Raw genomic sequence first — 57,671 nt, forward strand, 5'->3', positions numbered from 1 at the left:
AATTTCTTGTCTAATATTGTTGCAGGGCTTATTGCCTATAGCTTTTTACCTAAAAAGCCGTCCATAAAATACCAGACAGTCAAAACAAATCAACTTGCATTTTATTAATCGAACTCAGGTTATTATTTCATTTTTTGAAGATTGGCAATTTCTAAATTTGTAAGTGCTCTCCATCTTCCTCTTGGTAGGTTTTTCTTTGTTAATTCAGCAAAAATAACCCTATCTAATTTGTTTACTTTGTAACCAACATGTTCAAATATTTTACGTACAATTCTGTTTCTACCAGAATGTATTTCTATACCAACTTCACTTTTTGGTTGACCATCCACATAAGAAATAGCATCAATAAATACTTTTCTACCTTCAATAATTACATCGCCCCGTAATTTTTCTAAATCTTTTAAATCTAGTTTTCTATCTAAAGAAGCATGATATAACTTACGCACATTGTGTTTTGGATGCGTTAATTTTTTTGCCAAATCGCCATCGTTTGTAAACAATAACAAACCTGTTGTATTTCTATCTAAACGACCAACAGGGTAAATTCTTTCTTTAGATGCGTTTGCCACGAGTTCCATAACCGTTTTTCTACCACGATCGTCATCCATCGTAGTTATATAGTTTTTGGGTTTATTTAATAAAATATATCTTTTTTCTTCTGGAGAAATACTAGTACCATCAAACTGAACAACATCTGTAGGTTGTACTTTGTAGCCCATTTCTGTAACTAGTTTACCATTTACCTGAACACTTCCATGTTCTATATACGTATCGGCTTCTCTTCTTGAACAGATTCCTGAATTGGCAATGTATTTGTTTAAACGTATTCCTGATGATTCATCAGATTTTGGAGTTTTTTTTATTTTAGAATACGTTTTTTTTGTGGTTTTTCTATTTAGAGGAGCTTTACTTTTACCTTCTTGTCGTCCTCTCGACGAGTTTTTATTTGATTTCATTATAAATATTTTTGCAAAGGTAGTTATATTATTAGATACTAATTCAATCTATTGATTACTTTATCTATTAATAAAGAAGTATCTATAAATATCAAACATAAAACGCCAATTAAGAGTAATATTTTTAGGGTGTTATGCAATCGTCTGTACTGATTGCTAGAGACCGATTTCCATAAATAAAAGCCCACAAAAATTAGTATAAATAATGCAAAATAAAAATAATATCTCATGTAGTTCAAACCAGGGTAGCTAAACAAAATTGCTATTGGAAAAACAGTTAAAACAAGTAATATTACAGAAAGTTGCTTGGTTTTTTTTTCGCCATAAACCACTGGAAATGTTTGATAGTTATTTGCAATGGCACCTTTTATATTTTGTAAATCTTTAATTAATTCGCGCACCATAATTACTAAAAATAAAAAACTTGCATGCACAAAAATTATTTTAGAAAAATTACCAAAATAGACAAATACAGCAAAAAAAGGCAATACTGTTAAAATTGTGGCAGAAATAACCCCAATAAAAGGATACTTTTTTAGTTTATGAGAGTATAACCAAATTGAAAATATATACAATGCAAAAAACACAGCAGCCCTAAAAGAAATTAAAATACCGAAAAAAAAACCTATAAAATTAAGTAAAAAATAGAGTTTTAATTTGGTTTCTTGTTTCACATAATTGTCTAAACCTGTTTTTAGAGGTCTATTAATTTTATCTACTTTTACATCATAAAAATTATTGACAATATAACCTCCTGAAATCACAAAAACACAGGCTAAAACTAAATAAAGTAAGTGTAAATTAAAAACTACATCGCTTAGAGATTTTGTTGGCGAAAAAATAAAAATTGCTGCTAAATATTGAGCCGCTACTAATACCAATATATTGTAAGCTCTTACTGTAGAAAATAAACTAAAAATTTTAAGTATTAGTCGTTTTAGTTTTAGAGAACTCATAAAGTAATTTAAAATCTGTAAACTAGTTCTAGCTTATAATCTTTTAAACTTTTTTGAGCTTTTGCATAGTCTTCAGTAAAACCTAAAATATAACCTCCACCACCAGATCCACAAAGTTTTAGATAGTAATCGTTGGTGGCAATACCTTTTTCCCAAACTTTATGAAAAGCAGCTGGTATCATTGGTTTAAAGTTTTTTAACACAATTTTAGATAAAGATTTTACATTGCCAAATAAAGATTTTACATTGCCATGTAAAAAGTCTTCTATACAAGCATCTGTAGTTTTTGCAAATTCTTCGCTAATCATTTTTCTAAATCCTTCGTTTTTCATCTTATTCATAAAGATGTTTACCATAGGTGCAGTTTCTCCAATTTGCTCTGAATCTAATAAGAATACGGCTCCTTTACCTTCTTTTTGTGAAGGGATTCCGGCTGGCTCTATATTTTCTTTAGAGTTGATTAAAATGGGCAAACTTAAATAACTATTTAAAGGGTCTAAACCAGAGCTATTTCCATGAAAAAAGGACTCCATTAAAGAAAAAATCTGTTTTAAATTTAACAATTTATCTCTTGTTAAATTTTCTAAAACTGTAATTTTATCAGCAGCATATTTATCATAAATAGAGGCTACTAAAGCCCCAGAACTTCCAACACCATAGCCTTGTGGTATGGAAGAATCAAAATACATGCCGTTATCTATATCTTTTTTAAAGTCTTTTAAATTAAAAGAAACCAAGTCTGTTTTTAAACCTTTTAAGTAGGTGTAAAAAAGCTGTAAATTCTCGTTAGAAACTTTTGCTTTACCTGTAAGTTTATGAGATGTTTTTAAAGCACCTCTGTATGCGTTAAAAGGTATCGCCAAACCCTTAGAATCTTTTATAATTCCATATTCTCCAAAAAGAAGAATCTTAGCATAAAATAATGGTCCTTTCATTTTTTCTTTTTATAGTATTGCAAAATTACGAATTATAATTTTAACGAAAACTTACACCAACTTAATCGTTTTTATAGTAGATTTTCCAAACCCCAACTTTTTTGCCTTTTTTAAAACTACCTTTTTCTTTTATTTTGCCATTTTTGTAGTAGGTTTTCCACATACCTGCTTTAAGACCTTTTTTATATGTTCCTGTAGTTTTTAATTCACCAGTACTGTAAAATTCAGAGAATTTACCATCTGGCCTACCATTGTCGTAAAAAACTTCTCTTACTTTTTTACCTGTTATAAAATAATCTATCACTAACTTTTTTTCTTTGTTAGCGTTGTCTAAAGACCTGTAATAAGATGCTTTTTGTTGTATGGTTCTATTCCAATTTGCATCAAAATATATTTTTTTTTGCGCAACAGTTTCTATGCTATAAAAAGCACAAATAAAAAAACCAATTGCTACTACTATTTTCATAAAAAAATATAAATTCTCTTGTTTTAAAGTGATTTAGCACCTAATCCAACACTGTCGTAAATATACTGTTTTTTCTGACAATACTTAGACAACTTCTTATCTATAAATTGTTGCACACTTTCTTTTTCTGAAAACGGATACAGCAAATGTACATTTGCACCTGCATCTAGCGTAAAACAAACACTACTGTTGTTTTCTTGACGATATTCCCAAATTTTATTAATAATTTCTAACGTGTTTGGTTTCATCAAAATAAAATACGGTTGACTCGTTAACATCATTGCATGCAAGGTTAATGCTTCACTTTCTACCAAATTTACAAACGCTTTAATATTTCCATTTTGAAGAATTTTAGAGAGTTTACCTAAGTTTTCGTTAGCCTGTGCAAATCGATTTTCTGCAAAGGGATGGTTTTGCATTAAATTATGGCCTAGAGTACTAGAAACTTGTTTTTCACCTTTGTCTACCAGCAAAATTGTATCTTGATAATTCTGAAAAACAGAATGTACTTTGTGTGGAAATTTTATACCAAACAAATCTGAACTTCCTTCTATTTCTGGGTGATTACCCCAAACAACTAAAGGCCCTTCTACACTTCTACTTGCGCTTCCAGAACCTAATCTTGCTAAAAAAGAAGCTTTTTTATTGATAAATTCTTCAGTTAAACTGGTATTTAATTTACTTTCTAAACTCATTAAACACATAGCTATAGCACTTAAACCACTTGCAGAAGAGGCAATTCCGCTTGAATGTGGAAAAGAATTTTCTGAATGGATTATCATTTGATAATCAAAAATATAAGGACAATATAGTTGTACTCTTTTAAAAAATTCTGCAATTTTTGGTTTGAATTCCTCCTTCTTTTTTCCTTCAAAAAACAAATCAAAATCTACTTTATTCTCTAATTCTGAAACATTATTAGAATTTTGTTTATGGGTAAATTCAATTGTAGTTATGGTATTACAATTATTTAACGTAAAACTTATAGACGCATTTTTAGGTATTTGCGGATTGGTTTTACCCCAATATTTTACCAAAGCAATATTGCTAGGTGTTTGCCATGTAAACGTGGCTTTTTCTATTTTTTTTGAAGAAATTTCTGCAATAAATTGTTTTGTACTCAAACTGTATAATTTGTGTCAAAGATAAAACTATTTATAAAAAACAAACTACTTTTGTTTTTATGAAAAACAACAAAGTTTTTTTATTATTAAACGGCGAAAAACCTAAAAAACTACCCAATTTTAATGCGTATAGTCTTATTTGCGCTACAGATGGCGCGTATCAATTTTTAAAAAATCGTAAAATTACACCTCATTTTATTAGTGGCGATTTTGATTCTTTAGCAGACATACCAAAAGAGATTGAAGTTATTAAAACACCCAACCAAGATTTTACAGATTTTGATAAAATTCTAAAAATCTTGTTTCACAAAGGATTTTATAATATTGATGTTTTTGGTGCCAGTGGCAAAGAACAAGATCATTTTTTAGGAAATTTACACACGGCAGTTCGCTGGAAAAAAGACTTGAAAATTACTTTTTTTGATAATTATGGCTGGTATTTTTTAGCTGATAAAAAAACAGAAATTATAGGTTGTTTACACAACACCGTGTCTTTAATTCCTTTACCAAAGGCAAAAAGCATCACTTCTAAAGGTTTACAATATCCTTTAAAAAATACAGATTTAACCTTTGAAAAAAGTATCGGCACTAGAAATAAAGCGATAGAAAATATTGTGAAAATTAACTTTAAAAAAGGAAATTTATGTGTTTTCATCAATCATAAAAAAAAACAAAAATGAGTAGAAAAATAAAACTTATATGGGATTTTAGAGGCGAAGATGCAAAAGAAACTGCCATACATCATACAAAACACTTAAAAGAATTTACAACTGCAGAAAACTTACCTTATTACACTATAGATATCCAAGAGGTTAACCCAATGTTATGTGCTGCTTTTATAAATGTTGATGAATCAAATATGAAAATATTTAGAGATGCTTTAAAACCACATCGTGGAGAAGTAGCATAATTAAATTTTACAAATTTAAAAACGAACAAACCTCATTGTAAAATTGCTTTGGATTTTCTGCATGCAACCAATGGCCTGCATTTTGTATGGTAATTATTTTAGAATTTGGAAAATGGGCTTCTATTAAAGATTTTTCGTTTTCTGTGATGTAATCAGATTTAGCTCCTTTTAAGAATAAGGTTTTTTTATCAAAAATGGTAAAAGAAGGTAATGCCTCTCCTATTTCTGGGTTGTTTTCTGTTAACGATTTTAAATGAAACCTATAAGCCAATTGCCCTTTTTCTTTCCAATAAACATTTTTTAATAAAAACTGTCTAACACCTGGTTCTGGAATCAACCCTTTTAATTTTTCATCTACTTTACCTCTGGTGTTTTGTATAGAGAAATCTACTGAATTTAAAGCAGCCAAAATAGCATTATGATGAGGTTGGTATTCTCTTGGAGAAATATCTACAACCACTAATTTATGAACTAATTCTGGATAGGTTACCGCAAACAGCATCGCTGTTTTACCTCCCATAGAATGCCCAATCAAATAAATATTTTCTAACTGATGATGTTTTATATAATTGTATAAATCTTCTACTAAAACCTGATAATTAAACGCATCTTTATGAAAACTTCTACCATGATTTCTTTGATCAATTAAATGAACTTGAAAATCTTTAGAAAACTGATTCCCTAACGTTTTCCAGTTATCAGACATTCCAAAATACCCGTGTAAAATTAATAAGGGGTTTCCTTCTCCTTTTATTGTGGAGTGTAAAATTGGGTTTTTAAGCATGTATATAATTGGTTTGTTTGATAATTAGATGATGAACTGAATACTTTAAAAGAAAGATTTATGAAAACTGTAATTGTTTACTGTAAACTATTTAAGCCTATGTAAATACATATTTATTACGTTTTCTAAACCTAAGTATAAGCTTTCTGCAATTAAAGCATGTCCTATAGAAACTTCTGCCAAATTTGGGATGTTATTTTTAAAAAACTCTATGTTATCTAAGCTTAAATCGTGCCCCGCATTAATACCCAACCCTATTTCATGAGCAAAAACAGCAGCTTGTGTATACGGTTTTACTCCATTTTCATTACCTAAATCGTATTGTGTAGCAAATTCTTCAGTATACAATTCTATTCTATCTGCACCTATTTTTTTGGCTCCTTCAATCAATTTTAAATCTGTATCTATAAAAACAGAAGTTCTAATATTGTGTTTTTTAAACTCCTGAATTACTTCACTTAAAAAAGAAGCATGTTTTACAGTATCCCAACCAGCATTGGAGGTAATTGCATCTACAGCATCTGGAACCAATGTAACTTGCGTTGGTTTGGTTTCTAAAACTAAATCCACAAAAGAAGGTACAGGATTTCCTTCAATATTATACTCTGTAGTAACTACATTTACCAAATCTCTTGCGTCTTGATATTTGATATGTCTTTCATCTGGTCTTGGATGTATAGTAATGCCTTTTGCACCAAAACTTTCTATGTCTGCAGCAACTTTTAATAAATTTGGCACATTTCCTCCTCTAGAATTGCGTAAGGTTGCTATTTTATTGATATTTACACTTAACTTTGTCATTGTACATAATTAATGTACAAAGATAAACCATTAAATCATTTTATCCTATATTCGTAGAGAATGAAGATTACAGATTACATCTTAAACGAAATAAAACCCATTAGTTTAAAAAGTAGTATAAAGGCTACCAAAGAACTGTTTGATAATTTACCTATTACTCATTTTGCTGTGGTAGAAAACAACAAACTTTTAGGCTGTTTTGCAGAGGATGATATACACACCATTGAAAACACATCAGAAAAATTAGTTGCCTATACACATTTATTAAACTCTTTTTTTGCTGATGAAAAAGCTACTGTGTTAGAGCTTTTAAAAATTTTTGCAGATAATAACACTACTATTATTCCTGTTTTAGATAAAAACAAAGGGTATATTGGTTATTATGATTTGTGTGATGTTTTAGACGTTTTTTCTACAAGTCCTTTTATGATAGAAAACAGCGAAACGGTAATTATAGAAAAAATAGAAAATGATTATTCTATGAGTGAAATTTCTCAAATTATCGAATCTAACTCAGGAAAATTATTAGGTTTATACATCTCCGAAAAAAAAGATGGGATTGTTCAAGTTACCTTAAAAATTGTATCAGAAGATATTAATGAAGTAATGCATACTTTTAGAAGGTATGATTATAAAATAATCTCTTCGCATGAAAATGACGTGTATTTAGAAGATTTAAAAAACAGGTCTGAATATTTGCAAAAATATTTAGAAATGTAAAGTTGATTTTAAAAATTATTTTTTAAACAGTAAAATAGTATTGATTTTGAAAAAAGTAGCAGTTTACGGGCAATCTTATTCCATTTCCGCAGAAAAAGAAATACAAATTCTTTTAAGCGTTTTAGAAGCTCATGATATTGTTTGTTTTATTGAAGAGAAATTTAACAACTTATTAATTGAAGGTAAAATTTTAGAGAAAAAATATCCTGTTTTTTCAGATTTTAAAGACTTAGATCCAACTTTCGATTTAATGTTTACCTTAGGTGGTGATGGAACTATTTTAAGAGCAGTAACTTACATAAGAGATTTAGACATCCCTATTTTAGGAATAAATACAGGCAGATTAGGCTTTTTAGCAACAATTAATAAAAAAGCTATTAAAGAAAGTATCGCCCTTTTATTAAAGGGTGAATATTCTATACAAAAAAGAACGCTTTTATCTGTAGAAACATCACCAAAAAACAACGATTTTAAAGAATTAAACTTTGCTTTAAATGAAGTAACCATTGCAAGAAAAAACACCACTTCTATGATTGGTGTTAGAACCTGCTTAAATAACGAATACTTAACAAATTATTGGGCAGATGGTTTAATTATTGCAACACCAACAGGCTCTACAGGTTACTCTTTAAGTTGTAATGGCCCAGTAATATCACCAGACTCTAAAAATGTACTAATTACACCTATTGCTCCACATAATTTAAATGCGAGACCTATGGTTATTTCAGACGAAACCGCCATACAATTAGAAGTAGATTCAAGAGAAAAAGATTTTTTAATCTCTTTAGATTCAAGAATTTACACGATATCCAAAAATACAAAAGTATTTATCAAAAAAGCACCTTTTAGTGTACAAAGCATTATACCCAAAAACCAATCTTTTTTAAACACCTTACGAAGTAAATTACTTTGGGGAGAAGACACTAGAAACGAAACCAATCTTTAAAGATTTTTTACAATAAATCATTAAAATAGTAGTTATTCAAAAAAGACTAAACATTAACTTTATTAAGCAAATTGAATTTCCTATATTTGCTCGCTATTTTTTAGAATGAAAAACAGTATTTTATTTATCGTGCTTGTAAGTATTTCCTCATTTTTAATGGGACAAGTATACGAAGTAGGACTAACTGTAGGAGGCACAAATTTTATTGGAGACATTGGTAGAACTAATTATATATACCCAAATAAAATTGCTGGTAACGTGTTTTTTAAATACAATTACAACCCAAGAATTGCCTTAAAGGCAACGTACAGTTTTTTACCAATAAGTGGAGATGATAGAAACGCAGAGACCGATTTAAAACAAAATAGAGGTTTTAATTTTAATAATACAATACATGAATTAGCTGTTGGTATGGATTTTAATTTTTATGAATATGATGCATATTCTGAAAGTAAAAGTTGGACACCATACATAAGTATAGAATTAGCAGGTTTTAGTTATAACACAGTACAAGATGAAATAAGCCCAGGTGTATATAGTTTTACAAATAAAACTTCTTATACAATTCCTTTTGGAGTCGGTTTTAAATCTAGATTGTTTGGTAAATTTGCCTTTTCTTTACAAACAACATTTAGATATACATTTGAAGATGATATAGACTATTCTACCAATAGAATATCTACTTTAAATTTTGAAGGAACAGGAAATGACTGGTATGTTTTTACTGGTTTTTCTTTAATATATACATTTGGTAGACCTCCTTGTTATAAAAAGGGTTTATAAAATAATATGGATAAAAAACTACTTATTAATTTACAAAGAGTGCCAAAACACGTTGCCATTATTATGGATGGCAATGGGCGTTGGGCAAAAAGTAAAGGAATGAATAGGATTTTTGGTCACAAAAACGCCCTAACTGCTGTAAGAGAATCTGTAGAAGCAGCATCTTTAATAAATGTAAAAGCAATTACCTTATATGCTTTTTCTACAGAAAACTGGAAAAGACCAAAATTAGAGGTAGACGCCTTAATGAGCTTATTAATTAACTCATTAAAAAAAGAATTAGCAGACTTTATTAAAAATGGTGTTAAAGTAAATGCTATTGGCTGCACAGAAAACTTACCTAAAAAAGCACAAAAAGTTTTAAATGATGTCATATTTGAAACTAAAAATAACACAAAAATTACCTTAACATTTGCATTAAGCTACGGTTCTAGAGAAGAAATTGTTAACGCAATCAAAAACATATCTAAAAAAGTTGTTAATAAAGAACTTTCAGAAAAAGAAATTACAGAAAAAACTATAAATAACCATTTATATACATTTAATTTGCCCAACGTCGATTTAATGATAAGAACAAGTGGTGAATATCGCATTAGTAATTTCTTACTTTGGCAAATGGCCTATGCCGAATTATATTTTACAGATATCCTTTGGCCAGACTTTAGAAAAGAGCATTTTTACGATGCAATCATTGATTATCAGAATAGAGAACGAAGATTTGGAAAAACAAGCGAACAAATTACAGATTAAATTTTTTATAAAATTACTATCTGCAGCAATATTATTTATTGCATTACTTTCTACAAATAGCATTCATGCTCAAGTTAAGAAAGATACAATCTCAAAGAAAAATATTTCTTTCGAAAGAGGAAAAGAATATATTTTAGGAGGAATAACCGTAACAGGACTTAAAAAATTTAGCGAAGAAACTGTTCGTGTTTTTACAGGTTTACGTTATGGACAAACCATAAAACTGCCAGGTGACAAACTTACAAGTGCCATTAAAAAGCTTTATGAAAGTAAACAGTTTAGCGATGTCGATGTTTATCTAGCAAGATTAGATGGCAACACTATTTATTTACAATTAGATGTACAAGAGTTACCACAGTTAAATCAAGTTAAAATTAACGGAATTAAAAAATCTAAAGCTAAAGAACTTATAAAAGAAACCGAACTTACATTAGGTAAAATGGTAACAGATAATTTATTGGTTACCACTAAAAATTACTTCACTAAAAAATATACAGACAAAGGATATTTAAAAACAAAAGCCTCTTTAGATGTTACAAAAGATACTACAGACATTAATGTAGTAAACATATCTGTTTTTATTGATAAAGGCAAAAAAATTAAAATTAAAAACATCAATATTACAGGTAATAAAGCAATATCTGACAGTAAACTTAGAAAAACCATGAAAAACACCAAAGAGAAGTTTTTGGGTAGGTTTTGGAAAGGATCTAAATACATCGAAGAAGATTATCAAGAAGACTTAGAAAGTATTTTAGATAAATATAGTAGACTGGGCTTCAGAGATGCGCGTATTTTAAAAGAAGGTATTTCTTGGAATGAGGATAATACCATAGATATCAACATAGAACTAGAAGAAGGAAGACAGTATCGATTTGCAGAAATTTTATTTGTTGGTAATAAAGAATATACAGACGAACAACTAATGTCTATATTAAGAATTGACAAAGGAGATGTGTACAATGGTGCTGTTTTAAAAGAGCGTGTAAAAGGAGATAACACTCCTACTTCTGTAGATATTTCTACAACATACCAAGACAATGGTTTTTTATTCTCGCAAGTAAATGCTGTAGAAACCAAAGTAGAAAACGACTCTATTACTGTAGAGATAAGAATTAGAGAAGACGAGAAAGCTCGAATAAAAAGAGTAACTGTTTCTGGAAATGACAAAACAAACGATCATGTAATTTTTAGAGAATTACGTGTAAAACCAGGAGATTTATTTAGTAGAAAAGCCATTATTAGATCTATTAGAGAAATTGGTCAGTTAGGGTTTTTCGATCAAAATGTAACCCCAGATGTAGTACCAGACTATCAAAATAAAACTACAGACATTAATTTTAGTGTTATAGAAAAAGGAGGTAGCCAAATAGAATTACAAGGTGGTTATGGTGGTGGCTCTTTTATTGGTACTTTAGGATTATCTTTTAATAACTTTTCTATCGGAAATATTTTTAATAAAGAAGCTTACAAACCATTACCAATGGGAGATGGACAAAAACTTTCGTTAAGATTACAAACAAGTAGAACCTTTAGTACTTATAGTTTCTCTTTTACAGAACCTTGGTTTGGCGGTAAAACACCTAAATCATTATCATTTTCTGTGTATCAATCCAATCAATTTCAAATTAACCCACAAACTTTTGATGTTGATAAGGATAGAAAATTAGGTATCACTGGTGCATCAATTGGTTTAGGACAACGTTTAAAATGGCCTGATGATTACTTTCAATTATCACAAACCGTTTCTTACCAAAGTTTTCAGCTAAAAAATTATGGTTTTAGAGTGGGAGATAACATTTTAAATAATGGTACTTTAAATAATCTTTCTTACAATTTAAATTTAACAAGAAACTCTGCAGGACCAAGTTTAATTTTTCCAACTTATGGTTCTGAGTTTACTATTGGAGTAAAAGCAACATTGCCTTATTCTTTGTTTACTAATAAAGATTATAATCAACCAGATGATTTAACAGCAGAAGAAGAAAACGACTTTCTAGCAGACAAGTTTAAGTGGTTAGAATATTACAAATTAAACTTTAAAGGTAAGTGGTATACCTCATTTACAGATAAATTGGTGTTAATGACCAATACTGAGTTTGGTTACTTAGGTTTTTATAATAATGATTTAGGACAAACACCTTTTGAACGTTATTTTGTTGGTGGAGATGGTATTGCTGTTTTTCAATTAGATGGTAGAGAAGTTGTAGGTTTAAGAGGATATGAAAACAACAGATTATCGTCTATTGCAGGGGGTACTATTTACAATAAATTTCAATTAGAACTTAGATATTCTATTACAGATTCTCCATCTGCATCAATTTATACCTTAGGTTTTTTAGAGGCAGGGAATTCGTATGACAATTTTGACACATTTAATCCGTTTAATGTAAAACGTTCTGCTGGTTTAGGAGTTAGAATATTTATGCCTGCGTTTGGATTGTTAGGAATCGATTTTGCACACGGTTTCGATCCATTACCAGGACAAATAGAAAAATCTGGTTGGCAAACACATTTTATAATCGGAAGACAATTCTAAGAAAACTGTACATTTGCAATATTAAATGTTTTTTTGGCACGGTTTTTATAAATACTATACAAATGAAAAATATTTTTTTATCAATCGTTCTTTTACTTACTGTTAGTATTTCTTGGTCTCAAAGAAATCAAATAATTGCCTACATAGATATGGAGTATATTTTAGAAAATGTACCAGAATATTTAGAAGCTCAAAATACGTTAAATGAAAAAGTAGTAAAGTGGAGAAAACAATTAGATAAAGAAGCAAGATATATCGAGGTTTTAAAAACAGATCTTGCCAACGAAAAAGCAATTCTTACTAGAGATTTAATTGAAGAAAAAGAAGAAGAAATTGCTTTAAAGCAAGAAGAATTAAGAAGATTAGAGTCTTTATATTTTGGCCCAAGAGGTGATATGTTTACGTTCAGAAAACAACTGGTTAAACCAATACAAGATCAAGTTTACAATGCCATACAAAGTATCGCATCAAGAAAAAAATACGATTTTGTTTTTGATAAATCTAGTGACTTAGTCATGCTATATTCCAATAAAAAATACGATATTAGCGAACTCGTTTTATCAAACATAAATAGAACTAGATTAATAGACGAAAAAAAAGCTAAGAAAAAAGAAAAAAATGCACCAAAAAAGCTAACAGAAAAACAAAAAAAAGTAATTTCAATAAAAGAAACAGCAGTTGCTAAGCAAGAGTTAATAAGAGCTAAAAAAAAGAAAGCATTAGAAGAAAGAAAAAAAGCATCAGAGGAAAGAAGAAAAGAACTGATAAGAAAAAGAGAAGAAAAAAGAGAGCTACTTAGAAAAAAGAAAGAAGCTTTAAAAAAGAAAAAAGAAGAACAGAAGAAAGAACAGGAACAAAAAGAAAATAATAATTAAATTAAAACAAGAATGAAAAATTTTAGAACGTTACTATTAATTGCTGTATTTACTTTAGGATTTGCGGGTATGTCAAATGCACAAAAAATAGGTCATATTAATTACCAAAGAGTAATAGATAATATGCCAGAAACAAGAGCGTTAACTGCCAACTTAGAAAAAATTGGTAAAACATACCAAGGAGAAATTGAGGGTATGAAGAAAAAATTAGAAGCAAAATACCAAAAATATACAGCAGAACAAGCTACACAAACCGAAGAAACGAATAAAAAAAGAGCAGAAGAAGTTCAGTTAGATAAGGTTAAGTTAGACCAAGCGCAACAAGCTGCTTACCAAGAAATGCAAGGTAAACAAAACGAAGGTTTAGAGCCAATTGTTAAAAAAGCAGAAAAAGCTATTCAAGATACTGCAGCAGATAAAGGTATTTTATATGTTTTTGATGAAAAATCTTTAATTGTTAAGAAGGGGGTAGATCTATATGATGCTGTAAAAGCAAAGTTAGGTTTATTAAAAGATAAGCCAAAACCTCAACAACAAAAATAAATTAGACTATAATTTGAAAAAAACCTGCTTTTAAAAGCAGGTTTTTTTATTTTTACAAGACAATGAGTAACCCAATTGGTTTTTTTGATTCTGGTGTAGGTGGTACTTCTATTTGGAAAGAAGTAATTGCTCTACTTCCACATGAAAACACGATCTATCTTTCTGATAGTAAAAATGCACCTTATGGCGAAAAATCTAAGGAAGACATTTTAGCTTTGTGTATAAAAAATACAGAGTTTTTACTAAAACAAAACTGCAAACTTATAGTAGTAGCATGCAATACAGCAACTACAAATGCCATTGAATATTTAAGAAACACCTACAATGTACCTTTTATTGGCATAGAACCTGCTATAAAACCTGCTGCTTTAAAAACTAAAACAAACACCATTGGTATTTTAGCTACCAAAGGCACCTTAAATAGTGCTTTATTCGAAAAAACGTCTAGTACTTTTAGAACTCATATTAAAATTAAAGAAACTATCGGAAAAGGGCTTGTAGAACTTATAGAAAAAGGCAAATTTAATTCTAAAGAAACAACTGCTTTATTGCAATATTATTTACAACCAATGATCGAAGAAAATATAGATGCTTTAGTTTTAGGCTGCACACATTACCCTTATTTAATACCACAAATTAGAAAAATTGTAGGGAATACTATTAAAATTATAGATTCTGGTGAGGCTGTTGCAAAACAAACAAAAGCTATCTTAAAAAAGAACGAGTTGTTACAGTTACAGAAAGAAATATCCAAACATGTTTTTTATATAAATATGGATAAAAACACACTAAAAAAATTAGTTTTAAACGCAAAAAATAAAAAGCAAGTAAAAGTTATTGAAACTACTTTTTAAAAACTACCGAACATCGTATTTATATTAGGACATGCTGCTGCTCTAGGTTCTCTTGTCCAAAGATTAATGCCCAAAGAGATTTGATGAAAGCCTGAATCCGCAAAAAGAATTTCGTTCAACTGTTTTGTATAGGTATAAGAAAACATAAAGTTTTTAAAGTTTACACCCACTATTGGTGAAAAATAAGAAGCATTGTCTATGCTATTCGCATCAAAGTTTCTTCTATAAGATAACGCTGCCCAAAGTTGTGTTTTAGACAATGTTTTGTAAACTTTTAAATTGATATCTGCCAATTTTTCTCCAGTACCTTCTCTAAATTGTAACATTACAGAGGGTTCTAACTGAACATAATTTTCTTTACCAAAATAGTATCCGGCAGATAAAATATAATTCCTTAAATCTAAGGGTTCTTGTACATTTAGATTATTTTTTGCTGTTAAAAAAAGGTTTTTAACAGTAAAATAAGAAGACAAACCACCTTTGTGATATGCTACACTAAAATCTGCATTGTAATAGCTGGTACTTTCTACTATGGCTGCAACAGTTGGGTCTCCATTAAAGGTTCTTTGGTCTGATTGATTTTGAACAAAAGTAAATGACAAACCAAAAGAAAGTTGTTCAAAAAAACGACCATTACTCATTGGTAAATGGTAAGCATAAGTACCTTGTACACCTTGTTGAGAGTGAAAACCATTTTTATCATTAAACAACACCAAGCCATAACCTGCATTAGATTCTTCGCCAAATTTTGTGTGAAAACTTATGGTTTGTAAAGCTGGTGCATTGGGTACACCAATCCATTGTTGTCTTGCTGTAAGCCTTAACTTACTAGAATTACCAATACCTGCAGCAGCTGGATGTATTAAAAAAATATTATCTGATAAATAATCGGTATAAATAGGTAAAGTTTCTTGTGCTCGACTATTTATAGAGAAAAAAATAATACTTAAAAGGCAAATTCTAATGTAAATTAACTTCATTAAAGCTTTATTATTTATGAGAAATCAAATATATTATATTTCTTGATAAGAATACTTTTTAGAGCATACTTTTAACATAGTTACATTACTAAAAATACATTTTTTATTTTAATTTACTACAAAAAGTAATTAATGGCAAGTGGCTGAATTAGAAACAAGGTCTAAAACTGGTGTTGGAGAAATGTACGGTATGCCTAAACCTAAACCTCTTAAAATAAAAAGTAGCCCAATACAAAACACAAAAACGGGTATTGCTTGTTGTATTTTTTTTCTAAAAGTACCTTTGGTAAAATTCCCTAAATACACAACAGAAGTCATTAAAGGTATGGTACCTAAACCAAAAAGAAACATGTAAAAACTACCAGAAAAAGCATTGGTAGTTGCTAAAGCACCAAAAATAGCCATATAAACCAAGCCACAAGGCAAAAATCCGTTTAAAAAGCCAATGGTAAAAAAAGTATCGTTTCTTTTATTTTTTAGTTCTTTACCTAATGTGTTTTTTACTTTAAAGATAACATTACTAATAGTTTTAGAAATATTTACTTTTTTGAATATTTTTGGAAAAAGAATAAATAAAATCATTAAAACACCAACCACAATAGATATTTGTTGCTGAAACCCAAAGAGGTAAAAACTTTTACCTAATAAACCGAATAACAACCCTATTAAACTGTAGGTAAATAACCTACCCAAATGATAGCTTAAAATTTGAAAAAAACCTTTTACTTTATTGGTTCTATCAATTGGCAACATAAAGGCTATAGGACCACACATTCCCACGCAGTGGAAACTACCTAATAAACCAAATATAATTGCAGATAGAAACATTAATAGTTAATTTCTTTTTTTACCAAGTAATTTTTATTGTTATATTTAAAAACTATATTAATGTTCCAGCGACCATCTAGTAAACGTTTCTCAGGCACGAGCAAATATGGTTTAGAAATTGAAATAGGTATTTCAAAATCTAATTGTTTATTAGATGGTCTATATAGGAACACTTTTCCTTGAATCTTATTAGGGGTAAAGTTGTTTGGAAACGTTATTTTTAAATCTTTTGCTACTCTTTCTATTTTTATTTTTTCATTTAAATTAGAAGCGTTTTGTTCTGCATCTATTTCATCTTGAAAACCTAACTCTTTTTGGTAGTATTTTTCGGTAACCAAATCATGACTATAAGCAGTATCTGTACTCATTGTAATAACAAAATACATGATAAAACCAATAAAAGCTACAATTGCCAGTACGATACCTGTTCCCCAATTTAATTTCATAATTATAATTTCTTATGTAAAACTTCTCTTTTCTTAGAAATGGTATTAAAATTAACTTCTAACTTCAATTTTCAAACTTTAATCTTATTACTTGTAACTTCTTGGTCCTAAAAAATTTGTACTGGTAGTTTCTATTAATTTATCGCCACTAAATACCCCTATTTCAAGTTTATCTTTATCGCCTTTTAAGGCAGATGCATTAATTTCTATAAATAAAGTACCTTCTGCTAAACCTCTTTTTGGTACTATAAAATTAGAGTGAGACACCAACTCAATTTTACCTTTATGAGATAATATTTTATAGCTAATATCTTTTATATCTTTAGATGTTTTATTAATTACTTTATAAGTATAAACATTACTTATAATGTTGTTTTCTTTATGTTGATATAATTGCCCTGGCAATCTTAAAATGGTTGCTTCTACATCGTTTCTTAAAAAAAGCATTCCTATTAGAATACCTGTTAAAATGAACAATACAGCAGAATAACCTTTCATTCTGGCAGTAAATTGAAAAGTTTTTTTCTTGGCGATATTATCTTCGCTGGCATAACGTATTAGGCCTTTTGGCAGACCAACACTTTCCATAATATGATCGCATTCATCTATACAAGCTGTACAATTTACACACTCTAATTGTGTACCATTTCTAATATCTATACCTGTTGGACAAACTACTACACATTGTTTACAATCTATACAGTCTCCTTTGCCTAAGGCTTCTCTATCTTCATTTTTCTTAAATTTAGATCTGCCTTTTTCTCTTTCTCCACGTTTGTGATCATAAGCCACATTAATGGTTTTGTTATCTAATAAAACTCCTTGTAATCTACCATAAGGACAAGCAATAATACATACTTGCTCTCTAAACCAAGTAAATACAAAATAGAAAACTGAAGTAAATATTAGTAAAGCTATAAGGGTACTTATATTATCTAAAGGATTGCCAGTGATGTAACTAATTAGTTTATCTCCGCCAATTAAATAAGCTAAAAAAACATTGGCAATGATAAACGAAATGATAAAGAAAATAAACCATTTTAAAAGTCTTTTTCTAATTTTCTCTGCATTCCAAGGTTGCTTGTCTAATCGAATTTGTTTTCCTCTATCACCATCTATCCAATATTCTATTTTACGAAAAACCATTTCTAAAAAGATAGTTTGTGGGCAAATCCATCCGCAAAAAATTCTTCCAAAAACAACAGTAAATAAGATTACAAACACAACACCTGTAATCATTGAAATTACTAATAAATGAAAGTCTTGTGGCCAAAAAGGAAATCCAAAAATATTAAACTTACGTTCTAAAACGTTAAATAATAAAAATTGATTTCCGTTAATTTTTATAAAAGGGGTAGCTAATAAAAAAGCTAATAAAAAATAACTTACATAGCTTCTATATTTATAAAATCTACCACTTGGTTTTTTAGGAAAAACCCAAGAGCGCTTTCCTTCTGAATCAACAGTAGCAATACTATCTCTAAAAACTTCATTCTCGGGTGTTTCCATATGAATACTTATTTTTTAATTTAATAAAAGTTTATTCTTGCTCCCACTTTTCTCCTTGTGGAGCTTTTGCTTGTGCAGGTGTTGTGCCTTGTAAAGAAAGTACATAACTTGATACTTTTGCAATATCTGCGGCTTTTAAGGTTTTATTCCACGCAATCATACCTTTACCATCTCTACCTCCATTATAAACCGTGTTAAATACGTTTTTGATACCTCCTCCTAGAATCCAATATTCATCTGTTAAGTTGGGGCCTATTTGACCTCCCCCGTCTTTTAAGTGACAAGATGCACAGTTTAAGTTAAAAACAGCTTTACCTCTTGATAAATCGCTAGCATCTGTTAAAAGGGTTACGTTTTCTGGCGTAATTAAATCTACTGGTGCCGATTTTTTGTATTCTTTTAAAGCAGCTTTTGCTTCTGCAACAGCTTTGTTATACTCCATAGTTTGATTGTCTCCATCTAACACATGAAACCTTACCAAGTATATAATACCAAACAAAATAGTTGCATAAAACATGTATACCCACCAAGGTGGTAAAGAGTTATCTAATTCTTTTATACCATCGTAATTATGATCTAAAACAATATCTTCTTCTTGATCTATTGCCTTAGCTTTCGTCCATTTTAGCAATATTTTTTTAATCCAAAGATTGGGTTCTTCAGGTAAAATGCCTTCTTTTTCGTTTTGTAAATCTGTAGCTCTTTTAATTGCCAATACATTTACAGCTTCTTTAAGAACTAGTACTAAAACAAAACCTATTAAAGCTAACCAAACTAGCGGGTTTTCATAAATATTAAATGGGTTTTCGTACACCATAAACGATTTTGCAAGTGCTATAAACGTAACAATTACAAAAACTACATATATTGTAGATTGAAAAGATCTTTTCATTTTTTTAGCTTTAATATTAATCTAATGGTATTTTACTTACCTTATTTATATAGTCTTTTTTTGCTGTAAACACCCACCAAAATAGGGCTACAAAAAAAGTGAAAAATATAATGAGAGATATCATTGGATAAATTTCTATTCCTGTAATACTCTCTAAATGTCCTTTTAAAAATTTAAACATATTTTCTATTTTTTAGAGATTTGTTGTTCTTTTTTTACTTTAATATCTGTACCTAAACGTTGTATATATGCTATTAAGGCAACTATTTCTCTGTTTTTCATTTCTATAAAATCCTCTCCATTTTCTTGTGCATATTTTCTATCTGCATCGTAGTTTTTTGCAAAATCTGGATCTGCATATAGGTTTTCTTGAATCTGAGCTCCTTGAGCTAACATATGTGCTTGTGCATTTGTAATTTCTTCATCTGTATATGGCACTCCTAAAGTTACCATTGCTTTCATTTTATCTTCTGTTGCAGATTTATCAAGCTCATTTATTATTAACCATTTGTATGATGGCATAATAGATCCTGGAGATGTACTTTGTGGATCGTACATGTGGTTTAAGTGCCAGCTATCATTATATTTCTGACCTACTCTATGCAAATCTGGCCCTGTACGTTTACTTCCCCATAAAAATGGATGATCATACACGAACTCTCCTGCTTTAGAGTATTCTCCATAACGTTCTACTTCACTTCTAAAAGGTCTAATCATTTGAGAGTGACACCCCACACAACCTTCTCTTATATATAAATCTCTACCTTCTAATTCTAAAGGTGTATATGGTTTTACACTACTAATGGTTGGAATGTTCGATTTTACTAACAATGTTGGTATAATCTGTACAGCTCCACCAATTAAAATAGCAATTGTTGCATAAATGGTTAATTTAATAGGTTTTCTTTCTAACCAAGTATGATATCCTTCTCCTTTTGTTCTGTGTTTAGATACTTTCTTTAAAGCTGGTGCTTCTGCTAACTCATCTTTCACAGCACTACCAGATCTAACTGTTCTTACCACATTGTACAACATAATAAGCGCACCTAAAATATACATACTACCACCAATGGCACGCATCCAATACATGGGTATAATTTCGTTTACGGTTTCTAAAAAGTTACCATACGTCAAAGTACCATCTGGATTAAATTGTTTCCACATAGAAGCTTGTACAAAACCAGCTACATACATTGGTAATGCGTATAATATGATTCCTAAAGTACCTACCCAAAAGTGTACGTTTGCTAAACCTGTAGAATATAATTTTGTTTTAAACAATTTTGGTATCATCCAGTATAACATTCCAAATGCTAAGAAACCATTCCATGCTAAGGCACCAACGTGAACGTGTGCAATAATCCAGTCAGAAAAGTGTGCAATTGCATTTACATTTTTTAATGATAACATGGGTCCTTCAAAAGTTGCCATACCATAACCTGTAATTGCCACCACCATAAATTTTAAAACTGGGTCTGTACGCACTTTATCCCAAGCACCTCTTAAGGTTAATAAACCATTAATCATACCTCCCCAAGATGGCGCAATTAACATTACAGAAAATGCTACACCTAAATTTTGTGCCCAATCTGGTAAAGCAGAATACAATAAATGGTGTGGTCCTGCCCAAATATATATAAAGATTAAAGACCAAAAGTGTACAATAGAAAGTCTATAAGAATACACAGGCCTGTTAGCTGCCTTAGGAACAAAATAATACATTAATCCTAAAAATGGTGTTGTTAAGAAAAATGCAACTGCATTATGGCCATACCACCATTGTACGAGTGCATCTTGTACACCTGCGTAAACAGAATAAGATTTTAAGGCAGTAACTGGTAACTCTAAACTATTAAAAATATGTAAAACTGCAACTGTTACAAATGTTGCTAAATAAAACCAAATAGCCACATATAAGTGACGTTGTCTTCTTTTTAAGATGGTCAAAATCATGTTTACACCAAAAGCTACCCAAACTAAAGCAATGGCTATATCTATAGGCCACTCTAATTCTGCATACTCTTTAGAAGTTGAATACCCTAAAGGAAGTGTAATAGCTGCTGCAACAATAATTAATTGCCATCCCCAAAAATTAAAGTTACTTAAAAAATTACTGGCCATTCTGGTTTTTAATAAACGCTGTAGCGAATAATAAACACCCGCAAAAATAGCATTCCCTACAAAGGCAAAAATTACTGCATTTGTATGCAAAGGTCTTAAACGACCAAAACTTAACCACGAAATTCCCTCTGTATAGTTTGGGAATAAAAACATAAAAGCCAGCATTAACCCGACCGTAAAACCTACTATACCCCAAAGTAGCGTTGCGTAGATAAACTTTTTTACGATCTTATTGTCGTAATAAAATTGTTGCATTTCCATATAATATAATTTAAACTTTAGTTGATTTTTCTGTTGATTCTTTCACTAATTCATCATCAAACAGCATACGAACAGAGGGCGTGTATGAATCATCATACTGACCTCTCTTTACTGAATAAATAAATGCGATAAAAAATACTATAGCCACTAAAATACTTAGTGTTAGTAGAAGGTATATTACGCTCATATCTTGCCTGATAATTTAATAGTTCAAAAATAACTTTGTTATTAATTTTAAAATATGACATTTATCATATTTACTGAACGCGCTGTTGTGTAAAACCATAAAACACAAATAATCAATTATTTAAATTCAAATAATTTTACTAAATAGTCATAGAAAATAATTGTGTTTTGGGTTTATTTTCTAATAAATGTACATCAAATGCCATGCAAATATTTCTTACAAAGGGTCTTGCTTTTTCTGGTATGATTACTTTATTTTTTTCAATTTTAACCAAACCATCATTTTCCATTTCTTTTAATAATGCTAAATGCTTTTTTATATTTTTAATTTGCATAGTCTCTTTTTCCCACGAAGTGGAAAAATGACACATCATATTTAAAATATGTTTTCTGATAACCCTATCTTCTTCAGTTAATAAATGGCCTCTAAAAATTGGAATTTCGCCCGCATTTACCAATTGTTGATACTCTTTTACCGTTTTTACATTTTGTGCAAATGCATACCAAGAATCAGATATAGCAGACATTCCTAAACCAATCATTAACTGGGTTTTACTGGCTGTGTATCCCATAAAATTTCTATGGATGGTTTTATTGACGGTTGCCTTATACAAGCTATCTGTTTTTAATGCAAAATGATCCATCCCAATTTCTTGATAATCCAAGGTTGCAAAAAGTTCTTTTCCTAATTCATACAAAGCTCTTTTTTCTTCGTCTTTTGGCAAATCATTTTCGTTAAAACCTCTTTGACCTACGCCTTTTACCCAAGGCACATGTGCATAACTGTAAAATGAAATTCTATCTGGCTGTAGCTCTTTTGTTTTGTTGATGGTATGAATTACGTTTTCTTTGGTTTGAAATGGTAAACCAAAAATTAAATCGTGACTTACAGAAGTATATCCAATTTCTCTAGACCATTTTGTAACTTGTTCTACTGCTTCAAAAGGTTGAATTCGATGAATGGCTTTCTGTACTTTTTCATTATAATCTTGCACACCAAAACTTACTCGTGTAAAACCACAATCAAACAACGTTTGTAATTGCTCTTTGGTAGTATTATTTGGATGACCTTCGAAACTGAATTCGTGTTCTGGATGTTTTTCTGCACTAGAAAAAATACCATTCATTAAAAATTGTAAGTTTTCTTTTGAGAAAAAAGTAGGTGTACCACCACCTAAATGCAACTCTTTTACAATGGGTTTTTCGTGTAACAAAGCCACATATAATTTCCACTCTTTTAAAAGAGTTTCAATATACTCCTCCTCTACTTCATGACGTTTTGTAATGTGTTTATGACACGCACAAAAAGTACACAAACTCTCACAAAATGGTAAATGAATGTATACACTTATCCCTTCAGACTGGTTACTTTCTTTAAACGATTTTTGAAAAGATTGTATCCAATCTTGTTTTTGAATTCCTGCTTTGTTCCAATAAGGTACAGTTGGATAACTAGTATATCTTGGTCCTGGAATGTTGTATTTTTGTATTAATGATTGTTTCATGTGTTCTCGATACAATTTTGTTTCATTCTTTAACAAAATCACCTAAACTGATAACTATGCCAATTCTAAAGCAATTTCTATCATTTCTTTAAAGGTTTGTTCTCTTTCATCTGCTGTGGTTCTTTCTTTGGTTACCAAACTATCTGAAATTGTTAAAATAGATAGTGCATTTACATTGTATTTTGCTGCAACTGTGTACAAACCAGAAGTTTCCATTTCTACACATAAAACACCATATTCTGCCCATTTTTTGTAACTATCAAAATCATCTGCAATCCATTTTGCTCTCATTGGATCTCCAGGTAACAAAACTGTTTTTGCTATTTCTCCTTTTTTTGCTTGTATATGAATGCTCATAATTATTTAATTTTAGTACCTAATAAATTGGTAGAAATGGTTGTAAAAACAACAATACTTATAGAACTTAAAGGCATTAAAATTGCCGCAATAACAGGCATTAATTGACCAGTTACAGCAAAATACAAACCAATAACATTGTAGCATAAAGACAGTATAAAACAATATTTTATAATTTTTATAGCCTTTTTTGATGCTTTTAAAAAAGTTGCTATTTTATAAAATTTTGATGCATCTAAAATACCATCGCAAGCAGGAGAAAACACATTGATGTTTTCTGATAAAGCAATACCCACGTCACTTTGTGCTAAAGCACCTGCATCGTTTAAACCATCGCCAATCATTGCTATTTTTTTACCTTGCTTTTGTAAATTAGCTACCACGTCTAATTTGTTCTCTGGTTTTTGATTGAATAACAAATCGGTAACAGAGGGCAAAAAGTGTTGTAAATACTCTTTTTCACCCTCATTATCACCAGAAACTACAGCAAGATTATAATTTTTATTAAGCGAATTGAAGAGTTGTTTAACCCCTTTTCTATAGGCATTTTTAAAAATATATTTTCCTTTATAAACATCATTAAAAGTGATATGCACAGCCGTATCTAAAGTTGATTTTTCATCATTATTATTTACAAATGACGCTGACCCTAGTTTTAAATTTGTAGTATCAAAATTGGCTTCTATACCTTTACCAACCACTTCTTTGTAATTGGTTATAGGTTGTGTTTCTATTTTATGAAATTTGTTATAAAGCGTTCTACTTAATGGATGGTTTGAAGCTCGTAAAGTGCTTTTTAAAAATTTTTCTTCTACTAGGTTAAGGGCTTCACCTTCGTATAAAATTTTACTTTCTTTATTGGTTGTTAATGTGCCTGTTTTATCGAAAATTACAGTATCTATTTTTGCCAATTGTTCTACAACTGTGGCGTTTTTAAGGTAGAATTTTTGTTTGCCAAAAATACGCAACATATTGCCAAGAGTAAAAGGTGCTGCCAATGCTATAGCACAAGGACAAGCAATAATTAAAACAGCTGTAAATACATTTAAGGCCTTATTAGAATCGATAAACAACCAATAAACTGTTGCTAAAATAGCTATAGATAAAACTGCTATTGTAAAGTTTTTACTAATGGTATCTGTAATGGTTTTAAAGGGTGATTTGTTTTCTTTATTAAATACATCATTACTCCATAATTGAGTTAAATAGCTTTGAGATACAGATGCTAAAACTTCCATTTCTATAACACCAGAAAGTTGTTTACCACCCGCAAAAAGTTTGTCTCCAGATTTTTTTTCTACAGGTACCGCTTCACCTGTAACAAAACTATAATCTATTGCTGCGTTTCCGTTGATTAAAATTCCATCTACAGGTATTAATTCTTCATTTCTGATTAATAACCTGTCTCCTTTTTCTACATCGTAAATTGGTACATTTTCTTCTTTTGAATTTCTAATTCTTGTAACTGCAATTGGGAAATACGATTTATAATCGCGCTCAAATGATAAAAAATTGTAAGTTTTTTGTTGAAAAAATTTTCCTAGTAATAAAAAGAAAACCAAACCTGTTAAACTATCAAAAAAACCAGTACCCAAGTCGAAAATAATTTCTACAGTACTTCTTATAAATAATACAGAAATACCCAACGCAATAGGTACATCTATGTTTAATATTTTAGAGCGTAATCCTTTAAAGGCTGATACAAAATAATCTTTACCTGCATAAAAAACAACAGGTAATGAAAAGAAAAACATCAACCAACGAAAAACATTTTTATATTTTTCTATCCAAAAACCATCTACTTCAAAATATTCTGGAAATGACAAAAACATTACATTTCCAAAAGCAAAACCTGCTAGTCCTAATTTATAAATTAAACTTCTGTCTACTGCTTTTTTTCCACCTTCGTAATCTTCTAAACTTATATAAGGCTCATAACCAATTGCACTTAACAATAAAACTATTTCTTTTAAAGAAGTGTTCTCTAAATTAAAGGTAACTTGAACTTGTTTTTTGGTAAAATCTACTTGAGATGATGAGATTTCTGGCTTTAATTTATGTAGGTTTTCTAGCACCCAAATACAAGAACTACAGTGAATGTGTGGTATATAAAGTGTTACAATTTGTGTATTTGCGTCAGAAAAATCTAATAATTTTTTAACAATTTCTTCCTGTTCCAAGAAATCATATTTTCCTTGAATTTCGGTTGGTACTGCTCCTGGATTTTCTTGAAAATCGTAATAACAAGTTAAATCGTTCTCAGAAAAAATCTCATAAACAGTTTTACAACCATTACAACAGAATTGCTTTTCATCAAACTTAACGCATTTGTCATCACAAGAATCGCCACAGTGATAACATTGTGTAGATTTCATATTTACTCTTTTGCCTTTTGCAAAATTCTAAGAATTGTTTTGTTTATTATATGATATTTATCATCTTTTGAATATATTTGGTTGGATATTTATTTTATTCTTATGAGTAAGTGTGAACAATGTATTGTACGTAAATTTAATTCTTTAACCCATTTGTCTAGAGAAGAATTGGTTAAAATATCTGCGTGTAAAACTTCTAGAACCATCAAAAAAGGAGAGCCACTTTTTAGGGAAGGAGAGCATATAAATGGCATCTTTTGTATAAAAGATGGTATTTGTAAGGTTTCTAAAATGAGTGAAAATGGTAGAAATCAAATTGTAAATCTTATTAAAAAAGGAGATATTCTTGGTGAAAGAAGCTTAATAACACAAGAAGCTTCTAATTTAGAAGCTATTGCTTTAGAGGATATGGAAGTTTGTTTTATCCCTAAAGAAGAAATTATTGAAGATTTAGAAAAGAATCCGAAATTTTCTATGAGCGTGTTAAAAGATATGGCTAATAACTTAAAAAAAGCCGATAATATTATTGTAGACATGGCTCAAAAAACCGTTAAACAACGCTTGGCAGAAACCCTTATCAATTTAAAAGAAAAGTTTGATACAAATAATGATGGTATTATAAATGTACGTTTATCTAGAGAAGATATTGCCAATATTATTGGTACAGCTACAGAATCTGCCATTAGGTTATTATCTGACTTAAAAAAGAAAAAATATATAGAATTTGTAGGTAAAGAAATTAAAATTTTAAATTTACCTGAGTTAGAAAAAATTGCTCAGGGTTTTTAAAATATTACCACTTTTTTAATTTATGCCCCCAAATTGCGAAGTATAAAATTATGGCATAGCAGGGTATTAAAATCCAATAACTACTATTAGAAGCTTGTGCTAAAGCTGTAAATTCTTCTGTACCATTTGCAATTATTTCTTGTTTGTTAGCATCTACCAACCTACCGTATAATGGAGGTATTAATGCACCACCCGAAATTGCCATAATTAAAAGAGCAGATCCTGTTTTTGTAAACTTACCTAAACCCTCTAAAGTTAAAGGCCAAATGGCTGGCCAAACCAATGCATTAGCAATACCTAAACCAGCAACAAATAAAATAGATATAAAACCTGTAGTGTTTATTATAAAAAAACTAAAAATAATTCCTAAGATAGCACTTGCAATTAAGGCCGTTTTTTGTTTTAAATAGTTTGGAATTAAAAACACACCTAAAGCATATGTTACTACCATTGCTAAAAGTGTATAAGTTGTAAAATACTTTGCCTCTTCACCTGTAAAACCCAAAGAAATACCATAGGCTATAATAGTATCACCAGCAATAACTTCTGCACCAACATATACAAATAAAGCAACTACACCTAACCATAAATTTGGAAATTGAAAAATACTTGTTTTAGTTGTACTTTGGTTATTTACATCTTTATTTTCTGCAGCCTCTACTTGTGGCAATGGCGCTTTTCTAATTAAAAAACCTAATACAAATAATATAATTGCCATTATAAGGTAAGGTATAAATACACTATCTGCCATTGTATCTAACAAAACATTTTTTTCTTCTAGAGTAGCACCTGCTAGTTTTTCTTTTGTTTTATCAATACCAGATAGCAACAAAGCACCAAATATAAGAGATCCTAAAGCACCTGCCGTTTTGTTTGCAATACCCATAATTGCAATTCTTTTTGCACCACTTTCTATAGGACCCAAAATTGTTATGTACGGGTTTGCAGCAGTTTGTAAAATAGTCATACCAATACCTTGTATAAAAATACCTGCTAAAAACAACCAATAAGTTCTTGCCTCTGCAGCTGGTATAAAAACCAAAGCACCTATTGCCATAATTATTAAACCTAAAGACATGCCTTTTTTATAGCCGATTTTATTTAAAATATAAGAGGCTGGTAATGCCATTACCACAAATGAAATATAAGAAGCAGAAGCTACTAAGTAAGATTGTGCATCTGTTAATTCGTTAATGGTTTTCATAAACGGTATTAAAGCTCCGTTAATCCAAGTTACAAAACCAAAAATGAAAAATAAACTTGCAATAATAATTATGGCTATGGTATTCTTTTTTTGTTGCATCTATGTTATCTATTTATAAATTAAAGATTTGTTTAGTATACTGCGTATTAGTTGTGTTAAATACACATAAGTATCATAAGCACTGTAAAAATAAACATCATGAATAGGATTGACTTTAACATTTAAGTTATTTGAAATTGAACTCTAAAAATCAGCAAACATCTAATAATCGCTTACAAGAGCAACGATCTTTAAACCACCTAGTGTATTTTATTAGCATGCATTATAGCCCGTAAAAACGACTATTATTTCCTCTTTTGTTTTTGTTATCAGGATTAAAGTCAAAAGTAATATACAATTCAAAACTGTTAAAATCAGTACCTGTTGGGCCAGGAGATATCATATCTATAGAATAATTAACACCAAGTTCTATTTGTTGAACAAAAAGACTTAAAGAGGCACCTAATTGAGATATTGTAAAGCCTTCATAGTTATTAAAGTATTGATTAAGCCCTACAGAAATATTTCCTAATATTACTTCTTGAAAAAGACCTATTCTAGATTTCTCACCTTGCATAGAAAAAGAGTTATATAAAAATAGGTAAGAAAATGAAGGCAAAATACCTCGTCCATAAGGGTTTAAATCATACTCATAACCCATTTGTAAAGAGAGCAATAAGTCTTTCTTGTTTTTTGATGAGGAATTAAAAGATGTATCAGGAGTATTGATGTGTTTTGCATTAAACCCAAAAAATAAGTTTTCGTTGTTGTGGATCGAAAATCCTGCAGCCCAATCAAAATAATTAATTTGACCATCAATGTTTACGGGGTCAATAGTAACTCCAGCAATACTCCCATTTAATAAGTTTATTTGATCTTCAAAAATCAAATTATTGTAATTTAATGAACTGCTGCCATATCCTATAGATACCGAGGGATTAAACGTCCATCTGTAATTAAATTGTGTTCTATAAATATAATGTAAATTAGTTGTTGAGATTGAGTATCCAAGACTTTTTACATCAATGGTCTTAACATCTAGAGCCAATGAAAAATTACTTTGTTCAAAAAAATGATTTACAAAGGCAAATTTTGTTTCTATTTTGCTAGCATCAGTAAAACCCTCTGATCCAGTTAATACCCCTGCTTTTGAAGAGTCTCCAAAAGCATAAAAACTAGGGTTTTGAGCACCCATGATTTTGTTTTGGTTTTTAATGATATTATCTTGAGAAAATCCAAGGTTGTAAACTAAGATTAAAAGAGGGAGGTATAGAGATTTTAATTTCATAGTCTGTATTATTTTATAAGCATCAATTGACCCGTTTTCTCAACAACTTTTCCATCTATAGTTGTTGCTATTACGTAGTATTTATAATTTCCATTTTTTGGCTCATTATTTCCTTTTTCTACACCATTCCAACCCCAATTAGGATCTAATGCATCTACATCAGAGGTTATTTCATAAACAACATTCCCCCAAGGATCATAGACATACATGGAAACTTTTGTAAAGCCAATTAATGAAACTCTAAATAAATCATTTATTCCATCATCATTAGGAGAGAAAGCTGAAGGTGCCATAATATTTGCACCACGTCCTACAGTAATAGTTTGAGATACCGATCGCGAACAACCCAATCTATTGAAAACAGAGAGTGTAACTGTATAAACTCCATCAATTGTATAGGAATGGAAAACTGTTTTGAAACTATCTCCTTCAGAATTCGGAACTAAATCATCTGGATTAAAAAATACTTTAAAAGGAGAATTATCACCAAAATCCCAAACAATGTAATCGTATTCGGCGGGGATATCGCTAAGATCAACTGTATTGGTAAATTCTATACTTTCGTTAACATCAATAAAATTATGGGTAGAAAAATTAAGTGATGTATAATCAAAATCTGGCATCTCAATTTGCGTACTAATATTAATTGAATTCCAACATTCTTGATCATTCTTTACTTTTAGTACTCCAGAAGAGGCTGTTGGGTTATTAATTGCCAGTTCGTATGTAGAATCCCCTAAGGGTATATGAGGAACTAAAACATCATTATAATAGAAAGTTAGGTTTGGATCTAAACTTGTAACTTTAACTCTAATATTTCCTGGGTTATCAGCACATAATGAATCATCTAATTCAACATTTTCGATATTAAGCGAACTGTAATCAAATATTGTAAACAAATAAGGACTTGACTTACATGAATTACTATCTTCAATCGTTAAATAATACAATCCAGCGCGAAGGCCACAAATATTAAGGTAATTATTATTTGCAACAGTAACTGGAGTTAATGTTTCAGATGACGGATCTAAATACTCTAAAGAAAAGTTTGTATAAATTCCTGTGCCCCCAGTAAAATCAAAATTGGCACAACCCAAACTTCCTTCACAGGTTACATTAGACGTAGAAAGTAATGAAATTTTTACAGGCTCTACATTATCAATTACGTATGATTTTGTTGGAATTGCACATCCAAGAAGGTCGGTTCCTGTGATTGTATAAACTCCAGGTTCTAATCCTGTAATTGTTGCTTGATTTTGCTTGAAACCATTTGGTCCAGTCCAAGAAATAGCATACAAACCTGCTGCACTAGCACCACCTCGAATATCAATCGAAATTGAACCATCATTTTCACCATGACAAGAAACTTGTGTCACTTGTTCATCAAAAAAGGCAATGGGTGTTGAAACTTTTATAACTCCTGTTTTTACACGTTCACAAGGCAAGGTTGTTATAGCGTAATTGAACTCTCCAGAATCTATAGGTGTTCCAGAAATTACTAACTCTCCAGTAGCGTTGTCAAAATTCGAACTTATACCAAGCGGCAATCCTGTTACAGTTACTCCTGTAACACCAGTTAATTGATATACTATTGGGGTGATTGGTGTATTAAAATTGGATTGACATAATTGCTGGTCGTCAGTATCAACAGCAGAGGTTAATTCAATAGAAATATTGGTATTAATGTTCGTTATAGAAAATAATTGCGTCGCAACACATCCTGTTGTAACCACATTAAAATTAAAAGTACCAAATGTAGCTGGTGCTCCAGACACTGTGTATATTCCAGTACCAGCATCAAAATTTAAAACAAGGTTATCAGGTAAATCAAGAGGTTCTATTCCTGTTGCACCTCCTTCAATTGTAAACGTAATTGGCTCAATACTTCCACTTTGACAAATGGATTGGTTAATTGTTGAAGCATCGCTAGTTACTGTTATCATAGCCTCCTGTAGGATGTCTAATGTAAAAGATTCTGATGCTGCTACTCCACAAGACCCAACCGTTCTTACGATATAGTTTTGAGAAACACCCATCGCATTGGTAGGAGTTCCCGAGATTGTAACTATTCCTAAGTTTACAGAATACCCTAAACCAGCTGGCAACGAAGGAGTAATAGTAACATCATTAACTCCTGGAGACACCGAGAACACAACTGGATCTATAGGCGAATTTTGACAAGCAGTTTGAGTAGGATTATTAGAAATAAAGGATATGTCTTGATCTGAAGTTACTGTAATAACACCAGATAAAACATTGCTACAGCCTTCACTAGAACTGATTGTATAGTTATACACCCCACTTTGTGAAGGTACTCCAGAAATAATACCGGTTGTTGGATCAAAGGTAACACCTGGAATGGTTGGTGCCATTACAAGAGTTGAAGTGGTTGGTGAGATTGCATATTGGATTGGTGTTGCAAAAGCACTCCCCTCACATACAATTGGATCAGGATTTCCTGAAACTAAAGAAATAGTAGAATTATCTTTGATTACAATTGTACCTCCATAGGTATCCGAACTACAAATTCCATACGAATTAACCGTATAATTAAAAGTTCCTACATCACATGAAGCACCAGAAATAGTTAATATATTTGAAGAAATTGACCAAGTAATTCCAGCAGGCATACTCGGGGTAAATTGTACATCTCCCCCAGTAGCACCACCACCTAAGTTATATGATATTGGTGCTAAGGAATCACAAGAACAAAGCTCTTGATTTATTGTCGTTGGTGTCAACTCTGTAATTTCATCATTTGCATTCACAACGATAGAGCCTCCGTAAGATGAATTACATCCATTTGTTGAACCAGCTGTATTAACTTCATAATTAAAAGTACCTGAGCTTGTTGGATTTCCACTTATGGTTAATGTATTAAGAGTTGGGTCAAAAGTTGAAATCAAACCTGAAGGCAGCCCTGTTACAAAAGCACTTGTCGCAGACCCTCCAATCACATAAACGATTGGCGTAAGAGAAGTATTTTCACAAATAACTTGACTAACGGTACTAGAGTCCTGTGGTATAATCGTTCCTTGCTCTTGAACATCTACAAAAGCCTCGTTTGGTAGTGTAATATCTGTTGACACACAAGCTGTTGGTGTTGAAGAATCTGAAACACTAAGTAGCGTTATTACATTTGATCCTGAATTAGCAGTTGAAATTGAAACCGTAGCAGAGTTTGAGGTTCCACTAGAGGTAACTTGTTGAATTGGATCTGAATTTATTTGATACGTAAAAGTGTATGGCGCCACCCCATTTGAACCTTCAAAAGTGATAAAAGGTGCGGTATCGTTCTCACATACAAGGAAATTATTTAAGCCTGTAATTGTGGCCTTTGGACTAGGATTTACGGTTATTGTAAATACTTCTGTTGAACTACAGGTTTCTCCAGCATTCGTGTAAGTACTTGTAACAGTAATTGTTGCTATCTGTGGCGTTGACCCCGTATTTAGAGCTGGAAATGAAGAAATATCTCCAGTGCCATCTGCCTTTAATCCTATAGAAGTATTATCATTTACCCAAGAATAATTTACCGTACCTCCTGTGGTATTAGACACAAAAGTTATTGGCGAAGTCATTGCTCCGTTACAAACAGATTGATCTACAGGTGGTACTAAGTCTAAGACTGGATTTACCGTTATAAAGAATTCTTTTGAATCACCATTACAAGCAACACCGTCTTTTGTAAAGATCGGTGTGACTGTAATTGTAGACACATTTGGAGCTGAACCCGTATTAAGTACTGTAAAGGGTAAAATAGGTCCTATTCCACTAGCTCCTAAACCTGTACTGGTGTTATCGTTAGTCCAAGTATAAGTGGTCGTACCAAGTGTATTTAACGAGTTAAAATTAATCTCGGTTGATAAATCCCCAGCACATAGGGTTTGATCTGTTGGCTGTATTATATGAGCACTTGGATTTACTGTAATAGTAAATTCTTTAGAGGGCCCTTCACATGAAACCGAATCATTTGTATACGTTGGAGTAACCGTAATTGTAGCTACAACCGGTGTAAAACCATTATTTTCTGCTGTAAAAGATGGAATATCATCACCAGAGCCATTTGCAGCTAATCCAATAGTTGTATTGTTATTAACCCAACTATAGGTTGTTGTTCCACCCAAATTATTTGATGAAAAGCTTACTAAGTTTGTATTCTCACCATTACAAAGAACCTGAGATATTGGAGTGTTCAATTCTGCGGTTGGGTTAACTGTAATTGTATACGTTTGGGGTGGTCCTGCACAACTTACTCCTGAATTATTATAAATTGGTGTAACTTCTATAGATGCAACAACTGGAATATTGCCAGAATTTTTAGCAACAAACGAAGGTATATTTCCTGTTCCTGTAGCATCCAATCCGATACTTGGATTATTATTAACCCATTCATAAGTTGTAGCTCCTGAACTATTTACTGTAGAAAAATTCACAGAAGTAGTGGAATCCGAATTACAAACCGTTTGGTTTGGAGGTAAAACTACATTTGCTGAAGGGTTAACCGTAATTGTAAAGGGTAATGTTGAACCCACACAACTTACTCCTCCATTTGTGTAAGTAGGAGTTACTTGTATTGTAGCAACTGAAGGTACTTGCCCTGTATTAGTTGCTATAAAAGATAGGGTATTCCCTGTTCCTGTAAGATCCAATCCAATTGATGGATTATTATTAGACCATTCGTAAGTAGTGGTTCCACCTAAATTATTAGAATCAAAATTATAAAAGAATGTTTCTCCAGCACAAATAACTTGTGCATCGGGTTGAATCATTTCAGGTTCAGGATTGACTTCAATTGTAAAGGTTTTTGGAACGCCTTGACAACTTACTCCTCCATTTTCGTAAAATGGAGTTACAACAATAGTTCCAACAGCCACAGTATTTGTACTGTTATAGGCCACAAAAGAAGGAACTGTTCCTACTCCTGAAGCTGCTAATCCAATACTTGGATTTGAATTGGTCCAACTAAATGTGGTTGTTCCAGCGGTATTTGAAGTTGTAAAGTTGACAGGTGTTGTAGAATCGCCATTACACACAATTTGAGACGCCGGTTGATCTACCTGACCAGTCGGGTTTATTGTAATTGTAAACGTTTTTGGAGGTCCAGAACAAGAAACACCACCATTGATATATGTTGGAGTTACGGTTATAGTAGATACAACTGGACTTGCATTCAAATTGGAGGCTGTAAATGTTGGAATATTTCCGGTTCCTGATGCAGCTAAACCTATAGACGTATCAGAATTTGTCCAACTATATGTTGTTAATCCAACAGTATTGGCAGATGTAAAGGACACATTGGTAGATTCGCCGTTACATAATACCTGCGGGGCTGGTTGATTCACCTGTGCTTTGGGATTGACTGTAATGGTATATGTTTTTGAAGGTCCAGAGCATATTACCCCTGCATTATCAAAAGATGGAGTTACCGTAATTGTAGACACTAAAGGTGCTGTTCCAGTATTTGTTGCCGTAAAAGTAGGAACATCACCAGTATCACTGCTTACGTTTAATCCTGTTGATAAATTATCATTTGTCCATGAATACGTGGTTGTACCTACTGTATTTGAGGTACTAAAGCTAGTAGCAGCTACCGTATCACCATCGCAAACCACTAAAGAAAGAGGCTGATTAACTTGTGCAGAAGGATTCACTGTAATCTCAAAATCCTCTGGATCCCCAACACAACTTACACCCTCATTGGTAAATGTAGGTGTAACCGTAAGACTTGCAGTTATTGGTGCATTTCCTGTATTAACAACCGAGAATGCTGGAATCGATCCAACTCCTGATGCAGGAATTCCAATACTTGGTGTATTATTGGTCCATGCATATGTGGTAGTCCCTACACTATTGGATGTCGTAAAGTCAACTGTTGTAGTATCTCCATCACATAAAATTTGTGAATCTGGAGTTACCATAGTTGGATTCGGGTTGACTGTAATTGTAAAAATTTTATTTGGCCCAACACAATCTACACCATTATAACTAAATGTTGGAGTAACTATAATTGTTGAAGTTATAGGCGTTATTCCAGAATTTGTAGTGGTGAATGATATGGTAGATCCAGAACCAGAACTGCTTAAACCAATTGCAGAATTACTATTTGTCCAGTTATATGTTGTTGTGCCCACCGTATTTGATGTGGTAAAATTGATAACTGCTAAATCAAATGCACAAAAAACTTCGTCTGAAGGTGGATTCATTTCAGCGGCAGGATTTACTGTAATTGTAAACGTTTCTGGTAGACCAGTACAACTAGAACCATTTTCTGTATACGTAGGTGTCACTGTAATCGTGGCAGTCTGAGGAATCGTACTTGTATTGGTTGCTGAAAATGCAGAGATATCTCCAGTTCCTGAAGCTAATATAGAGCCAATAGACGTATTATTATTTGTCCAAGCGTACGTTGTTCCAACTGTTGTGCTTGTAAATTCGATTTTTGGTATTAATTCACCTGCACATACAGTTGTTGATCCAATCGGATTCACTTGTGCAGATGGATTGACCGTTATCGTAAAGGACTTTGGAGTTCCAGAGCAAGAAACCAAACCATTTGTAAATGTTGGTGTTACTGTGATATTTGCAGTTTGAGGAATTCCGGTAGAATTTTTTGCTATAAAAGAATTTATATTACCCAATCCAGTAGAATTCAGGCCAATATTTACATTATCATTAGTCCAATCATAAGTGGTTGTACCACCAGTATTTAAAGTATCGAAATCTATATCTGGCACTAATTCTCCTTCACAAAGTATCAAAGCTGTTGGTTGATTTACTTGAGCTGAAGGGTTTACCGTAAGCTGAAATGTTTCTGGTGGACCAGAACAAACCTGACCATTAAAGGTATACGTTGGAGTTACAACTATAGTTGCAACTTGTGGTGTTGTGGTGATATTAGTTGCTGTAAATGCAGCAATATCTGTAGAACCAGTTGGAGCTAAGCCTATAGAAGTATTATCGTTCGTCCAACTGTAAGTAGTCGTTCCTGAAGTATTTGAAGTTGAAAATGTAATTGGAGTAGTACTATCTCCATTACATACTACTTCTGAAGGAATTGGATTGACTTGAGCTGCCGGATTTACTGTAATTTTAAATGTTTTAGGAGAACCTGTACAAGAAATCCCTTCGTTATCAAACGTAGGTGTTACTTCTATAATTGCTTCTTGACTTATTGAAGAAGTATTCGTCATTGTTACCCCTGAAATAGGTCCAGAACCTGTTAATGGTAATCCTATAGAAGAGTTATCATTAGTCCATGTAAACCCTGAGACTCCCCCATTATTAGTTGTTACAAAATTTATATCTAATGTTTCACCTGCACATAAAACCTGATCTACGGGTTGATCAACATTTGGTTCTGGGTTCACCACAACATTAAATGTAATTGTACCTCCAGTACATCCATCTGAATTTGGAGGCAGTAATGCTGTATATACAACTGTTATAGGAGCAGTTGTAACATTTGTTAAAACTTCACTTATCGTATTGGCTCCGCTGGTTCCGGGTTCCGTAATTCCTGTAACAGTCGCTCTAGTCCAATTAATATTACCTGTAGTATTGGAGGTTAAAGTATGATTAAATGAATCGCCAGAACAAATAGCAGCTAATGGTGTAGAAGAAGTTAGGGTTGGTATCGGATGAACATCAACTGTAATAGTTGCTGAATTAGTACAACCATCTTGTGAAGTTAACGTGATAATATAATTAACTGGAATTGTTACAGAACTTGTATTTGTTAGAGTTTCGCTAATTATTCCTGTTCCTGATCCTGCAGTATTTGAAATTCCAGAAACGACTGCTCTAGTCCAACTATAGGTTGTACTAGCAAATTCCGAAGTTGGTACATATTCAAAAGTTTCATCACTACAAATTGATGGTGGAGTCAATGTACTCGTCAAAGTTGGTTGTGATTGAACTGATATAGGTAAAGCTGCAGAAGAAGCTCCTAGTCCACAAGAATTATTTCCTTGAACAGATAAATCTCCTGAAGTAACCAAAGCCGTAAACGGAATAGAAATTGAATTGGTTGTTGTAGAAATTGTACTACCGTCAGGTAATGTCCACAAATAAGAATCTGCATTTGGAATTATTGTGGTTGTATAATCATGAGTCGATCCAGCACACACTATTTGTTGTCCAGAAACGATTCCCGTAGTTGGCAGTTCATTAATAGTAATTGGTAATGTAGAATTTGGACTACTACCACAGCCATTTACACCATTTACAGAAACATTTCCTGAAACTGCGTTAGCATCATAATTAACGCTAATTGAGTTAGTACCTTGACCAGAATCAATTGTAGCGCCTGTAGGCACTTGCCAATCATAAGTAATTACATTTGAATTCACCGGAACAGTATATACAACTCCAGTATTTCCTTGACAAACAGTATTTAATCCTGTAATAGCTCCTAAACTTGGAATGGTACAATTGATTGTTAATGTTACTGAATCTGATTTTGTCTCTGAACTACATGCTCCTACACCATTGGCGGTTAATGTTAAAACTTCTGGAGTACAACTATTACTAAATGATTCATAAACAACAGGAGTTCCTAAGTTAAAATTACCCGATAAACTTCCTGATGTGGTCCAACTTGTGGAACTAGCATTAGATACATTTGTTCCAAGGATTGTAAAAGGAGCAATTGCTGTTCCTGGAATGTAACATATGGCACCATCATCACCTGCTTCTACGGATGGAAGCGCTTGTGTGGTAACTGTAATTTCTTTAACGGCATTATCTGCACAAGACGATAATGGAGTTGCTACAAGACGAATTCTTGTTACTGCATTGTTAAGAATGTCTGGACCTAAACCTGAATTAAAAACTCCAGTTGTTGGGTCTACGCTTCCAGGACCATCAATAACACTCCATGTAAGTGTGTCATAATTGGTTCCCGATCCGTTTAACGCAACACCAGTTGTATTGCTAGCACAAATACTTATATCTGTTGCAGAAACTGTTGGCTTCTTAATTATGTTTAGTAACATAAAGCTACTATCCACAGCACAACTACTATTTCCTGAGCCTGTAATTGTGAGATAAACATATCCTCTATTTATATCATCTATACTTGGAATATATTCGGGATTTACAGCCGTTGGATCTGTAAATGAACCAGGCAAATAAGTACTTGAAGAGGTACCATTGCTGTTTTCAGAACTTATCCAAGAAACAGACGTTGCACTTGAAGAAGCGTCTAATAAAGCATAGGGTTCTGATTCGCAAATCGATGCATTCACTCCTGCAAAGACTCCTACTCCACTTGCTATAGTAACTTTTATAACATCTGTTACAAATGAGCCACAAGCTGTATTGGAAACTCTAATTGTTAAATACACATACCCTAGGTCGATATCATCTTGTGAGGGTATATAACTCGGGTTTAATATTGTATTATCATTGTTTGAAAATGTACCACCTACATAAGCACCTGAAGACGATCCATCACTATTTTGGGAATTCGTCCAAGTTATGCTATCTGCGTTTGTAACCGTTGTGTTTACAATATTGATATTAGCGCCCTCACAAATGGTAAAATCAGGAACAACAGAAACTGTTGGTTGCGGCTTAATTGTTACGGTCATTGAGTCGGATACATCTCCGGTACATGGAGCAATACTTGTAGCAGTTAGTGTAAGGTCTATATCTCCCGTTTCATTAACACCTGGAATATATTTTGGATTTAATGTGTTAATAGTAGCTGGATCAATATTTCCTGTTCCGTTATGAGACCATTCATATGTTGAGAAATTTGTGACTGAGGCTCCATTCCCTGAAACTATAATATCATCCCCCTCACAGAATGCTAATGATGTACCTGCTTCTATTTCTAAAAGTGGTTGTAAATTAACAGTAATTGTCTCGCTTAATGTTGTTGTACAACCTGGTTTAGCTAAAGTTTCTACCCTAAGTAAAACAAAACCATTAGCGATTTCATTTACTGAAGGTGTAAAGCTTGGTGTTTCTGTATGAGCGTTTGTTAAGACTCCTGGAGTACCAGATGCACCTGTAATATTTGTCCAAAGAATAGATGTAGCATTACTTACATCTATCAAATCTGGCATAGTAAAGGTTTCACCACACATTGTAATTGTATTCGTCGTCGCTGAAAGTGTTGTATCTTGATTGATAAAAATCGTCATTTGATCCAAAACAGCAACTTGTGAACATGCTCCATTAGGCATCGCAGAAAGCGTTAGAGTTACAGAAGTCGTATCATTAGAGCCAAGGCTGTAGGTTGGATTAATTGTACTACTAGAATAATCAAATGTACCATTTCCTGAAGTAGACCATGTAATACTACTGTAATTACTAGCAGTTGCCGAACTCAAAATAACATCTGTACCTTCACAAATATCAAAAATATCTGAGCCTGCACTTACAATTGGACTTGCGTAAAGAGTTAAAACCATCGAATCTGTTGATGAACCACATCCGTTGGTTGAATTTGATATGAGATCAAACTGTATGTCTTTGAATCCTGTAGCAGAGTTAAAATCAGTTGGACCAGGGATGTATATTGGTTGTAATGGATCTGCTGTAGACTGAAGAGTTCCACTACCGTTGGAAGTTACCCAAGAATAGGTTGTAGAAGCATCTGCATCTACAACAGAACCAAGTAGTTGATAAGAAGATTGCCCTTCACAAAGCATAGCATCGTTACCAGCATTAACTACTGGAGCAGCGTTTATTTCTAGATTAAAACTATCTCTAATCGACACTGGACATACGCCATTTCCAACAGCAGTTAAAGTTACAACAGCTGTTCCTGTTGCTCCAGCATCTGAGGCTATTACAGGGGTTAATGTACTTTGACCAGAAACAATCTGAGCAGGACCTGTAACACTCCATGTATATGTAAATGCGTTTAAAACACTTGCTCCAACTACAGTATATGTTTCAGTAACACAAATAGAAGCGTCAACTCCTGCCTCAACAATTGGTTTTGGAATAATTTCCAATTGTATAGGGCTTGAATCACTTGAACAAGATCCTGAAGTTGAAGAAGCAGTTAGGATTAAGTCTACTGTACCTGTTTGACCAGGAGCCGGGGTATAAATTGTTGCTAAATCATCATTTGGTGTAAATGTTCCTAATCCGTTTGATGAAGTCCATGATACTGAACCATAATTAGAGGCGGATATTTCAGAATTTGAAAGGATCAACGGTTCGCCTTCACAAATAGTACGAGTCGATGGTACCACAACAATTGGACTTGGAACTATGGTAATCGTTTTTGTACTTGTAGCCGAAGTATTACAAGAATCATATCCATTAACGCTTAGTGTTAAAATGATATCTCCTGTGGCACCAGCAGTAGGTAAAATTACTGGATTTAAATCATTTTGGGTACCCGCTTGAATGGTTGCAGGCCCTGTTAGAGACCAGTTGATATTTGTTGAAACTGATGCGTTATAATTGGATGCAAACGCGTCATTAATTTGATAAGAAGCTGTTCCTTCACAAATAGATATTGGAGCTCCCGCATCTGCAGTTGGTTTACTTTCAATTAAAACTTCTAGAGAATAAGTAGCGTCTGGACAATTTGTATTTGAAAAACCTGTAATCGTTAAAGTAACACGTCCTAAACTTAAATCTAAAGCAGAAGGTGTATAGATTGTGTTTAAATTGGTTGGATCTGCAAAACCTGAAGTTGAGGCAGTAGAACTTGTTGACCATAAAATACTCGAGGAGTCTGGCGCTAATCCAACTAATGAGATTGTATCTCCTTCGCAAATAGAAGAAGGTGCTGTAAAACTAACCGTTTGTTCTGGGTTAAAGTTTAATGTAATTGTATCAGATACATCAAATGCACTTCCACATTCTGCATCTGCAAGCGCTGTAACTTTCAAAACAACTTGACCGGCAAGAAGTTGTGAAGCTGTTGGTGTAAAAGTGGGGTTTAAATCGTTTGGATTACTAAACCCTGCACTACTTCCGGTGCCATCCTCTGTCCATAAAACAGAGTCATAATTCGTAGCAGTAACTCCAGAAATTACAAATGGCTCTGAGCTACATACTTCCTGAATGGACTGCCCAACATCAATTGTTGGTTTCGGTTGAACAACCACTTTAAGAGTTTGAACATAAGGCGCACAAGTTTCTGAAGTTGTTGATGTTAATTGAATCTCAAAATCATTCTCATTTTCTGGAAATTGATTAAAAGTAGCAGTATCTGAGTTGGCACCCACAAAGGTTCCATGACTTCCATTAATTTCGGTCCATGCTACGGTATTTCCATCCGGATTTAACGCAGTCGCAGTATAAGGTTCTCCAGCACAAACTGCTGCAAGAGAACTTATTGTTGCATTAGGGGCTTTGTCTATGACAATTGTAATTTCTTCAAAATCTGAAGAAGAACAAGGCGCATCACTCGTTGCCGTTAAACGTAAGGTCACAAACCCGTTATCAATGTCGTCTTGATTGAATGTATAGGAAGGATTTAGAATCTCTGAGTTTGAAAACGTTCCTGTGCCACCAACTGGATTTACTCGAGTCCATTTTACTGTATTAGTTAAATCTTCAACCGAATTTCCTGATAAATTATAGGTCTTTTGAGAACTACAAACCTTATCATTAAGCGTTGTCATAGAAACTACTGGAGTTTTAATAACATTCATTGTAAATTGTTGTGTGGTTGGTTCATCACAAGGTGAAATTCCATCGACACTTATCTGAATCACAACTGTATCACTATCCGGAGCAGGTACATACGTTGGACTTGCTGTATTTCCATCTATTAAGGTTCCTGTTCCACTAATTATTGTCCAATTGATAGTGTTAGAATCATGGTTGGTAAAAGTGGCTGTCAAAAGCTTATTATCCCCCTCACAGAAAAACCCATCATCTGTAAAATCGATCGTCGCTAAAGGGTTAATATTTAATTTAAATGTTTCTTTGATTTGAGTACTACATGGGGCTGTTGGGTTTAATGTAAAAATTAAATTTACAAAACCAGCAGCAATATCGGCTGGTGTAGGCTCATAAGATGGGGTTAAGGTATTGTTTCCTAATAATGTACCTGAACCAGAAGCTGACCAGTTGTAAGTGTCAACAGAACTTACATTTTCTATAAAGACTGTTCCTGTTGGGATGGTATAGCTCGTTTGCGATTCACAAATTGTATCTTCGTTTGTTGTTAGAGTAACAACTGGATCTCTAGTAATCGTATGCGTAATTGTCTTCGAAATTGTTCCAACACAAGGTGCAATAGCGTCTGCAGTAACAACTAATTCAACCAAACCGTTTGCAATTTCATTAGGCCCAGGTGTATATTCCGTTGTAATGTTATTACTAGATGCTGTAAAATTTCCATCACCTCCATTATTAGACCAAACAAGGTTTGTAACATTGGTTTCTGTTGCATCTAAAATAGAGATACTAGCACCTTCACAAATATTTTGTGATACTCCTGGGAATAATTCAGGTTTTTCCTGAATAGGGATTCGTACAACTTCCACAACATCAGTAGCACAAGGTGCGTTAGGAGCAACCGTAAGTGTCAAATCTATGAAGCCGTTGGAAATATCTGTAGCACTTGGGGTTACTAGTGGACTCAAAGTCGTAGGGCTTGCAATAGTTGTACCTGTAGTTGATGTCCAAATAAATGAATCTGCATTATTAATCGTAGTACCTGCCAGCGCAACATTGGTTTCATCTTCACAAATTGGATTTTGTGGCGTTACCACTATAACCTCTGGTGAATCTACAAAAGTCACAACCATTGAAGTGACATTATCCGCCGTACATGGATCTAAGGCTTTCGCAGTTAAAGTTAAGGTTACCGATCCATTAGCTAAATCTCCAGGTCCTGGCGTATAAGTTGGGTTTATAATATTGTCAACATCAAATGTTCCATCTCCTGATCCGTTGGACCAAACTAAATTATTAGCGGTTGTTGTATCAAAAGTAGCCGTAGTAATTTGAAAAGGCAGAGCACATTCCGTTAAGTTTACACCTGCATCAGCAACCGGTAAAACCTGAAATAAAAGATCAAAACTTTCGGTTACCTCAACTGTACAGGAAGTAACAGCATCAACAGTAATTGTTAAGGTAACACTACCAGCCGCTAAATCAGCAGCAGACGGAGTATAAATTGGGTTCAAAGGATCACCAGAAGTTGTAAAAACTCCGGTACCCGTAGTTTCCCAAACAATAGAATTTGTATCATAAGCCGTAGCTGGAGCAATGGACACACCTCCTATGCCAAATGTATTTTGATCGATACATATTGAAGTTGTTGGTGGAACCGTAATAACCGGTAGTTTTTGTAACTCAAGTAGAATTGTATCCGTTACCACATCAAAGCATGGTGCTAAGCCGGTTGCGGTAACAGTTAGTGTTACTGATCCTGCTAAAAAGTCTGCCGCGGACGGCGTATATTCTGCTGTATCAATTGAGTTTTGATTACTCCATGTCCCGCTTCCATTAGAGTCCCAAAACACACTTGAAGCATTAGCAACTGATGCTGAAGTTGTTGTATAAAATGTGCCTTCACAGATGGTTTGTGGTGAAACTCCCGCATCTACAGCTACATCCTCTACAAAATTTAGCGTAACTGTAGCAGTGCTACTAGAATTACAATTGCTTGGATCACGCGCTGCTTCTAGTGTTAATACAACAGAACCTGTAGCTATATCTCCTGCTGTAGGTGTGTAAAATATGGCATCTGTAGTATTTGCGGGCGTATTGGTTGGTGTAAAACCTGAAGTGCCTGTACTTGAACTTGTCCAAGTAAGCGTATCAAAATCCATGGCAGTTACACCAGTAATTTCTACAGGTACACCTGCATTGGTGCAGACATCAATGGTTGGGTTAAGTACATTGATACTTGGAACTCTGTTGATGGTTAAAGTCATTTGATCAACAGCATCGTTAAAGCAAGGAGCGTCTGTATTACTAGCTGTTAAACTAAGAACTACAGAACCATTATTTTCATCACTTATCCCTGGATTATATTTAGGTGTTAGTGTATTTCCTCCCGTAAAAGTACCATCTCCTGAAGTTGTCCATATGAGACCAGTAGCGCCGCCACTTCCACTAAAAAATGACGCGTTTGCAGTGGTAATTTGAAAATCTTCTCCTTCGCAAATATTCGCATCATCACCTGCATCAGCGGTTGGGTTAGGCACAATAACTAATTCAACTGTAGAAAATACTGGAGAACTACATGGAGTTAATGGTTGTGCTTCAAGCGTAAAAACAATGGTTCCTGCTGTTTCACTGGGCGATGACGTATAGGTTGGATTTAAGGTATCATCATCAACAAAGGTCCCAGAACCTCCACTTCGCGTCCAAGTTACAGAAGAGTTGTTGGTAGCTGACCCCGTAAATACATAAGATTGCCCTTGGCAGATTTCTACAGCCGTACCTGCATTTGCAGTAGGGTTTGGTTGTATGGTAATGGTAACAGAATCTGACACATCTGTACATGTGTTTTGCGAAGCCTTTAATGTAAACGTTACCGAACCTCTTGCGATATCTGCAGGACTAAAAGTATAAATTGGATTTAAATTATCAATTGTATTATCAAATGAACCAGAACCATTAGCTGTAGTCCAAACAGTACTTCCAGCATTTTGTTGAAATCCCGCTAACTGATAGGTTCCTTGCGTTTCACAAATCGTTTGATCACCACCAGCGTCTACTGTGGGTATGGTATTTATCGTATAAATTACTGAGTCTGTCGCTGGTACAGCGCAAGGACTTACAGGATCTACTGTAATGGTAAAGGTAACATTAGTTCCTAAATCACTCGCAGCTGGAGTATAGATAGGATTCGGTACATTTGCATTATTAAATGATCCATTCCCATTTGTCGTCCATGTAATTAACCCAGGATTAGACAATACCGTTGGAGAAAGATTAATTGGGGTAGTTTCATTCGCACATACGGTAATATCAGCACCTAAATTTACAACAGGATCTCTTTCAATCGTTAATATTAAATCGCTAGTAGCTGTTAAGCATGGGGTATTACCATCCGCAGATAAGGTAAGTGTTACAGATCCTGTAGCAATATCATTTGGGCCAGGCACATAGGTAGGAGTTAATGAATTTGGATTTGAAAAAGTTCCATCACCGCCGTTGTTATCCCAACTTATGCTACTATTATTAATATTATCTGCTGTACCACTTAAAAATAAATTTTCTCCCTCGCATATGCTTGCAGTTGCAGGGCCAGCATCAACTTCTGCTGGAGGAATGATTGTTACTAAAACGGTATCTGTTCTAGGTGAACAATTGGCCCCAGAATTAGTTACTAATGTAAAGGGTATCCCTCCTGGATAAAGTGTATTCGCATTGGCAATATCGGCAGCACTCGGGGTGTATACTGGTGTTGCAGTATTAGCTGGTGATAAAGTTCCACTTATTCCCGAAGGAGCAGACCAACTATATGAAGTCGCAAATTCAGAGCCCGTACCATCTAAGGTAGTGGAACTATCACCACATACTTGTAGAGCTGTACCTGCATCTGCAACTGATTGTCTATCAATAGTTATATTTACGTCTTGAGGAGGTAAAGCAACATTACAGGTATTGGTTACTGTTAATCTTACTATTGCACTTCCAGCAGCTATTCCAGTTGCTGAAGGCGTAAATTCTACTTCTATTCCAGAGGGTAGTACAGCTAAAGTACCTGCACCAGCTGGCACTACTTCCCAAATTGCTGTATTGTAATTTCCTGTAATGTTGGCTTGGATAAGCTCGTCCAAATCCGATTCACAGATAGATCGACTCGTGCCCCCTGTAAATGAAATTCCAGGCTCAGGTTCTACAGTGATGGTTACACTATTACTTGTTGTACAGCCATTTGCTGTGGTTTCTGTAAGGGTAAATGTCGTAGTTACGGTAGGACTAACCGTTGGATTTGAGTCTGTAGAGCTTACTCCTGGCGGCGTCCAAGTGTAGCTTGGTACTGCTGTCCAACTATAGGTAGATCCTGGCACTGAAGGTGCACCAATAGCAATATTAGCGCCAGCACAAATACTAGCGTCACTAATTACCGTAGCGGCAGGTAAAGGATCTACGGTAACCTGAAAGGTGTCTTCCGAGAAACATCCAGTTGTATCATCTGTTATTCTATATGTATATGTTTCTGGACCACCTGCAGCACTAAATGTTCTGGTAGGTTGTGCTAAAGTACTGGTCCATCCAGAAGTTGATGTCCATAAATACGAATAACCAGGTACAGGAGGATCTCCAAAAGTACGGCTTTCGTTTAAACAAATGGTTTGGTTAGGAATATCACTAATAGCAGGTGCTGTAGCTACAGTAACTGAAGCTTCTGGAGAGTAAATTGTAGGACACACACCGCTAGAAAGACGTACTCTAAAATCTGTAGATTCTGTTAATGTAGTTGAAGTATAAGTAGCTGCTGTCGTTGGATTTGGCACTGGAGTCCAACTTCCTAAAGTTGTATTATTATACTCCCACCCTAATATAGTACCACTAAAACTAGAAAAGTTTAAGGTTACAGTAGAATTTTCACAAATCGTAGAGGATCCTGAGACTACTAATACACCCTCTGTTGTAATGGGTTGTACAGTAACCGTAGTAGATGCAGAAGGCGTTGGTGTACAAGAACCACTAACAACCATCGCTCTAAAACGTGTTGTTTCCGTTAAAAAATCTGATGTATACACTGTTAGGCCAATAGTTCCTGGAATATCAACCCAATTTGCACCCCCGTCTGTTGAAGACTGCCATCTATCTACAGTTCCGTTATTTCCTGTAAGGGTAAGCATATCGCTTGGCGTATTGAAACAAATAGCTGAACCCCCTGAAACATTACCTGCTACTATGGCTGGAGAGACTGATATATCAATAGGGGTAGAAAAAGCCTCATTACAAGATGGATTGCTTTGAACAACAGCTCTGTATGCTGTATCTAAATTAGGACTTACAGATAGCGAGTTGGTAGAATTTGGGATGGATGTTATATTGGCAAAACCATCTGTTGAAGACTCCCATTTAATAATTTTCCCTACATGACCACTTAATGTAAGATTTGTAGACTCTCCTTCACATATACTAGAGTTTGCTGCAGTTAAACTTCCTCCGTCGCTAGCAGGAAAAACTGTAATAGTAAAATCAGTAGGATTTCCTTCACAACCTCTGTATTCTGGCGTTACAGTAATAGTAGAAGTAATAGCTGTTGTACCTGAGTTAGTAGCCGTAAAAACAGGAATTGGAGAACCAACACCTGATGGAGCTAGCCCAATAGCTGTATTGCTATTAGTCCAGGTATAAGTAACATCTGTACCTCCATTGGGTGAAAGAGAATTAAAAGCTATTTGTGTAGTTGTTTCTCCTGCACAGAATTCTAAATTCCCTATAGCCTCAATAACAGGCAAAGGATTAACTGTAATATCAAAAGTAACTGGCGCACCTTCACAACCATTGATAATTGGAAAGACTTGAATTGTTCCAGAAATTGGTTCATTTGTAGCATTTGCCGCCACAAAAGACGGAAATTCATAGGGAGCACTATTGATTGTTCCAGAGCCTGCTAAACCTATACTTGTATTATTATTATCCCATCTATATGAAACAGTTCCTACTGAAGGGGAAGAAGGAATAGCACTAAGCGGAATTTCAGTAAAAGATTCTCCAATACAAAGTTCATAGTTTGCATCAAAGACGGTTGTTATTTCTGCGGCTATAAAAGTAAAGGGAATTGTTGTTCCGCTATTATCGACATCAACATCATATTGCCTACTTGTTAAAGGAGTCCCATTAACATCACAAGGTATTGTAATTTCAATTTCTGTAGGGCTGATATAATTGACGTTAGCAGGATCTAAATCAAAACCATCAAATTGAACAGTTGAACTATTTGTAAATCCAGTACCCGTAATAGTAACAATAGTTCCAGCATGACCACTTGTAGGATTTAATGTAGCTGGTGGCTGTGAGGAGATTGTGGGAACAACTAGTAGACTAGAGTTTAAATTATTGTTTTTAATATTGGTTTTATCGTCTTTTATACTGGTTGAAAAACCACTAAAAAAAAACATTAAAAAAGATGATAGAAGTAAAATTCTAAATAAATTTCTCTTATTCATATAGGGGGGGGTAATTATTAGTCAATTGAATTTATTAACAAATATATGCAAATTGTTAATAACATTATTAAGATTCATAAAAAAAAACAATGTGTATTTATTAACTAATTATTTTTCAAAAACTTACAAAATAAAGTCCGTTTTTAAAATCACATTTTCAAAAATGACTACAAGAGCAAGCAACAAACATCTCAAATTGGTCGTATTTAAATAAAATAGGTTTTAAGACTAAAAGTTATTAGTTTTGTTTGAAATAAAATGAATGATGAATCTTTCTATTTTTTGGAAACTTATAATCCTTTGTAGCCTTACCAGTTGTGCTGAATCTGTCTCAGAAGATGCGGGATGTTTTATCGAATTTCAATCTGACACATACAAAAATAAACCTTTTTATCTTGCAAGCCACTTTGGCAAATACCAAACATTATTAGACTCTGTAACAGCAGATTCAAAAGGGAAACTTATTTTTAAAAACAAAAAAAAATATGTGAGCGGTATTTATATGCTGTTAAATGATTCTAAGGAAATTGAATTTGAGTTTTTAATGGATGCTGCACAACAATTCAAAATAGAGCCGAATTCCAAAAACCCATCCAAAACAAAAATTTACAACTCGCAAGAAAATATAGATTTTAAAGACTTTACGGTTTTTTTAAAAACAAAACGATCAGAAATTGAATTGTTACAAAAATCGATTAAAACTACGAGCAGCCCAAAAGAAAAACTTGACTTTGCAGATAAAATAAAATCCGTAGAAAATGAAATCGAAAAGTATAAACAAAATTATAGGTTGTTGCATACAAACACTTTGGCGCTTTTATTTAAGTTAACACAACCCTTAGAGGATTTTTCTTCACTAAAAAACCAAAAATTAGCAACAAAAAAAGATTCTTTACTTTTTTTAAAAAACAATTATTTTAGAGGTATAGATTTTAATGACAGTCGTCTATTAAGAAACCCCTTTTTTGAACAAAAACTATCCACCTATTTTAATGTATTTGTTCCTAAAACTGTAGATTCAATTACAGAAGAAATCACTAGAATATTAGACGAAGCCAACACCCTTAATAGTGATACATTTAAATACATGAGTCTTTATTTTATAGACTTATACATCAACCCTAAACAAATGGGGCACGATCGTATATTTTTAAATTTGTATGAAACCTATTTTAAAAACCAAACATACGAATGGCTGCCATTAACACAAAAAGAGCTTTTTAAATTAAAGGCACGCTTACTTGAAAATAATCAAATAGGCTCTAAAGCAAAAGAATTGTTTATGAATTCTATTGATAACACCCCCCTTTATTTATACGATTTGAATGCTGATTATATTGTTCTTGTTTTTTGGGATCCTACCTGCGGTCATTGTCAAACAGAAATTCCAAAAATAAACCGTTTGCATAAAAATGATTGGAAAAATATTAACCACTCCATTTATGCTGTAAACATCAATACGGAAGTGAAATTAGAATGGGAAAAATTTATTTCAAAGCATGATTTAAACACATGGAATCATGTATCGCCTGCCAAAGTAGTACGTGGAAATTATTCGCAAAAAGATGTAGACTACCAAACGCATTACAACATTGAGCAAACCCCAGTATTTTATTTATTAGACAAGGATAAAATTATTATTGGCAAAGACATAGATCCACAAGAGTATTCAAAACTCATGAAATCGTAAAATTTAGTTTGGTTCTAGTAGCATTCCATTAATATTTGCTCTGTGGTTCTTAAAAAAGTCTTACTAAAGGTGGGTATCTTAAAGTATTTTTCTTACAGGGTAGAGATATACTTTTATCTCTACCCTATATTTACAATTTCTATGCTTAAAACTCCTAATTAATATAAGGTAATAAGCACTTCCTAATTGATAACTAACCCCTGCATCGCTCATAGCGTATATTGCTAATTCTCCCGCGGTATAGCTTAGTTTGTTATTTTGATTCTCTAAAGTAGTACCAGCTGAATCTATGATTTATTTAAAAATAGTTTGGCTAAAACCTGAGAATCTAACAAATAAAAAAAATATAGTAGGTTACACACAACTTATTAATTAAAAAACCCTTACTACAATATGCTACATCATTTACTTATGTAATAGTTGCAGGCATAACCGAGAATAAAAAACAAAACAGTATTGAATCGGTTCTCAATGAAAAACAAAACAATATTTAACTGTTGATATCCTTTTGAACAGCCTGCTTTTTTTGTAATGCTATTGCAAGATAATTTTTTTAATATTTACCACCTCGTTTTCAGCATTGATAATTTTAACAAAATACATACCTTGCCCTGTCCAAGTATTTAAAGGAATAACATATTGTTGGGTATCCATTGGCTTGTTAAATACCTCTTGACCAAGTGTATTGGTAATTTTAATACGCCAACCCTCTACGTTATCAAGGTTACCACAATCAATTGTAATTTGTTCATTGGCAGGGTTAGGATAAATATTTACTGTACTTGTATAAGTAACAGGGCTCGTACTTAAAACCCCTGTATTAATGACTAATGTGGAACATTCATTTGAAGAAGTAGAAGTATATAAGTTAGCTATTTCTTGTTCTGTTAAAGCTCGGTTCCAATAACCTAAATCATCCATTTTACCACTAAATAAGTACCAATGACCATTTGCCATATGAAGTTCTCCAAAAGTTAGGTCTGTAGAACTTGTATTTATATCTATACTTAATTGCTCTTGGTTAGTTAATTGATTATTTATATACTGCTTTAATGTTGAGCCATCATATGTAATTACGGTATGATACCATACATCATAAGCGACTGCACCTCCTTCAACAACATTGCTGTTTGTTAAATTAGTACTGATTTCTCCAGAATAATTAATTTGATGCCTAAAAACAGCAGCTCCATTACCATCCCATCTTCCCATTATAGTGTGGGGTCTATTGTTAAAAGGGCTTGGTTTTGTTTCAAGATTAATCCAAGCAGACATTGTAAAACTATTTTCATTTGAAATTGTAGGATTATTAACTGTAATTCTGTTTTGAGCCCTGCCCCAACCTCCAGATGCATTTACATTAAAATAGTAAGCACTATTTTCATTCCCATCTCTATCAATAGTTAAAGTGGCACCATTAACCGTTCCATTATTTCCATTTCCGCTTTCATCATTGGCATTCCCATTAAATGGCCAATAACCAACTAAACCATTTGTTGGCACATAAGAAGGTACTTGTGCGTTTAAATTTGCTATGCATGCCATAACAAATAAAGTATATAGTATTTTTTTCATGATATATATTTTTTTCAAAATTAGTTTAAGAATCAAAAAAATCTTATAAATTTACAAGACATCATATTTTCGTATATTTTTTTCAACATCTATTTTACTAGTTTTGTTTTATAAAAATATTTAAATCTCCCAACATGATTTTTAATTTTAAACACTTAAAAAAAAATGTTTTATTTATTTATATAGCCCTAGTAAGTCCTATACTTCTAGGTCAAGTAAAGTTTAAAAACACTTCTAATTATTTGCTTTTTGAGAATGCAAGTACAGGAGAACCTATATTGGTGTATAATGATTCTATGGCGGTTAGCGGTCCAGAGTTTAGCCATCATTTTAAAATAAATTTTCCAAAAGAACTTAATTTAAATGATTTTAAAAACAATCAATACCAAATAAATGGCATCAATTACTTTGTGGATAACGGTTGTGGTAGAGTTTTAGAATTTAAAAAAAATACTTTTAAAAGGATAGATAATAGTTTTAAACACAACAATCAATATGGTGGTATTCCTTTTCAATATAAACAAACAATGTATTTATGGGGTGGTTATGGCTTGTTTACCCATAAAAATATTTTAACTTATTATGATTTTTTAGCTGGTGAATGGTTAGAACAAAATCAAGTTAACATAGAAAAAGTTGAACCAAGGAGTCGTATTTTTTCTTTAATTAAAGACAATAATCTCTATTTTTTTGGAGGGGGTATGAAATCAGATCATAAAAATGAATTCGCATACAATGGTAAATTTAATGCTGTTTGGAGATTAGACTTTAAGGACTTTACATTATATAAACTTCGAGAATTTGACAATAATCATGAATTTTTGAAAAATGATATAGATTACTATCCTCGCTTTCAGATAGACAATAAAATTATTCATATCTCAAACCTAATACGAGAAATTGATATTTTTAAGAATACTGTAAAAACATATACCATTAAAAATTTTAAAAATATTAAAAGCGTTGTATACCACAAAGCCTCCAAAAATATTTCTTTTACCTATAGTATTGATAGGCAAATTAATGGTGCCTTAAGCCAACCCTATGAGGAATTTAGAGGAAGTTTAATAAAAGAAACCCCTTTTTATAAAGATACTTTTTTAACAACTCTTTTAAAATACACGCTTTATGGTTTGGGTATACTAATTGCTATTTTTGGATTTAGACACCTCTATTTACGAAAAAAGAAACGTAACTTTAACATATACTATTCTAAAAACACCCACTCTTTTTATTTTAAAAAAACACCAATTATTTTAAATAATTTATCTACGCAAGTACTAGTTTATTTTATGAACAAACAATCAGAATATTTTTTACTCAATGAGTTGAATTCCATTTTGTCTATAGATATAAATACCGATAATTATATTACTATTAACAAACGAAGAGAACGCGTTTTAAAAGAATTAACCTTAGAATTGTCTTCTATTTTAAAAACCCCACAAGAAAGTATTTTTTCTTTAAGAAAAAATAAGTTTGACAAAAGACTAAAGGAAATTAAACTAAACATTACGATAGCTGTTAAAAAATAAATCATTAAAAATTATATATTCCTCATATAAGTTATTTATCTTTTTAAAAATAAAAAACAACTTTATAAACTTTTTTATATAATTACACAAAAAACTACTATTTAAAGTAAGACAACCCTATAAAAAATCTAAACCTGTATTTTTTTTAGTTTAAGTTCTTGGTGCTAAAATATTTTTGTTTCACAAGGTGATGCCATTTATAGAAACCCCATAAAAATCTTATTCTGTATAACCTTTTTGTGCACCATTACACAAAACCTACTACAATAAAAAAGCTATAGACTTTGTAAGGTCTATAGCTATTACCAAAATTGCTACTAGCTTAAATTGCTTAACCAATAATAGACTTGTACATTTAATAAAAATCGATGTATTCTACGGTATAAACGTAATTAGAAAAACCATCAACATACTCTTTAACTTTATATTTTTTTAGTGTAGTTGCTCTATATGAGTTATCTGATTCTATAATTTCATATTCTCTAAAACCATTATCTAAGCTTTCAGGAACGCTAGAGTGACTTTCAACATCAAAATCATAAACTTGTACGATTGACTTCCATTCTGATGTATTGTATTGAGCACCTCCCGAATTTGACCCCACTTCTGAATAATTGTTACTACTATTAAAAGGATCGTTAATTGCAATTACTGTGAATTCTGAATAAGATGTAGCTATTTTAACTTCCAAATAATTGTTGTTAGTATTTTTTCTAAACATAAGGTTTCCAACTGTAATTTCAGATGTTAAATCAGAATCAGGGTTCTGATACTAACCTCCATAGGGTTTATTAGAAAGGTCGTTGTAACTTACAGCTGAAACTTTTTGCCATTCGTTGCCATTATAAAAATAAAATCCAGGATCTTGGTCTTTTTGATAAATCATTAACCCTGTTGCAGGATTTCCAATAGCGTCTCTCTGTGTTTCTGTTAATCTTGGAATAAGAATACCGCCTGTGGTAGACACAACATCTAATGCTGCAGAAGCGTCTGGAGAATCTGTATTAATACCTATTTGAGAATAAGTAAATGCTGTAAAAAACAGTAACGTAATTAGAGTTATTTTTTTCATTTTTTTGTTTTAAATTATTAATATCATTTATGTAAAACAAATTTATTTAACTCCTATAAAAAAACGTACCTCAACATCAAAAAATTACTATCAAAAAATAAAATGAGTAGTTTGCACGTTATTTTTTTAAAATTGACATGTATAATTATATTTTTGTGTAACAAATAAAAATTTACCATAAAATGAAGTTTAAAATACTCTACATTTTCCTTTTAGCGCCGTTTATTATTGCAGCACAAAATTTAACAGTTGCCAACGGAGGAAGCATTACAATAGCCAAAAACAGCCATATTTTAGTTAATGGCAATTACACCAACACAGCAGGTACCATTACTTTACAATCCGATTCAGATGAATTTTCATCATTATTGGTTAGTGGCACTGCATCGGGAAATATCACCTACAACCGCTATGTAAATTCGGCAGGTACTGGAGAGTGGGATTTAATTGGTGCACCCGTCTCTGGTATGGCATTTAGTACTTTAATTCAAGATTCTAATATTGCAACAAATGCCAATTTTTACGCAGTAGGCTCTTATAACAATACTACCGACACTTGGACAAACGCCACCAATGCAACCACAGGTAATTTAACATTAGGGAAAGGATACCAGATGGCTACTACAAGTGGTGGCACACTCTCTTTTACAGGTGCTATTGCCAGCGGAGACCAAACTGTAACTATAGCCAACAATGATGCAGAAAATTCAGGAGCAGGAAGGCGGTGGAATTTAATTGCCAATCCATTTCCATCGTATCTTAATGGAAACTCTAATGCAGATCCAACCGATAATTTTTTAACAGTTAATACAGCAGCTATTGATGACGCCTTTGAAGCTATTTATGGATGGAAAGGTGATGGTAGTGGATATACAATTTATAACAACACAAGCACAGCCACTTACATTGCACCTGGTCAAGGTTTTTTTGTAGCGGCTGCTGGCAGTGGAGAGAATCAAACCATTAGTTTTACCAAAGCTATGCAAACGGTTACAGGAGCCGATGATTTTGTAAGCGATACTCAAGTTTTTCAAGTAAGAGGAAAAAAATCTTCTGATAATTACGAATTAGTTTTAGACCTATATACTGATGCTGTTAAAGTAGATGACACTAAATTTTACTTTAAAGATGGATTAACTTTAGGTTTAGATCCAGGGTATGATGCTGGTGCCTTTGATCAATCTTCAGGTTTCAGTTCTAGACTTTTAGAACAAGACAATGGAGTAAGTATGGACATTAATGCAATGTCTACAGAAGCTATGAATAATGCTACAATACCACTTGTTATATACCAAGAAGCAGGTGTTGCTCTTAAAATACAAGTAGCAAATAGCACAATACCCGAAAATATTAACGTGTATTTAGAAGACACTACAAAAAATACCTTTACACCTCTTAATAACAAAGATTTTAAACTCTTAGCGCAAACTAAATTGAATGGTGCGGGTAGGTTTTACCTTCACTATACTACAAAAACTCTTACCACAGAAAGCGTGAGCAGTGCCTCTTTTTTAACTGCTTATAAAGGTACAAACAGTAACTATATAACTATAGAGGGTTTGCAGAAGTTTTTACAGCCAGCAAATCTTCACCTTTACAATGTATTGGGCATAAAAGTACTTTCTAAAAAAATCCAAAAACCTACACAAAAAGAGATGCTTTCTACAGTAGGTTTAGATACAGGAGTCTACATCCTAAAAGTGCAGGCAAAAAATATTGTTTTTACAAAAAAATTAGTCATAAAATAAGTATTTAAGATGAAAAAAACAGCAAACACACCTAACGGTACCGATGATATTAGTAGAAAAGACGCTATCAAGAAAATGGGAAAATATGCTACACTAACAGCCATGGGTACTTTTATGATTCTAAGCCCAAAAAAAGCACAAGCGGCATCTGCCCCTTCAGACCCTGGTGCTTGGGGATAAAACAAAACTAAAAGATCAAAAAACCAAAAAAAAATATTAAAAACAAAAAATAAAATGAAACATATTTTTACACTTTTAGCAATTACAATCGGGATGACTGTGAATGCACAAATGGATGACAATAGCTCTGGTGCTTCTGCAACAGGAAGTGGTTCTGTAGCAATGGGGTATTTTACAACAGCAATAGGTACTAGTTCTACAGCAATGGGAGAAGAAACAACAGCAAGTGGTGTATCTTCTTCAGCAATGGGGTTCAATACAAGAGCAAGTGATTATGGTTCTTTAGTGATTGGAAGCTATAATTTAAGTGGTTCTACAGTAACTGTCAGTAGCACTTCATTCGACACAGCCAACACCGCATTTGTAATTGGGAATGGTACAGATACTAGTAGTAGATCCGATGCTTTTAAAGTATTATTTAATGGAGACACATATCTATCTGGTAATCTTTTTTTAGGCAATGAGCAAATTACTGCTACGCCTTCAGAAATTAATTTACTAAGTGGTGTTACAAGTCTTTCAACTGGAATATTATCACCTATTACTGAAAACAGTAATACAGGTGTTAGACTGTCTAACGCTGATGCTGATAATTTTGGAAATATTGGTTCTAGTGCAGTTGATTTAAGCTATTCAAGTAGTTCAAGTGATAAATTTGGTGCAACAGGAACTAGCTCTGTAGCAATGGGGTTTGAGACAACTGCAAGTGGTTACGCATCTTCAGCAATGGGATTTTGGTCAACAGCAAGTGGTGCTATCTCAACAGCAATAGGATTTGGAACAATAGCAAGTGATCAGGGATCTTTAGTTATTGGAAATTACAACTTAAGTGGTTCAACAGTTACAGGTAGTGCTGAACAGCTTAACCTTGCAAACACCGCCTTTGTAATCGGGAATGGAAATCCTGATGTTAGATCCGATGCTTTTAAAGTATTGTTTAATGGAGACACGTATGTGGAGGGTAATCTATTTTTAGGGAATGAGCAAATTACTGCTACGCCTTCAGAAATTAATTTACTAAGTGGTCTTACAAGTCTTTCAACTGGTATTTTATCACCCATTACTGAAAACAG

39 protein-coding genes and 2 pseudogenes (1 of these 41 running past the window's edge) are annotated in these 57,671 nt (G+C 32.7%); 17 read left to right on the top strand and 24 right to left on the bottom strand.

Annotation, left to right across the window (positions count from 1 at the left end; all coding sequences use genetic code 11):
• A pseudogene (locus tag AC2D6T_RS10810) lies at positions 1-108 on the top strand (IS982 family transposase); the annotation flags it as partial.
• Positions 109-122: 14 nt separating this feature from the next.
• Here the strand turns inward: AC2D6T_RS10810 and AC2D6T_RS10815 are convergent.
• The 5 genes from AC2D6T_RS10815 to AC2D6T_RS10835 form a co-directional block, all read right to left on the bottom strand.
• The gene (locus AC2D6T_RS10815) at positions 123-956 is read right to left on the bottom strand and encodes a pseudouridine synthase (RefSeq protein WP_438989601.1); all 834 of its coding nucleotides are present in this window, start codon (positions 954-956) and stop codon (positions 123-125) included.
• A 38-nt stretch (positions 957-994) separates the two neighbouring features.
• Entirely contained in the window at positions 995-1,912 is a 918-nt protein-coding gene (locus AC2D6T_RS10820) for a geranylgeranylglycerol-phosphate geranylgeranyltransferase (protein WP_484681502.1), read from the bottom strand.
• Positions 1,913-1,920: 8 nt separating this feature from the next.
• On the bottom strand, positions 1,921-2,847 hold the full coding sequence (locus AC2D6T_RS10825; protein ID WP_298947796.1) for a mevalonate kinase family protein: 927 nt from the start codon (positions 2,845-2,847) through the stop codon (positions 1,921-1,923).
• Positions 2,848-2,908: 61 nt separating this feature from the next.
• The gene (locus tag AC2D6T_RS10830; protein WP_484681503.1) at positions 2,909-3,313 is read right to left on the bottom strand and encodes a toxin-antitoxin system YwqK family antitoxin; all 405 of its coding nucleotides are present in this window, start codon (positions 3,311-3,313) and stop codon (positions 2,909-2,911) included.
• A gap of 23 nt (positions 3,314-3,336) precedes the next feature.
• Complete coding sequence (locus tag AC2D6T_RS10835; protein WP_484681504.1) at positions 3,337-4,437, bottom strand: diphosphomevalonate decarboxylase; 1,101 nt, start codon at positions 4,435-4,437, stop codon at positions 3,337-3,339.
• Between the two features lie 59 nt (positions 4,438-4,496).
• Here AC2D6T_RS10835 and AC2D6T_RS10840 point away from each other — a divergent pair, with 59 nt between their 5' ends.
• Together AC2D6T_RS10840 and AC2D6T_RS10845 are read left to right on the top strand one after the other, a co-directional pair.
• A complete protein-coding gene (locus AC2D6T_RS10840; protein ID WP_484681505.1) occupies positions 4,497-5,117 on the top strand; it encodes a thiamine diphosphokinase in 621 nt (206 codons plus the stop codon).
• Positions 5,114-5,347, top strand: coding sequence for a hypothetical protein (locus tag AC2D6T_RS10845; protein WP_484681506.1), 234 nt, complete (start codon positions 5,114-5,116; stop codon positions 5,345-5,347). The genes AC2D6T_RS10840 and AC2D6T_RS10845 overlap by 4 nt, the downstream gene beginning before the upstream one ends.
• A 7-nt stretch (positions 5,348-5,354) precedes the next feature.
• Here the strand turns inward: AC2D6T_RS10845 and AC2D6T_RS10850 are convergent, their stop codons facing one another.
• The gene (locus AC2D6T_RS10850; protein WP_484681507.1) at positions 5,355-6,131 is read right to left on the bottom strand and encodes an alpha/beta fold hydrolase; all 777 of its coding nucleotides are present in this window, start codon (positions 6,129-6,131) and stop codon (positions 5,355-5,357) included.
• Between the two features lie 87 nt (positions 6,132-6,218).
• Positions 6,219-6,932, bottom strand: coding sequence for a pyridoxine 5'-phosphate synthase (locus tag AC2D6T_RS10855; protein WP_484681508.1), 714 nt, complete (start codon positions 6,930-6,932; stop codon positions 6,219-6,221).
• A 60-nt stretch (positions 6,933-6,992) separates the two neighbouring features.
• Here AC2D6T_RS10855 and AC2D6T_RS10860 point away from each other — a divergent pair, with 60 nt between their 5' ends.
• From AC2D6T_RS10860 to murI, 8 genes are all read left to right on the top strand, one after another.
• On the top strand, positions 6,993-7,652 hold the full coding sequence (locus tag AC2D6T_RS10860) for a CBS domain-containing protein (RefSeq protein ID WP_484681509.1): 660 nt from the start codon (positions 6,993-6,995) through the stop codon (positions 7,650-7,652).
• Between the two features lie 46 nt (positions 7,653-7,698).
• The gene (locus AC2D6T_RS10865) at positions 7,699-8,598 is read left to right on the top strand and encodes an NAD kinase (RefSeq protein ID WP_484681510.1); all 900 of its coding nucleotides are present in this window, start codon (positions 7,699-7,701) and stop codon (positions 8,596-8,598) included.
• A 105-nt stretch (positions 8,599-8,703) separates the two neighbouring features.
• Complete coding sequence (porG, locus tag AC2D6T_RS10870) at positions 8,704-9,381, top strand: type IX secretion system protein PorG (RefSeq protein ID WP_484681511.1); 678 nt, start codon at positions 8,704-8,706, stop codon at positions 9,379-9,381.
• Between the two features lie 6 nt (positions 9,382-9,387).
• The gene (uppS, locus tag AC2D6T_RS10875; protein ID WP_298947774.1) at positions 9,388-10,131 is read left to right on the top strand and encodes an undecaprenyl pyrophosphate synthase; all 744 of its coding nucleotides are present in this window, start codon (positions 9,388-9,390) and stop codon (positions 10,129-10,131) included.
• The gene (gene bamA / locus AC2D6T_RS10880; protein ID WP_484681512.1) at positions 10,100-12,670 is read left to right on the top strand and encodes an outer membrane protein assembly factor BamA; all 2,571 of its coding nucleotides are present in this window, start codon (positions 10,100-10,102) and stop codon (positions 12,668-12,670) included. Before uppS ends, bamA begins: the two co-directional genes overlap by 32 nt.
• 62 nt (positions 12,671-12,732) lie before the next feature.
• Positions 12,733-13,545, top strand: a complete 813-nt coding sequence (locus AC2D6T_RS10885; protein ID WP_438989592.1) for an OmpH/Skp family outer membrane protein — start codon at positions 12,733-12,735, stop codon at positions 13,543-13,545.
• A 12-nt stretch (positions 13,546-13,557) separates the two neighbouring features.
• On the top strand, positions 13,558-14,088 hold the full coding sequence (locus tag AC2D6T_RS10890) for an OmpH/Skp family outer membrane protein (protein ID WP_298947768.1): 531 nt from the start codon (positions 13,558-13,560) through the stop codon (positions 14,086-14,088).
• Between the two features lie 62 nt (positions 14,089-14,150).
• Positions 14,151-14,942: a glutamate racemase gene (gene murI, locus AC2D6T_RS10895; protein WP_484681513.1), complete on the top strand. Its 792-nt coding sequence runs from the start codon at positions 14,151-14,153 to the stop codon at positions 14,940-14,942.
• Here murI and AC2D6T_RS10900 read toward each other — a convergent pair.
• The 11 genes and pseudogenes from AC2D6T_RS10900 to AC2D6T_RS10950 all read right to left on the bottom strand — a co-directional run bounded on the left by AC2D6T_RS10900 (position 14,939) and on the right by AC2D6T_RS10950 (position 26,402).
• Entirely contained in the window at positions 14,939-15,922 is a 984-nt protein-coding gene (locus AC2D6T_RS10900) for a PorP/SprF family type IX secretion system membrane protein (protein WP_438989590.1), read from the bottom strand. The two genes, murI and AC2D6T_RS10900, sit on opposite strands and share 4 nt — an antisense overlap.
• A 129-nt stretch (positions 15,923-16,051) precedes the next feature.
• Entirely contained in the window at positions 16,052-16,750 is a 699-nt protein-coding gene (locus AC2D6T_RS10905) for a sulfite exporter TauE/SafE family protein (protein WP_438989589.1), read from the bottom strand.
• Positions 16,750-17,196: a FixH family protein gene (locus AC2D6T_RS10910; protein ID WP_484681514.1), complete on the bottom strand. Its 447-nt coding sequence runs from the start codon at positions 17,194-17,196 to the stop codon at positions 16,750-16,752. The genes AC2D6T_RS10905 and AC2D6T_RS10910 overlap by 1 nt, the downstream gene beginning before the upstream one ends.
• Positions 17,197-17,283: 87 nt before the next feature.
• Positions 17,284-18,705, bottom strand: coding sequence for a cytochrome c oxidase accessory protein CcoG (ccoG, locus tag AC2D6T_RS10915; protein WP_484681515.1), 1,422 nt, complete (start codon positions 18,703-18,705; stop codon positions 17,284-17,286).
• A 31-nt stretch (positions 18,706-18,736) separates the two neighbouring features.
• Positions 18,737-19,597: a cbb3-type cytochrome c oxidase N-terminal domain-containing protein gene (locus AC2D6T_RS10920; protein WP_298947756.1), complete on the bottom strand. Its 861-nt coding sequence runs from the start codon at positions 19,595-19,597 to the stop codon at positions 18,737-18,739.
• A 16-nt stretch (positions 19,598-19,613) separates the two neighbouring features.
• The gene (locus AC2D6T_RS10925) at positions 19,614-19,778 is read right to left on the bottom strand and encodes a CcoQ/FixQ family Cbb3-type cytochrome c oxidase assembly chaperone (RefSeq protein ID WP_298947754.1); all 165 of its coding nucleotides are present in this window, start codon (positions 19,776-19,778) and stop codon (positions 19,614-19,616) included.
• A gap of 5 nt (positions 19,779-19,783) precedes the next feature.
• The gene (gene ccoN, locus AC2D6T_RS10930; RefSeq protein WP_484681516.1) at positions 19,784-21,979 is read right to left on the bottom strand and encodes a cytochrome-c oxidase, cbb3-type subunit I; all 2,196 of its coding nucleotides are present in this window, start codon (positions 21,977-21,979) and stop codon (positions 19,784-19,786) included.
• Between the two features lie 10 nt (positions 21,980-21,989).
• The gene (gene ccoS / locus AC2D6T_RS10935) at positions 21,990-22,166 is read right to left on the bottom strand and encodes a cbb3-type cytochrome oxidase assembly protein CcoS (protein WP_298947750.1); all 177 of its coding nucleotides are present in this window, start codon (positions 22,164-22,166) and stop codon (positions 21,990-21,992) included.
• A gap of 139 nt (positions 22,167-22,305) precedes the next feature.
• Positions 22,306-23,670 (bottom strand): oxygen-independent coproporphyrinogen III oxidase, encoded by a 1,365-nt coding sequence (gene hemN, locus AC2D6T_RS10940; RefSeq protein ID WP_484681517.1) that lies wholly within the window; start codon positions 23,668-23,670, stop codon positions 22,306-22,308.
• Between the two features lie 54 nt (positions 23,671-23,724).
• A pseudogene (locus tag AC2D6T_RS10945) lies at positions 23,725-23,940 on the bottom strand (phosphorylase family protein); the annotation flags it as partial.
• Between the two features lie 89 nt (positions 23,941-24,029).
• Complete coding sequence (locus AC2D6T_RS10950) at positions 24,030-26,402, bottom strand: heavy metal translocating P-type ATPase (RefSeq protein WP_484681518.1); 2,373 nt, start codon at positions 26,400-26,402, stop codon at positions 24,030-24,032.
• 102 nt (positions 26,403-26,504) lie between these two features.
• Here AC2D6T_RS10950 and AC2D6T_RS10955 point away from each other — a divergent pair, with 102 nt between their 5' ends.
• Positions 26,505-27,191, top strand: coding sequence for a Crp/Fnr family transcriptional regulator (locus AC2D6T_RS10955; RefSeq protein ID WP_438989582.1), 687 nt, complete (start codon positions 26,505-26,507; stop codon positions 27,189-27,191).
• 4 nt (positions 27,192-27,195) lie between these two features.
• Here AC2D6T_RS10955 and AC2D6T_RS10960 read toward each other — a convergent pair whose 3' ends face one another.
• The 3 genes from AC2D6T_RS10960 to AC2D6T_RS10970 form a co-directional block, all read right to left on the bottom strand.
• A complete protein-coding gene (locus tag AC2D6T_RS10960) occupies positions 27,196-28,494 on the bottom strand; it encodes a sugar MFS transporter (RefSeq protein ID WP_484681519.1) in 1,299 nt (432 codons plus the stop codon).
• 223 nt (positions 28,495-28,717) lie between these two features.
• Positions 28,718-29,722, bottom strand: coding sequence for a PorP/SprF family type IX secretion system membrane protein (locus AC2D6T_RS10965; RefSeq protein ID WP_298947737.1), 1,005 nt, complete (start codon positions 29,720-29,722; stop codon positions 28,718-28,720).
• Between the two features lie 8 nt (positions 29,723-29,730).
• Complete coding sequence (locus tag AC2D6T_RS10970; RefSeq protein ID WP_484681520.1) at positions 29,731-48,798, bottom strand: PKD-like domain-containing protein; 19,068 nt, start codon at positions 48,796-48,798, stop codon at positions 29,731-29,733.
• Between the two features lie 262 nt (positions 48,799-49,060).
• On the opposite strand from AC2D6T_RS10970, the gene AC2D6T_RS10975 reads away from it, so the two are divergent.
• Positions 49,061-50,488 carry a redoxin domain-containing protein gene (locus tag AC2D6T_RS10975; protein WP_484681521.1) on the top strand — a complete coding sequence of 476 codons (1,428 nt, stop codon included), beginning with the start codon at positions 49,061-49,063 and terminating at the stop codon, positions 50,486-50,488.
• A gap of 534 nt (positions 50,489-51,022) precedes the next feature.
• On the opposite strand, the gene AC2D6T_RS10980 is transcribed toward AC2D6T_RS10975, so the two are convergent.
• Positions 51,023-52,063, bottom strand: a complete 1,041-nt coding sequence (locus tag AC2D6T_RS10980) for a LamG-like jellyroll fold domain-containing protein (RefSeq protein WP_484681522.1) — start codon at positions 52,061-52,063, stop codon at positions 51,023-51,025.
• Positions 52,064-52,197: 134 nt separating this feature from the next.
• On the opposite strand from AC2D6T_RS10980, the gene AC2D6T_RS10985 reads away from it, so the two are divergent.
• Positions 52,198-53,598: a hypothetical protein gene (locus AC2D6T_RS10985; RefSeq protein WP_484681523.1), complete on the top strand. Its 1,401-nt coding sequence runs from the start codon at positions 52,198-52,200 to the stop codon at positions 53,596-53,598.
• Between the two features lie 355 nt (positions 53,599-53,953).
• Here the strand turns inward: AC2D6T_RS10985 and AC2D6T_RS10990 are convergent, their stop codons facing one another.
• On the bottom strand, positions 53,954-54,289 hold the full coding sequence (locus tag AC2D6T_RS10990; protein ID WP_484681524.1) for a hypothetical protein: 336 nt from the start codon (positions 54,287-54,289) through the stop codon (positions 53,954-53,956).
• A gap of 81 nt (positions 54,290-54,370) precedes the next feature.
• On the bottom strand, positions 54,371-54,670 hold the full coding sequence (locus tag AC2D6T_RS10995) for a hypothetical protein (RefSeq protein ID WP_484681525.1): 300 nt from the start codon (positions 54,668-54,670) through the stop codon (positions 54,371-54,373).
• Positions 54,671-54,852: 182 nt separating this feature from the next.
• Here AC2D6T_RS10995 and AC2D6T_RS11000 point away from each other — a divergent pair, with 182 nt between their 5' ends.
• The 3 genes in view from AC2D6T_RS11000 to AC2D6T_RS11010 are tightly spaced (at most 54 nt apart) and all read left to right on the top strand, a layout consistent with a single transcriptional unit that may run on beyond the window.
• Positions 54,853-56,418, top strand: a complete 1,566-nt coding sequence (locus tag AC2D6T_RS11000; protein WP_484681526.1) for a T9SS type A sorting domain-containing protein — start codon at positions 54,853-54,855, stop codon at positions 56,416-56,418.
• A gap of 9 nt (positions 56,419-56,427) precedes the next feature.
• Positions 56,428-56,598, top strand: coding sequence for a hypothetical protein (locus AC2D6T_RS11005; protein ID WP_484681527.1), 171 nt, complete (start codon positions 56,428-56,430; stop codon positions 56,596-56,598).
• A gap of 54 nt (positions 56,599-56,652) precedes the next feature.
• Positions 56,653-57,671: the 5' end (the start) of a tail fiber domain-containing protein gene (locus AC2D6T_RS11010; RefSeq protein ID WP_484681528.1), read on the top strand. 1,615 nt of this gene lie beyond the right edge of the window; 1,019 of the gene's 2,634 nt are visible here — the first part of the coding sequence; the start codon lies at positions 56,653-56,655; its stop codon lies off the right edge, out of view.

The organism is Polaribacter sp. YIW18 (assembly GCF_057219325.1).

Bases quoted from the DNA above. Each gene is read 5' to 3' on its own strand.
- AC2D6T_RS10910 (WP_484681514.1), bottom strand. From the start codon at position 17,196: ATGAAATTAAATTGGGGAACAGGTATCGTACTGGCAATTGTAGCTTTT.
- murI (WP_484681513.1), top strand. From the start codon at position 14,151: ATGAGTAACCCAATTGGTTTTTTTGATTCTGGTGTAGGTGGTACTTCT.
- AC2D6T_RS10965 (WP_298947737.1), bottom strand. From the start codon at position 29,722: ATGAAATTAAAATCTCTATACCTCCCTCTTTTAATCTTAGTTTACAAC.
- ccoS (WP_298947750.1), bottom strand. From the start codon at position 22,166: ATGAGCGTAATATACCTTCTACTAACACTAAGTATTTTAGTGGCTATA.
- AC2D6T_RS10830 (WP_484681503.1), bottom strand. From the start codon at position 3,313: ATGAAAATAGTAGTAGCAATTGGTTTTTTTATTTGTGCTTTTTATAGC.
- AC2D6T_RS10890 (WP_298947768.1), top strand. From the start codon at position 13,558: ATGAAAAATTTTAGAACGTTACTATTAATTGCTGTATTTACTTTAGGA.
- AC2D6T_RS10925 (WP_298947754.1), bottom strand. From the start codon at position 19,778: ATGTTTAAATTTTTAAAAGGACATTTAGAGAGTATTACAGGAATAGAA.
- AC2D6T_RS10820 (WP_484681502.1), bottom strand. From the start codon at position 1,912: ATGAGTTCTCTAAAACTAAAACGACTAATACTTAAAATTTTTAGTTTA.
- AC2D6T_RS10995 (WP_484681525.1), bottom strand. From the start codon at position 54,670: ATGAAAAAAATAACTCTAATTACGTTACTGTTTTTTACAGCATTTACT.
- AC2D6T_RS10855 (WP_484681508.1), bottom strand. From the start codon at position 6,932: ATGACAAAGTTAAGTGTAAATATCAATAAAATAGCAACCTTACGCAAT.
- AC2D6T_RS10860 (WP_484681509.1), top strand. From the start codon at position 6,993: ATGAAGATTACAGATTACATCTTAAACGAAATAAAACCCATTAGTTTA.
- AC2D6T_RS10950 (WP_484681518.1), bottom strand. From the start codon at position 26,402: ATGAAATCTACACAATGTTATCACTGTGGCGATTCTTGTGATGACAAA.
- AC2D6T_RS10980 (WP_484681522.1), bottom strand. From the start codon at position 52,063: ATGAAAAAAATACTATATACTTTATTTGTTATGGCATGCATAGCAAAT.
- hemN (WP_484681517.1), bottom strand. From the start codon at position 23,670: ATGAAACAATCATTAATACAAAAATACAACATTCCAGGACCAAGATAT.
- AC2D6T_RS10975 (WP_484681521.1), top strand. From the start codon at position 49,061: ATGATGAATCTTTCTATTTTTTGGAAACTTATAATCCTTTGTAGCCTT.
- AC2D6T_RS10815 (WP_438989601.1), bottom strand. From the start codon at position 956: ATGAAATCAAATAAAAACTCGTCGAGAGGACGACAAGAAGGTAAAAGT.
- AC2D6T_RS10920 (WP_298947756.1), bottom strand. From the start codon at position 19,597: ATGAAAAGATCTTTTCAATCTACAATATATGTAGTTTTTGTAATTGTT.
- uppS (WP_298947774.1), top strand. From the start codon at position 9,388: ATGGATAAAAAACTACTTATTAATTTACAAAGAGTGCCAAAACACGTT.
- AC2D6T_RS10905 (WP_438989589.1), bottom strand. From the start codon at position 16,750: ATGTTTCTATCTGCAATTATATTTGGTTTATTAGGTAGTTTCCACTGC.
- AC2D6T_RS10970 (WP_484681520.1), bottom strand. From the start codon at position 48,798: ATGAATAAGAGAAATTTATTTAGAATTTTACTTCTATCATCTTTTTTA.
- AC2D6T_RS10985 (WP_484681523.1), top strand. From the start codon at position 52,198: ATGATTTTTAATTTTAAACACTTAAAAAAAAATGTTTTATTTATTTAT.
- AC2D6T_RS10960 (WP_484681519.1), bottom strand. From the start codon at position 28,494: ATGCAACAAAAAAAGAATACCATAGCCATAATTATTATTGCAAGTTTA.
- ccoN (WP_484681516.1), bottom strand. From the start codon at position 21,979: ATGGAAATGCAACAATTTTATTACGACAATAAGATCGTAAAAAAGTTT.
- ccoG (WP_484681515.1), bottom strand. From the start codon at position 18,705: ATGGAAACACCCGAGAATGAAGTTTTTAGAGATAGTATTGCTACTGTT.
- AC2D6T_RS10850 (WP_484681507.1), bottom strand. From the start codon at position 6,131: ATGCTTAAAAACCCAATTTTACACTCCACAATAAAAGGAGAAGGAAAC.
- porG (WP_484681511.1), top strand. From the start codon at position 8,704: ATGAAAAACAGTATTTTATTTATCGTGCTTGTAAGTATTTCCTCATTT.
- AC2D6T_RS10825 (WP_298947796.1), bottom strand. From the start codon at position 2,847: ATGAAAGGACCATTATTTTATGCTAAGATTCTTCTTTTTGGAGAATAT.
- AC2D6T_RS11005 (WP_484681527.1), top strand. From the start codon at position 56,428: ATGAAAAAAACAGCAAACACACCTAACGGTACCGATGATATTAGTAGA.
- AC2D6T_RS10845 (WP_484681506.1), top strand. From the start codon at position 5,114: ATGAGTAGAAAAATAAAACTTATATGGGATTTTAGAGGCGAAGATGCA.
- AC2D6T_RS10955 (WP_438989582.1), top strand. From the start codon at position 26,505: ATGAGTAAGTGTGAACAATGTATTGTACGTAAATTTAATTCTTTAACC.
- AC2D6T_RS10900 (WP_438989590.1), bottom strand. From the start codon at position 15,922: ATGAAGTTAATTTACATTAGAATTTGCCTTTTAAGTATTATTTTTTTC.
- AC2D6T_RS11000 (WP_484681526.1), top strand. From the start codon at position 54,853: ATGAAGTTTAAAATACTCTACATTTTCCTTTTAGCGCCGTTTATTATT.
- AC2D6T_RS10840 (WP_484681505.1), top strand. From the start codon at position 4,497: ATGAAAAACAACAAAGTTTTTTTATTATTAAACGGCGAAAAACCTAAA.
- AC2D6T_RS10885 (WP_438989592.1), top strand. From the start codon at position 12,733: ATGAAAAATATTTTTTTATCAATCGTTCTTTTACTTACTGTTAGTATT.